We start from the raw sequence: 57671 nt of genomic DNA on the forward strand, positions 1-57671 counted from the left end.
ACGGGCAGCAGTGCCCCGACGCCGTTCGTTTGCAGAGGCGGGAGGGCGGGCGGGTCCGCCGGCAACCGGACCGCTGTCCGGGCCGCCGGCCCGGTCCGTACGCCGACCGGCCGCTGTCGCACGGTGAGCTATCGTGTGCGGGGGGTAAAAAACAAACGGCACGTCCCGTTCTTTTCCGGCCCGTCAAGGAGTGTCCAGCAGATGGCGAGGCAGTTACGCGCCGAGCAGACCCGCGCCACGATCATCACGGCCGCGGCCGACCTGTTCGACCGTCGCGGCTACGATTCGACCAGCCTGAGTGACATCGTCGAGCACGCCCGGGTCACCAAGGGGGCGCTGTACTTCCACTTCGCCGCCAAGGAGGACCTGGCGCACGCCATCATGGAACTCCAGTCCAGAACCGTGCGGCAGTTGGCGGCCGAGGTCGACCGCCGCGGCGGTTCCTCGCTGGAGTCCCTGATGCGGACCACGTTCGGCATCGCCCGGCTCGCCGTGGAAGGCCCGATCCCGCGGGCCGGACTCCGCCTGGCCACCGCGGACATCGCCGTGCGGCCACCGCTCAGACACCCCTTCACCGAGTGGCTTGAGCTGGCCACCCGAAGAATCCTGGGTGCCGTCAAGGAGTCCGACCTGCACCCGGACGTCGACGTGGAGGCCGTCGCCCACTCCTTGGTCAGCTTCTTCGTCGGTACCCGGGTCGCCGGCCGCTCCCTCGAACCCGTCGGCCGGCTGCCCCGCCGGATCGCCGAGATGTGGTACCTGCTGATCCGCGGCCTGGTGCCGGTGCCCCGCCGGGCCCGCTATCTGACGCTCGCCACACAGTTGGAGCGGGAGATCAGACCCATCTGAACCCCGCGACCCGTCGGGCAGCGCCCGGCCAGGAGGGGGGCCGGGCGTCGCGACGGAGCGGCCGGGCGCGGTGTCGAGGCAGCCGGGCGCCACGGGGAAACGGCCGGGCGCCGTGTCGGGGCGGCCGGGTGTCGTACGGCGGCGCCCGGACGTCAGGCCGGTTGCAATGGCAGCGACTTGATGCCGTTGATGAAGTTCGACACCAGCCGTTGCGGAGGTCCGGCGAGACGCGGTGGCTCGGGGAGCGCCCGCAGCACCTCCTCGTACAGCAGGCGCAGCTGGAGCCGGGCGAAGTGGGCGCCCAGACAGACGTGCGGGCCGTCCCCGAAGGAAACGTGCGGATTGGGCGTACGGGCGAGGTCCAGGCGGTCGGGGGCGGTGAAGGCCCGCTCGTCACGGTTGGCCGACGCGTGGAAGACGACCACCTTGTCGCCGGCGCGCAGCGTCCGCCCGGCCAGCTCGGTGTCCCGGACGGCGGTACGGCGGAAGGTCAGCACGGGCGGGTGCCAGCGCAGCAACTCGTCGACGGCCGGGGCGAGCGGGACCTTCGCCTCGCGCAGCAGCCGGTACGCCCCCGGGTGCTCGGCCAGCGCCAGCAGGCCGCCCGGGGCGGCGCCGCGCACGGTGTCGTTGCCCGCGACGGTGAGCAGGAAGAAGAACATCTCCAGTTCGCCGGGGGCGAGTTCGCCGTCCAGCGCGAGCGTGGTCAGCACGTCGTCGGCCGGGTGACGCCGCTTGTGGTCGGCCAACTGCCGTGCGTACCCGAACATGTCCCGCAGCTGGGCCGGGGAGCGCGGATCGACCGGCCGGCCCGCCGGGTCCCGCGCCTGCTCGCCCGCCTCGTCCGGATCCTGGTAGCCGATGACCCGCTGCGTCCAGCGCAGCAGCAGCCGCCGGTCGCCCGGCGGGACGCCCAGCAGGTCGGCCAGGTTGAGCAGCGCGTATTCGTCGGTGACGGCGCCGACCACGTCGACCGTGCCGTCCCCGTCCCGGGCCGTGGTCAGGGCGTCGGAGACAAGGGCGCGGGCCCGTTCCCGGGCGAGTGCCGCGAACCGGTCCACCCGCGCCGGTGTGAAGGCCCGGCTGACCAGGCGGCGCAGCCGGCCGTGGTGCGGCGGATCCTGGTTGAGCATCATGCGCCGGATGAAAGGCAGGTCGGCGGGGTCGGGATCGCGGATCTGGGTCGCGCCCGCGTACGACGAGAAGGCCGCCGAGTCCTTGAGCACCCGTACCACGTCCGCGTGCCGCGTCACCGCCCAGAACCCGGGCCCGGCCGGCCAGCCGAGCACCTCGGTTTCGTCCTGCCAGACCACCGGGTGGTGATCGCGCAGCAGCCGGTAGTCGTCGTACGGCACGCCCAGGGCGTACCGACGAGGATCGAAGACATCGGGAACCGGCTGCTGGAACGAGGAGGACGCCACCTCTCCACCGTGCCCCCGACTCGCCACATCAACAACCCCGCCCCGCCCGTACGGCGCGGCAGAGGCAGCCTCGCGAGGGGATGGAGAACCGTGTGACCAGCCACGGTGGCGCTGCAGTCGGCCGGCGGTACGGCGCGGTTTGATCCGCGGGGAGGCAAGGCGCTCGCCCGGCCGAGAGGGGGGTTGTTCGGCCGGGGTTCACGCGATGGTGTGATCATGTGCTGGGGTGCGGATGGGAGTTGAGGGGCCAGGGTAGGGCCCCCGCCATGACGCAGCCCTTCGAACTCCCGCACTTCTACATGCCGTATCCCGCGCGGCTGAACCCGCATCTCGACGAGGCGCGTGCCCACTCGACCGCGTGGGCACGCGAGATGGGCATGCTGGAGGGCTCCGGGGTCTGGGACCAGGCCGACCTGGAGGCGCACGACTACGGTCTGCTGTGCGCGTACACGCATCCCGACTGCGACGGCCCCGCCCTCTCGCTGATCACCGACTGGTACGTGTGGGTGTTCTTCTTCGACGACCACTTCCTGGAGAAGTACAAGCGCACCCAGGACCGTGCCGCGGGCAAGGCGCACCTCGACCGGTTGCCGCAGTTCATGCCGCTCGACCTGACAGCACCCGTGCCGGAGCCGGAGAATCCCGTCGAGGCGGGACTCGCCGACCTCTGGGCGCGCACGGTGCCGTCGATGTCCGCCGGCTGGCGCGCGCGGTTCGCCCTCGCCACCGAGCACCTGCTCAACGAGTCGCTGTGGGAACTGTCCAACATCAACGAGGGACGGATCGCCAACCCGGTCGAATACATCGAGATGCGCCGCAAGGTGGGCGGTGCCCCCTGGTCGGCTGGGCTCGTCGAGTACGCGACCGCCGAGGTGCCCGCCGTCGCGGCCGGAACGCGGCCGCTGCGGGTGCTCATGGAGACCTTCTCGGACGCCGTGCACCTGCGCAACGACCTGTTCTCCTACCAGCGGGAGGTGGAGGACGAGGGCGAGAACAGCAACGGCGTGCTCGTCCTGGAGACCTTCTTCGGCTGCGGCACCCAGCAGGCCGCCGACATCGTCAACGACATCCTCACCTCGCGCCTGCACCAGTTCGAGCACACCGCGCTCACCGAAGTGCCCGCGCTCGCCCTGGCGAAGGGCCTCACTCCTGGCCAGGTCGCGGCGGTGGCGGCGTACACCAAGGGGCTCCAGGACTGGCAGTCGGGCGGCCACGAATGGCACCTCCGCTCCAGCCGGTACATGAACGAGGGCGCCGTCCGGGCCTCTCCGTGGCACGCGCCGACCGGCCCCGGCACCTCGGCGGCGGACATCGGCGCGCTGCTCGCCTCTGCCGCGGCCGAGCGGCTGCGCGCCTACTCCCACCTGCCGTTCCAGAAGGTCGGCCCGTCGCTGCTGCCCGATTTCCACCTGCCCTTCCAGGTGGAGCTGTGCCCGCACCTCGACACCGCCCGCGGGCGGCTCACCGGCTGGATGCACCGCATGGGCATGCTGGCGGAGGGCATCTGGGACGAGGACCGGCTCACCGCGTACGACTTCGCGCTGTGCGCCGCCGGCCTGGACCCGGACGCCACGCCCGAGGCCCTCGACCTCAGTTCCGCCTGGCTCTCCTGGGGGACCTACGGCGACGACTACTACCCACTGCTGTTCGGCCACCGCCGGGACCTGGCCGCCGCCCGGACCGCCACGGCGCGGCTGTCGGCGTGCATGCCCCTGGACGGCGAGCCGGTGCCCGTGCCCGGCAACGGCCTGGAGCGTGGCCTGATCGACCTGTGGGCCCGCACGACGCCCGGGATGACCGATGAGCAGCGGCGCTTCGTGAAGTCGTCCGTCGACACGATGACGGAGAGCTGGCTGTGGGAGCTGTCCAACCAACTGCAGAATCGAATCCCCGACCCGGTCGACTACCTGGAGATGCGGCGTGCCACCTTCGGCGCCGACCTCACTCTCAGCCTGTGCCGGATGGGCCAGAGCCCGTCGATCCCGCCCGAGGTGTACCGCACCGGACCGGTGCGCGCGATGGAGAACGCCGCGGTCGACTACGCGTGCCTCCTCAACGACGTCTTCTCCTACCAGAAGGAGATCGAGTACGAAGGGGAGATCCACAACTCCGTCCTCGTCGTGCAGAACTTCTTCGGCGTCGACTACCCGAGGGCGCTGGGCGTCGTACACGATCTGATGACCCAGCGCATGGAGCAGTTCCAGCACGTGGTGGCGAACGAACTCCCGGTCGTCCGGCAGGACTTCGACCTCTGTGACGAAGCGGTCCGGGCGCTCGACGGTTACGTGGCCGACCTGCAGAACTGGCTTGCCGGAATCCTGCACTGGCACCGTCAGGTCGACCGCTACAAGTCCGCCTACCTGGCTCGCCGTTTCCACGGCTTCCTGCCGGACCGGCCTCCCGCGCCCGCGCTGCCCGTCGGCTGAGGTCCAGTCTCACTCGTTCGTGGCTCGTCGTGCCCACACCCCCCGGGTAGACACCTGCCGGAGGCGATCCATGGAACAGACAGTGTTGCGTCCCAAGCCGATGCCGGGTCAGGAACGGCCGGCCGACGGCACGCCGGGCCCCACCCGGCGCCCGCACGCCGCACGCCGGCGCGGCCGGCGGATCAGGGCCGTGCTGTTCGGCCTGTTCGCCGGCGCGGTGCTGGTCCTGTCCGGCGTCGGACTCGGCACGGTCGGCGCCACCGTGATCGGCATGGGCAAGCTCGCCGACCTCAAGCGGCAGCCGCCGCCACACCCATCGGCCCCGGTCACGCACGCGGCGGCCCCGAATCCAGCGGCGGCTCCGGCCGGTCTGACGCTCGGCGTCGAGGCCGTGGACGCCGAGAAGGCGGGAGCACTGGTCATCGGCGTCCACGTGCCCGGCCCCGGCCACACTGCGGGTCTGGTCCGCGGGGACGTGCTCCTCCAGTTCGGGCCGAGCCGCGTCGACTCGGCCGCCGATCTCGTACGGGCCGTCTCCCGGGCCCGCCCGGGCGCACCGGTCACCCTCACCCTGCGCCACGCCGGCGGCGGCTACCAGCAGTTGACCGTCGTCCCCGGCGTCGTCGCCTGAGCGCACCGGGGAGCGGACGGCCGGAGGCTCCGGCGTGAGGCGGGAGGCGGAGCCGGGGGCGTCCTTCGGTGGGGGCCAGACGGCGACCACCGGCGTACCCGGGCGGCTGCCTCGGAGTGAGGAGGTGAGGGGGGCGGTGAAGGTGTCGGCCTGGTTTCGCGACGGCCCGCGAAGGGCCGGGCGCGAGTCCGTAACCGGCTCGCGTCGTCCCCCGTGTCCGTGCAGGATGCTTCCGTGGTTCTCTGCCCTGCCCCTGCACGCGCCCCAGGAGGCCCGGATGTCCGGTAGCGCCCCCGCTCAGTTCACCGCCGACGACTACCGGGCCCGGATGGAGCGTGCGGCGCGCTCCGCGGCCGACGCGGGGCTCGCGGGGCTGCTGGTCGCCCCGGGACCGGACCTGGTCTGGCTCACCGGCTACGCACCCACCGCCGCCACCGAGCGGCTCACCCTGCTGGTGCTGGCCCCCGGCCGGGAACCGGCGCTCGTCGTGCCCGCCCTGGAGGCCCCGGACGCGGAGAAGGCGGCCGGCGCGTCCGCCCTGACCCTGCACGCCTGGACCGACGGCGCGGACCCCTACACGGTGCCCCGGACCGTGCTCGACCCGGACGGCCGGTTCGGCATCAGCGACAACGCCTGGGCGATGCACCTGCTCGGCCTCCAGAAGGCGCTGCCCGACACCTCCTACGCCGCCCTCACTGATGCCCTGCCGATGCTCCGCGCGGTCAAGGACGCCGCCGAACTGGAACTGCTGGCCGCCGCGGGGGCCGCCGCCGACGCGGCGTTCGAGGAGATCCGGAAGGCACCCTTCGCCGGGCGCCGCGAGACGGACCTGGGCCGCGACCTCGCCGACCTGCTGCTGCGGTTCGGGCACTCGCAGGTCGACTTCACCATCGTCGGCTCCGGGCCGAACGGCGCCAACCCGCACCATGAGGTCGGCGACCGGGTCATCCGCCGCGGCGACATGGTCGTCCTGGACTTCGGCGGTCTGAAGGACGGCTACGGCTCCGACACCACCCGTACGGTCCACGTGGGCGAGCCCACCGACGAGGAGCGCAGGGTCCACGACGTCGTGCGCGCCGCCCAGGAGGCGGGCTTCCGTGCGGTCCGGCCCGGGGCCGCCTGCCAGGACGTCGACCGTGCGGCCCGCGCGGTGATCGAGGACGCCGGGTACGGCGAGTACTTCATCCACCGCACCGGTCACGGCATCGGCGTCACCACGCACGAGCCGCCGTACATGATCGAGGGCGAGGAACTGCCCCTCGTGCCCGGCATGTGCTTCTCCGTGGAGCCCGGCATCTACCTGCCCGGCCGGTTCGGGGTGCGCATCGAGGACATCGTGACCGTGACCGAGGACGGCGGCCGCCGGCTCAACGACACCACCCGGGAGATGGTCATAGTGGAGTGAGGGCGCCCCCCGCGCCGCCCCGAGCAGGAGACACCCATTCGACGACACCTCCGGACGACAACGGCCCGACCATGACCAAGGCATCGCCCCCTTCCACGGACACCGTCCGCCGGCTGATCCGCGCCATCGTCAAGGAGAGCGCGGACGGCGCCTCGGGACCCGACGTGCGGCCCGTCGCGGAGGGCGGCGAGCACGCCACGTGGTGGGTCGGCGGCGCCTACGTGCTGCGCCTCGCCCTCGACCGGGACGGCACCGTCCGCCAGCGGCGCGAGCTGCGCCTGCGCGACCTCGTACGCCCGTATCTGCCGGTGGGCGTCCCGGTCAGCGTCGCGCACGGCGAGTGGGCGCCGGGGCTGTCCTACACCCTCGACACCAGGCTGCCCGGCGGCTCCGGAGAGGAGTACGACGTGTCCGCCGTGGGCGAGGCGGACCTGGCCGGGCTGCTCACGGGCCTGCGCGAGGTGCCCGTACGGCAGGCCGAGAGCCTGGGCGTGCCGCGGGTCGCCCCGCGCTCCCTGGAGGCGCTGCGCCGGATGGCGGTGCCCGCCGCCGAACGCCTCGGCGCCGCCGACGAGTTCGACCCCGTCCTGCTGCGGCAGCTCACCCGGGCCGGCGCGGCGCAGCTCACCGCGAAGCCCGGCAACCTCGTCCTGGTCCACCACGACCTCAAGGGCGAGCACCTGATGGTCGGCCCCGACGGGCGGGTGCGCGGTGTCCTCGACTGGACCGATGCGGCCGTCGGCGATCCCGCGGAGGACATCGCCGGGCTCGCGCTCGCCGTCGGCTCCGGCGCGGCCGTGCGCGCCGCCACCCTCGCCGACTGCGGTCCCCGGCCCTGTCTGCGCGGCCTGTGGCTGGCCCGCTGCGACACCGTCCTGCGGCTCGCGGACCGCCTTGCCGGCCGTGACGTGGGTCCGCTGCCGCTCCTGCGGATCCAGCTGCGCCGAGCCTGGGAGGCGATCCTGCTGGAGCGGGTTACCGAGCTCAGGGACGACGTGCCGGACGAGGCGGAGTAGCCGACAGGGGCGGCCCCCTGCCACCTCACCTTCTTCGTGGCCCCGGGCTTGGGCCACGGGCTCGGCCCCGGGCTCGGGGCTCCCGCCCTTCCGGCCCGCGGCGGTACCGCGGCGAGTGGGTCAGCCCTGAAGCAGGACCACGCACGACTCTCCGGGAAGGTGCAGCACTCCGTCCGGGCCCGGCGTCTCGACCGGTTCCCACGCTGCGAGCACCCCTGTCCGGCCGGTGCCCAGGGCAATGGCCGCGTGCTCGGGGCCGAGGTTCACGGCGACCCTGACGTCCCCGCGCCGGAAGGCCAGCCAGCGTGCCTCCTCGTCGCAGGCCACCTTGGTGTCGGTGAGGTCCGGATCGGTGAGGTCCGGCTGCTCCCGGCGCAGCGCGACGAGCCGGCGGTACCAGGCCAGCACGCGCGCGTGGGGCTCGCGTTCCGGCTCCGACCAGTCCAGGCAGGAACGCTCACGGGTCGCCGGGTCCTGCGGGTCCGGCACGTCCTCCTCGGCCCAGCCGTGCGCCGCGAACTCCCGTCGCCTGCCCCGCCGTACGGCCTCCGCCAGCTCCGGGTCGGTGTGGTCGGTGAAGAACTGCCACGGCGTGCCCGCCGCCCACTCCTCGCCCATGAACAGCATCGGCGTGAAGGGCACGGTCAGCGTGAGCGTCGCCGCGCAGGCCAGCAGGCCCGGGGAGAGCGTGGCGGCCAGCCGGTCGCCCAGGGCCCGGTTGCCGATCTGGTCGTGGGTCTGGGCGTAGCCGAGCAGCCGGTGCCCGGCGACGCGGGCGCGGTCCAGCGGCCGGCCGTGCCGCCGGCCGCGGAAGCTCGAATACGTGCCGTCGTGGAAGAAGCCGCCGGTCAGCGTCTTGGCGACGGCGGCGAGCGGAGCCCGCGCGAAATCCGCGTAGTAGCCCTGGGACTCGCCGGTCAGCGCGGTGTGCAGGGCGTGGTGGAAGTCGTCGTTCCACTGGGCGTGCACCCCGAGGCCGTGTTCCGCGCGCGAGGTGATGATCCGCGGGTCGTTGAGGTCGGACTCGGCGATCAGGAACAGGGGCCGGCCGAGTTCGGCGGCCAGGCCGTCCACGGCCGCCGACAGCTCCTCCAGGAAGTGCACCGCGCGCGTGTCCCGCAGCGCGTGCACCGCGTCGAGCCGCAGCCCGTCGATCCGGTAGTCGCGCAGCCAGGCCAGTGCGCTGCCCACCAGATACGCGCGCACCTCGTCGGAGCCGGGCGCGTCCAGGTTGACGGCCGCGCCCCAAGGGGTGTGATGGGTCTCGGTGAAGTACGGGCCGAACGCGGGCAGATGATTGCCGGAGGGGCCCAGATGGTTGTGCACGACGTCCAGGACCACGCCGAGCCCGAGTCGGTGTGCCCGGTCGACGAACCGCTTCAGCGCCTGAGGACCGCCGTACGGCTCGTGCACCGCCCACAGCGACACGCCCTCGTAACCCCAGCCGTGCTGCCCCGGGAACGGGCAAAGCGGCATCAACTCCACGTGTGTCACGCCCAGTTGCACCAAGTGGTCCAGCCGCTCGGCCGCCGCGTCCAGCGTGCCTTCGGGGGTGTACGTTCCCACGTGCAGCTCGTACAGCACGGCGCCCGGCAGCGAGCGCCCCGCCCACTGGGCACGCCACGCGTACCGCCCGTGGTCGACCACCGCGCTCGGCCCGTCCGGTCCGTCCGGCTGGCGGCGCGACCGGGGGTCGGGCAGCACCGGGCCGTCGTCCAGCGCGAACCCGTACCGCGCGCCGTCACCTGCCTCCGCCTGCCCCGACCACCATCCCGCCCGCTCCACATCGAGTGCCAACGCGCGCGTGGCGCCCTCGCAATGGAGCGTCACCCGGTCTGCCTGCGGTGCCCACACCTCGAACTCCACGGACGGTTCCCCTTCGTCTGCTCACCGTGATGTAGCCCGTCCATCGTGCCGCGAGCGGCATCGATCCGCTTTCGAATCCTGGCTTCCCGGCATGTCGCCGCAAGCACGCGCGCGTGGCGGGCGTTCCCGCGTCGCCGGGGCCTGCTGGACACCCCCGTTCGCACTGGCCGACAATCACCAGCGTGACGTCGTCCTTCGAGTACCACACTCATCCCGCGCGGTTGTCGGACGCCGAGCGCGAGAAGGCGCTGAAGGTGCTCCGCGACGGTGTCGCCCTGGGCCGGCTGTCGCACGACACGTTCGTGCACCGCATGGAACTCGTGCTCGCCGCCCGCCGGCCCGACGAACTCGCCGCGCTCACCGCCGACCTGCCCGGAGAGGGCGGCCTCGCGCGCACCGTCCTGCGCGCCGTGGAAGCGGTCTCCGGGTTCACCGCAGGCCTGCGCAGGGCCTGGCAGGCCGAACGGCTGCCCAAGCTGCAACTGCCGCACCCGGCGGCCGTCCAACCGCTGCGCATCGGCCGCGACCCCGTCAACGGGCTGCGGCTGACTCACGAGACGGTCTCCCGCGTGCACGCCGAACTCACCCGGCAGGGCGGCATGTGGGTCCTCAGGGACCTCGGTTCGACCAACGGCACGGTCGTGAACGGGCGTCGGGTGATCGGCGCCGCCGTCGTCCGTGCGGGCGACCAGGTCGCCTTCGGCCGGGTGGCCTTCCGACTCGCGGCGGCGTGAGCGGGGCCCTGGCCGTACCTGTAACCCTGGCCGTACCCGTACCCGTACCCGTACCCGTAGCCCTGTCGGTGTCGGTGTCGGTGTCGGTTTCTGCTCCTGTGCCCGTGCGCCGGGAGCGCCGGGCGCCGTGACGCCACGGCGGCGCCGGCGCGCTCAGGCGGTCGGCGCGCTCGCGTGGCCGGCTCACATGGTCGTCTCGCGTGCGTGCAGGGCCGCCGCCAGCACCGTGCGCGCCTGGTGTTCGACCTGGTGCTCCAGGGGGACCCATCGCGCGCGGAAACGTTTCGCGAAGGCTTCGCACCACCCGGCCACGAGCTGTTCGAGCCCGGGCGCGGCACGATCGTCGGTGGCCCGGAGCACCCGCAGCAGCATCGCCGCCGCCCGCAGCGGCAGCCGCCGTCCGAACGCGTCCACGCTGCCGACGTACGCCATCGTCGTGTCGACGGGCGGTGTGTGGATCCAGTCCGCGGCCAGCCCCGGGATCAGCTCCAGCGCCCACCGGGCGGCCCGCAGCAGCGGGTCCTCGGTGCCCTCCAGCCGGGGCAGCGCGTCCGCCAGCACCTGTTCCACCTGCGTCGCGTCCCGCCGCAACCGGTGTGCGAGCCGCCGCATCGCGGCCGCCGGGGCGGGATGCGGAGCTGGATCGTCCACCAGGTCGCTCGCCCACATCGGCACCTCGACGACGGCCGTCAGACCGCCGTACCGGTGCGCGTGGTACCAGGTACTGTGCCGCGCGTCGTCCGGCATGCTCGGGTAGGCGACGCCGGATTCCGGTCCCGGCATCACCCGCACCCCGGGTCCGGAGGCGGGCCATCCGGCGGCGTCCGAGGCGCCGGTCTCCACCGGGATGTGCAACTCGGCCGCGGACTTGGCGAACGGCTCGGCGAGTCCCGGTACGTCCTTGGTCAACTGCACCCAGCTGCCGCCCAGATCGGTTCCGTGCAGCGTCACCTGGAGGTAGGGCCGCAGTTCGTCGATGACACCGGTCAGGGCCAGCGTCTCGGGCGGCAGCCGGTCCGGCGGCAGCACGGCCGGCGACCACTCCGGCTGCTCCGGCCCGGCCGGACGGTAGAAGCCGAGGTGATAGTCGAGCAGGGTGCGCGGCGCCGGGGTCACATGCAGGCTCGCCCCGTCCGGGTCCGCGCACAGCAGGAAGTGCCAGGCCACTCCGGACCTCAACTCCCTTTCGTGCAGCACCCGTTCGGCCACGGCGAGGAGCGTGGAGCCGCCGGTCGGCTCGTTCGCGTGGGCACCCGCCACCACGAGGACGGCCTGCCGGGCACGTCCCACCGAGAGCAGGTGCAGAGGTCTGCCCGCGCTGGACACACCCACTTGACGCAGTCCGCACAGGCTTGGGCGCTCCCTGGCCAACACCGTCGCGGCCGCAATGAGTTCGGGAACGCTTGGGTAATGCAGCTCCGGCAGCAGACTCACCCCCGACTTGTCCGCCTGACTTCGCCACCCCCAGTGCCGCACGACAGGGGGGAACTGTCAAGGATGGCACGGGGGAGCCGCCAGGGGGCGCCCGGACGCACACTCCGCAGAACGGCACGGCAGGCCAATACCGGCCAGGTGCGGGGAACCGCGGTGGCCCCCGGGTGGGGAACGGTGGTGGCCGGGCCGAGGACGTCCGGCTGACCGGCTGACCGGCTGGGCGTCGGTCCGCCCCGCTCAGCCGGTCCTCGCGGTCCGCTCCAGCAGAACCACCGGCCTCGGCCCGAACAGCTCGGCCACGCGCGCGTGGCCGTCGAACTCCCGCCCCGGGGTCAGTACGTCCACCCAGCGCCCGGGCGGAAGCGCGAGCCGCGTGTTCCGCCAGCCGCCCGCCTCCGCGAGCCGCAGCGACAGCCGCGTCACCGCGGTGACCACCGCGCCGGAACGCGCGAAGGCCACACAGTGCGCCGCGGCCGGACCCCGCGCGGGCAGCGGCGCGTACGTCGCCGCGTCCCCGAAGACCTCCGGCCGGCGCGCGCGCAGCCGCAGCGCCGCCGCCGTCACGGCGGCCTTCTCCCCGGACCGCCCCGGTTCCGGACTCTTCCCGTCCGCGCCGTCCGCCCCGGTCGGGAACCGCACCGGCCGCCGGTTGTCCGGGTCCACCAGCGCCCGGTACTCGTCCTCCGTGCCCTGGTACAGATCCGGCACCCCGGGCATCGTCAGATGGACCAGGGCGGTGCCGAGGACATTGGCCCGTACGTGCGCCGCCAGCGCGTCGCGGAAGGCGGCCACCCGCCCGCCCGGCGGCCCGCACGGGCCGGCCGCGACGAACGCCGCCACCGCCTCCTCGTAGGCCGGATCCGGCTCCGTCCAACTCGTGTACAGGCCCGCCTCGCGCGCGTGCTTCAGCAGGGCCTGCCCGGCCCGCTCCGGGTCCGCCGGGCCGAGCCCGAACACCGTCTGCCAGGCGGCCCAGGCGAGCTGCGCGTCAGGACCGGCCGCGCCGTCGCGGCTCACCTCGGCGAGGACGTCGGCCCACCGCCCCGGGCATTCGGTCAGCACGGCCAGTGCCGCGCGGACATCGGCGCTGCGCTTGGTGTCGTGCGTGGAGACCACGGTCCCGGTGGCCGGCCAGTCGCGCTGCACGCGCGCGCAGTACGCGTGGAAGTCGTCCGGGGACACCCCAGGCCGTCCCGGGTCGCCGCCGACCTCCGTCGCCGACAGCAGCGGCACGTACCGGTAGAACGCGGTGTCCTCCACGGACTTGGCGCGCAGCGCCGACGCGGTCTGCGCGAACCGCGCCCGGAACTCCGCGCCGTCCGGCCCCACGCCCGGCGTCCCGTCGCCGTCCGGCCCCAGCAGCAGGCCGCGCACGACATCGACGGCCTCGCCCTCCTCGGGCACCGCGAAGGCGTGCCGGGCCTGCCCGGCGGCCTCCGCGGTGACCACGTGGGCCGCGTCCCCGGGGGAGTACGGCCGGTACACCCGCATCCGGACCAGCAGCTCCCGCAGCGCGGTGCGCAGCGCCCAGGGCGCGCGGTCGCGCAGGGCGGGGTCCGGCGACGTGGCGCACAGCCGGCCCACCACCCGGGTCAGCCGGTCCGTCTCGGCGGCCAGCTCGTGCGTGAGCACCTTGTAGGCGGCCCGCCGTACCGTCGCCTCCCAGTCGCCGCCCCGGTCGGTCTGCGGCACCGCGAACCGCCGGTAGTGGCCGAGCAGTTCACCGGCCCCGGACGGGTCCGTGAACAGGCCGTCGACGTGCCGCAGGGCGTCGTAGCCGGTGGTGCCGGCGACCGGCCAGGACGCGGGCAGGCACTCCCCGTCGGCCAGGATCTTCTCGACGACGGTCCAGCGTCCGCCGCTCGCCTCGTACAGCCGCCGCAGATAGCGGCCGGGGTCGGCCAGCCCGTCGGGGTGGTCGACGCGCAGCCCGTCGACCACGCCCTCGCGCAGCAACTGGAGGATCTTGGCGTGCGTGGCCTCGAACACCTCCGGGTCCTCCACCCGGACGCCGATGAGTTCCGAGATGCTGAAGAAGCGCCGGTAGTTGAGTTCCGTACGGGCCAGCCGCCACCACACCGGGCGGTACCACTGCGCGTCGAGCAGCCGGGGCAGCGGCAGTTTCTCGGTGCCCTCGCGCAGCGGGAAGGCGTGGCCGTGGTAGCGCAGTACGCCGCCGTCGACCACCAGGTGCGCCCGCTCCGCGCCGAGCGGGCCCCCGAGGACCGGCAGCAGCAGTTGGCCGCCCTGCGCCTGCCAGTCGATGTCGAACCAGCGCGCGTAGGGTGACGCGGGACCCTCCCGCAGGACCTCCCACAGGGCCCGGTTGTGGCGCGGGGACATCGCCATGTGGTTGGGCACGATGTCCACGACGAGGCCGAGACCGTGCTCCCGCGCGGTGCGCGCCAGCGCCCGCAGGCCCTCCTCGCCGCCCAGCTCGCCCCGTACGCGCGCGTGGTCGACGACGTCGTAGCCGTGCGGGGAGCCCGGCACCGCCTCCAGGACGGGGGACAGATGCAGGTGCGACACGCCGAGCGAAGCCAGATGGGGCACGGCGGCCGCGGCCGCCGCGAACGGGAACCCGGGCTGCATCTGAAGCCGGTAGGTGGCCGTGGGCACCGCCGGACCGGATCGCTCAGCTGTCATGCAGACCTACGTACCCATCCCGTCGCCCTCCGTGTCACCGGGCCGGGCAGGTGCCCACGCGCGCGTGACGGATACGGCCACGCGCGCGTGGCGGACGGGCAGTGCGAGGCACGCCCCACCGCGGCCCGGGTGATACGGCCACGCGCGCGTGGCGGACGGCGGCCCCGGACCTCACGGCTGTGCGGGGCGTTGCAGCACCGCGAGGCTGTGGTCCGGGAGGGTCAGGCGGTCGCCGGCCGCCACCAGCGGGCCCGGGTCCGGGGGAACGCCCTGGGCCCGGGAGGTGTCCACGGTGATCCGCCACTGCCGCCCGTGGCCGACCGGCACGAGGAAGTCCAGGGTTCCCGGGGAGGCGTTGAACATCAGCAGGAAGGAGTCGTCGACGATGCGTTCCCCGCGCGGGCCGGGCTCGGAGATCGCGCTGCCGTTGAGGAACACGGTCAGCGCCGAGACCCGCGCCGTCTCCCAGTCCCGCTGGGTCATCTCCCGGCCCTGGGGAGTGAACCAGACGATGTCGGACAGCTCGTCGCGGGTGCCCTCCACCGGCCGTCCGTGGAAGAAGCGCCGCCTGCGCAGGACCGGATGGTCCTTGCGCAGCCACACCATCGTCCGGACGAACTCCAGCAGCTCGTGGCCGTCCTCCGGCCACCGCACCCAGGACAGTTCGCCGTCCTGGCAGTAGGCATTGTTGTTGCCGCGCTGGGTGCGGGCGAACTCGTCGCCGTGGCTGAGCATCGGCACCCCCTGGGACAGCATCAGGGTGGCGGCGAAGTTCCGCATCTGGCGGGCTCGCAGCTCCAGGACGGCCGGGTCGTCGGTGGCGCCCTCGACCCCGCAGTTCCAGGACCGGTTGTGGCTCTCGCCGTCCCGGTTGTCCTCGCCGTTGGCCTCGTTGTGCTTGGCGTCGTACGACACCAGGTCGTGCAGCGTGAAGCCGTCGTGGCAGGTGACGAAGTTGATCGAGGCCAGGGGGCGGCGCCCGTCGTCCTGGTAGAGGTCCGACGAGCCGGTCAGCCGGGAGGCGAACTCGGCGAGCGTCCGCGGCTCGCCCCGCCACAGGTCCCGCACCGTGTCGCGGTACTTGCCGTTCCACTCGGTCCACAGCGGCGGGAAGTTGCCCACCTGGTAGCCGCCCTCGCCCACGTCCCACGGTTCGGCGATCAGTTTCACCTGGGAGACCACCGGGTCCTGCTGGACCAGGTCGAAGAACGACGACAGCCGGTCGACCTCGTGGAACTGCCGGGCGAGCGTGGCCGCGAGGTCGAAGCGGAAGCCGTCCACGTGCAGGTCGAGGACCCAGTACCGCAGCGAGTCCATGATCATTTGCAGGACGTGCGGGGACCGCATGAGCAGTGAGTTCCCGGTGCCCGTGGTGTCCGTGTAGTGGCGTGGGTCGTCCGCGAGCCGGTAGTAGCCCGGATTGTCGATGCCCCGGAAGGACAGCGTCGGACCCAGGTGGTTGCCCTCGGCGGTGTGGTTGTAGACCACGTCGAGGATGACCTCGATCCCGGCCTCGTGCAGCGCCCGGACCGCCGACTTGAACTCCAGGACCTGCTGTCCGCGGTCGCCCCAGGAGGCGTAGGCGTTGTGCGGGGCGAAGAAGCCGATCGTGTTGTAGCCCCAGTAATTGCTCAGGCCCAGGTCGGCCAGCCGGTGGTCGTTCACGAACTGGTGCACCGGCATCAGCTCCAGGGCCGTCACCCCGAGCCCCGTCAGATGCTCGATCACCGCCGGATGGGCGAGCCCCGCGTAGGTGCCGCGCAGTTCCTCGGGCAGTCCCGGGTGCCGCATGGTCAGGCCCTTCACATGGGCCTCGTAGATCACGGTGTGGTGGTACTCGGTGCGCGGCCTGCGGTCGTCGCCCCAGTCGAAGTACGGGTTGATCACGACGGACGTCATGGTGTGCGGCGCCGAGTCCAGGTCGTTGCGCTTCTCGGGTGCGCCGAAGTGGTAGCCGTAGACCTCCTCGCCCCAGTCGACCGAGCCGCTGACCGCCTTCGCGTACGGGTCGAGGAGCAGCTTCGCCGAATTGCAGCGCAGCCCGCGCCCGGGATCGTACGGGCCGTGCACCCTGAACCCGTACCGCTGTCCCGGCATGACACCGGGCAGGTACGCGTGCCGCACGAAGGCGTCGCTCTCGCGCAGTTCCACCGCCGTCTCCGAGCCGTCGTCGTGCAGCAGACACAGCTCCACTCGGTCCGCGGCCTCGGTGAAGACCGCGAAATTGGTCCCGGCGCCGTCATAGGTGGCACCGAGCGGATATGCCTCTCCAGGCCAGACCTGCATGGACACGACTCTTCCAGGTGTGCCGCGCCCGGGGGAGCGCCTCGGCCCCGAGTCCCGTCGGAAAGTAAGGGAACCTGCCGCGGCTTGCTCCCCTCTTACCGAGCGACCAGTGCATCCGGCGCCGCATGAGGCGCCGGATGCCGAATTTGTGGGGCAGACACGTACTCCCGGGACACAGGGGGAGCAGGGGGAAGTTGTGCGCGACATAGTGCACCGCCATCTGGGCAAGGTGGTGGCCGGTGCGGCCATAGCGGTGGCGGGAACCGCCGTGATGACCGCGATCACCCTGCCGGGCACGGCGGGGGCCGGCGAGACAGCAGGCGGCACCGCCGGCGGCAAGGCCGCCGGGCAGGCGGTGCCGGGAGGGGAGCAGGCGCCCGCGCCCGGCGTGGTCGAACAGGCGCCCGAGGAAGGCGCGAAGGGTACGGGGACCGACCCGCTCACCGACGACGAGACCGACCGGGCCGCCAGGATCGCCGCCAACCCGCAGCTGCGGGAAGCCGGCAAGGACGTCGCAGGAGCGCGCGGCCCGCAGCAGCTCACCGTCGACCTCTCCGAGCCGGACGCCGACGAGGTCGACGACCCGGCGGCGCCGCGCCGCGCGGACGTGACGTTCTACGACTACCGCAACGACACCCTCGTCACCAGGACCGTCGACCTGGCCACCGGAAAGGTCGTGCAGACCGGCGTCCAGCACGGCGTGCAGCCGCCGCTGGGCCGCGCCGAGTACGCCGAGGCGGCCCGGCTCCTGATCGCCGACCGGCTGGGCGCGGGCCTGCGCGCCGACTTCCGGGACGCCACCGGCCGGGACCTGACCTCCCCGGACCAGCTGCTGCTCAACGGAGCGGTCTACCGGGCCGCGCCGGGCGCCCAGCCCGCGGCCCTGGACAAGTGCGGCGAGCACCGCTGCGTACGGCTGTTCCCGAAGGTCGTGAACGGGCCCTGGATCGACACCCGCTACCTGGTCGTCGATCTCAGCGCGCGCAAGGTCGCCGCGCTGCACCGCGGCTGACCCGCCGCCGGCTTCGCCGGCGCGGCCCGCCTCCCAGAACCGAACTCCGGTACCGCCCGAATCCCGGTGCCGTCCGCACCTCCTGCAAGGGAGTCACTTCCTCATGCCCGTGAACACCATCAGCCGCGCCCGCACCCGGGCGGCCGTCGGACTGTCCGTGGCGGCGCTGACCGCCGGCGCCACGGCCGGCGCCGGTCCGGCCTCCGCCCAGCCGCGCACCGCGGCGCCCGCCGCCGCCGAGTGCAGCGCCGCCTACCGCGTCGAGCAGAAACTCTCCGGCGGCACCACCTGGCGGATGTGCTGGCGCTACGACAGCAAGGCCGGGCTCGTCCTGGACGACGTCTCCTACCAGCCCAAGGGCGAGGCCAAGCCGATCAAGGTGCTCAACAGCGCCCGGCTCGGCCAGATCCACGTCCCCTATGACGACGGCAGCGTCGAGTACGACGACCTGACGGGCTTCGGCTTCGCGCAGGGCCTGATGAACCTCGCCCCGGGCGAGTGCCCCGGCGGCACCATCAGGACCGTCAAGGTGCCCGGCGCGTGGGACCCGCAGCACCCGAACGTCAAGGGCCTGTGCACCACCACCCGCTCCCGCGGCCACGCCTACCGGATGCAGGGCGACAGCGCGACCAAGGTCTTCCAGGCGCAGGGCCAGGACCTCCTGGTGTACACGGTCAACCAGGTCGGCTGGTACGAGTACATCTCCGAGTGGCGCTTCCAGGACGACGGCACGATCACCATGAACGTCGGCGCGACCGGCAGCCTGTCCTACGAGGACTACGACGCGGGCGACGGCCGCGGCTGGCCAATCGGCAAGGGCGCCAAGGCCTACGCCACCAGCCACAGCCACAACGTCTTCTGGCGGCTGGACTTCGGCCTCGACGGCTCGTCCCGGACGAAGGTCGAGCAGTACGACTCGGCCGTCTCCGCCCCCGCCCACGGCCAGGAGGCGCCGACCGCGAAGACCACCCGCACGACGGTCACCAAGGAACTGGCCGGGGACTACCAGGCGTACCGCTGGTGGCGGATGGTCAGCGCCACCGGCAAGAACAAGGACGGGCACGCCCGTTCGTACGAGATCGTCCCCGGCGCCACCACCAAGTACCCCGGGCGCAGCTTCACCAAGCACGACCTGTACTTCACCGAGTACAACAAGTGCGAGCAGTTCGCCAGCAACAACACCGGCGCCTGCCCCGCCGGATCGGCCAAGTCCGTCGACAAGTGGGTGAACGGGCAGACCCTCACGCACCCCGTGGCCTGGGTGAACGTGGGCTTCCACCACATCGCCCGGGACGAGGACCAGCAGCCCATGCCGGTCCACTGGCAGGGATTCTCCATCGCGCCCAGGGACGTCACCGCTATGAATCCGCTCACTCCCGACGCGCTCTCCTGGCAGAACGGACACTGGCAGCCGCGCAGTTGAGCAACGACCCTGTGCATCCTGCTGCACCGCCGACCGCTTGCGGAGTACCCTTCCTTGATCGTTGGGACGGGGATGTTCCGGGGGAGTGGAAGGCGGTGCACGGGTGGGCGCGGGAGGGCTGGAGCTGCCCCCTGGTGACGAGGGTCACGAGGGGAACTCCACTGACGTCCCGCCCGGCGCGGTGTCCCTGGCCCGGCCGATGGACGCGGTGGGTTCCATCGGTCCGGAACTGGACTGGGACACGGACGCCTGGCTGGAGGTGCGCACCCGGGCCCAGCGGGCCGGCCGGGCCTACATCTGGCTGAACCTCGTCGAGCAGCGGCTGCGCGCGGTCGTGGCCGCGGTCCTGCGGCCCGTCTACGAACCCGTCCACGGGGACGACTGGGTGGTCGCCGCGGCGGGGCCCGCCGGACAGGAGTGGGTGCAGCGCGCGGTCGCCGTACGCGAAGTCAGCCGCCGCAAGGGGTATCTGCTCGATCCGGCCGACGACAACGTGCTCAGCTTCCTCACACTGCCGCAGCTGCGCGAACTGATGGTGCAGCACTGGCCCTGCTTCGAGCCCTACTTCGACGAGCGCCGCGACGTCGAGCTCGCCCTGGACGAGCTGGAGGTCACCCGCAACGTCGTCTCGCGCAACCGCGCGCTGTCCGAGGCCGTCCTCAGCCAGGCCGAGCGGGCCTCCGCCCGGCTGCTGGAGATCCTGGGCGCCGGCGGTGACGTGCCGTCGTCGCGCCGGCTGCCCGTCGACGCGGTGGAGGACCTGGTCGGCGACCGGTACGCGGACGTGGTCGCCGTCCATCCCGACCGGGTGCGGCTGCTGCGCCAGTTCCCGGCCGAGGACATCTTCGACGGGGCCCGCCGCCTCGACGCCATCGGCATCGGCCTGAACCTGCTCGTGCAGAACTTCTCCGGGCGGCGCCTGGTGCGCATGGCCGAGTCCGGCGGCCGGGTCCGCCTGCTGTTCCTGAACCCGGCCTCCAGTGCGGTGAAGCGCCGGGAGCGCGAACTCGGGATGAAGCGGGGCGAACTGAGCCGGTCGGTCGAGATGAACATCCTGCACATGCGCCGGGTGCGCTCCCGGCTGCGCGACCCGGGCGCCTTCGAGATCCAGGTGTACGACGAGACGCCGCGATTCACGGCGTACCTCGTGGACGGTGACGGCACGGACGGGATAGCCGTGGTGCAGTCCTATCTGCGCGGGGCGCGGGGGATGGAGTCGCCGGTGCTGGTGCTGCGCGGCGGCAGCCGGCTGGTCAAGCCGGACGATGTGGTGGAAGCCGGTCTCTTCCCGACCTACCGCGAGGAGTTCGAGCTGGCTTGGGCGGATTCGCGCCCCGTGTCCTGAGTCGTGCCCGGCCCACCCCTCGGCACAAGCGGAACGCGGTCCTCTGATTGTCAGTGGCGCGTGCGATCGTGGAGACCACTGGGGGAACGCACCACCAAGAAGGGGGGCCGCCCATGGGCTGGCACCAGGAGCTGATGATCGGCTTCGACCTGGAGACGACCGGCACGGATCCACGCGAGGCGCGCATCGTCACGGGCGCCGTGATCGAGGTCAGGGCCGGCCGGCCCTTGGGGCACCGGGAGTGGCTGGCCGATCCGGGCGTCGAGATCCCCGCCGACGCGGTGGCGGTGCACGGGATCAGCAACGAACGCGCGACGAGCGAGGGCCGCCCCGCCGACCAGGTGGCGGACGCCATCGCCGGCGTCCTGGCCGCGCATTGGACGGCGGGCGTGCCGGTCGTCGCCTACAACGCGGCCTTCGACCTCTCCCTGCTCTCCGCCGAACTGCGGCGCCACGGCCTGCCGTCGCTCTCCGACCGCCTCGGCGGCGCCCCGCCAGGGCCGGTCGTCGACCCCTACACCATCGACCGCTGGGTCGACCGTTACCGTCGCGGCAAGCGCAACCTCGAAGCGGTCTGCGCGGAGTACGGCATCGTGCTGGACGCCGCCCACGACGCCTCGGCCGACGCGCTGGCCGCGGCGCGGCTGGCCTGTGCGATAGCCGACCGCCACCCTAAGATCGCCGAACTGGGCCCGGCGGACCTGCACCGCCGTCAGATCGAGTGGTTTGCGGACCTGGCGGCGGACTTCCAGAACTTCCTGCGCCGCAAGGGCGACGCCGGCGCGGTGGTCGACGGGACCTGGCCGCTGCGGGAGGCTGCGGACGAACGGGTCTGAACGGGGCCCGGTTCAAAAGGAGTACCACCGCACCGTCTCGTCCCCGTCCCGCAGCGAGGCCACCCGCCGCCGGAACTCCGCCAGCGCCGCAGGACTGGCCGGCGCGTGCTGGGCGACCCAGGCGCAACTGGCCGTCTCCCGGGCGCCGCGCAGCGCCGAACAGCCCGTCCAGGCGCGCACGTCCCAGCCGTACGTCCCGGTGAAGGCGTCGTACTCCTCGGCGGGCAGGCCGTAGCGGTCCCGGGAGAGGGCCATGACCACCAGGTCGTGCTCGCGCAGGTCGGCGGAGAAGGTCTCCAGATCGACCAGGACCGGTCCGTCCGGGCCGATGTGCACATTGCGGGGCAGTGCGTCGCCGTGGATCGGGCCCGGCGGCAGCTCGGGCGTCAGCGTGGCGGCGGCCGCTGCGAAGCCGTCGCGGCGCTCGCGCAGATAGGCCGCGTCCTCGGGGTCGATCGTGTCACCGGCGAGCCGCAGCCAGCGCTCCACACCGCCCAGCAGCTCGCGGGGCGGCAGCGCGAAGGAAGGGGCGGGCAGAGCATGCACGAGCCGCAGCAGCTCGGCCAGGTCCCGCGCCTCGGCCGGCCGTACGGCCGCGGGCAGCCGGTGCCACACGGTGACCGGGTGCCCCGCCACCAGCCGGGCCTGCGGCTCGGCCGCCCGCACCGCCGGGACGCCCGCCTCGGCGAGCCAGCCCGCGATCCGCAGTTCGCGTCGGGCCCGCTCCAGCAGTTCGGCGGCGCGGCCCACCTTGACCACCAGGTCACCGGCGGCGAACACCGCGTTCTCGCCCAGCGCGAGCAGCCGCGCGTCCCGGGCCGGACCCGGCAGCACCCCCGCCGCGGCCAGAACATCCCGCGCGCGTGCCTCGTCCATCGTCCGCCTCCGTGTCCGTGCCCACGGCGCCGTCCGACCCGCGCCGCCCGCCGGCCAGTCTCGCATCCGCACAGGTCGGCGGATGTGCGCGGGACCTCGATGCGGTGCGCCGGGGGCAGCCGCGCGACCGGATCGGCGCGGCCGGGGCCACGGCCGGACCTCAGGGCCGCGGTGCTCCGGCGGCTGTGGCGCACCCGCCGGGAAACCTCATTGCACGAGACGTATCGTCTCGTTTAGCGTCGACGGCATGACCCATCCCTCGCACATCGCCATGTTCTCCATCGCCGCGCACGGCCATGTGAACCCCAGCCTGGAGGTGATCCGGGAACTCGTGGCGCGGGGGCACCGGGTGACGTACGGGATCCCGCCGGTCTTCGCCGAGAAGGTGGCCCGGACCGGGGCCGTGCCCGTGACCTACACCTCCACGCTGCCCGGCCCGGACGCGGACCCCGAAGCCTGGGGGACCACCCTGCTGGACAACGTGGAGCCGTTCCTGGCGGACGCGATCCAGACGCTCCCGCAGCTGATCGAGTCCTACGAGCACGGCGGGTACGGCGTACCGGACCTCGTGCTGCACGACATCGCCTCCTATCCGGCCCGCGTCCTCGCCCACCGGTGGGGCGTGCCCGCGATCTCCCTCTCCCCGAACCTGGTCGCCTGGGACGGCTACGAGGAGGAGGTGGCCGAGCCGATGTGGGCCGAACCCAGGAAGACCGAGCGCGGCCAGGCGTACTACGGGCGCTTCGAGGGCTGGCTCCGGGAGAACGGGATCTCCCAGCACCCCGACACCTTCGCCGGCCACCCCAGCCGTTCCATCGTCCTGATCCCCAAGGCGCTCCAGCCGAACGCCGACCGGGTCGACGAGCGCGTGTACAGCTTCGTCGGCGCCTGCCAGGGCGACCGTGCCGCGGAAGGCGAGTGGCGGCGCCCGGCGGGTGCCGAGAAGGTCGTGCTGGTGTCGCTCGGATCGGCGTTCACCAAGCAGCCCACCTTCTACCGGGAGTGCGTCGCGGCGTTCGGGGACCTGCCGGGCTGGCACCTGGTGCTCCAGATCGGGCGGCACGTCGACCCGGCCGAGCTGGGCGACATCCCCGCGAACGTGGAGGTGCGCTCGTGGGTCCCGCAACTGGCGATCCTCAAGCAGGCCGACCTGTTCGTCACGCATGCCGGTGCGGGCGGCAGCCAGGAGGGGCTGGTCACGGCCACGCCGATGATCGCCGTGCCGCAGGCCGTGGACCAGTTCGGCAACGCCGACATGCTCCAGGGGCTCGGCGTGGCCCGCCGCCTGGACACGGAGGAGGCCGACGCCGCGACCCTGCGGTCGACGGCACTCGCCCTCGCCGACGACCCCGAGGTGGCCCGGCGGCTGAAGCGGATCCAGGCCGAGACGGCCGAGGAGGGCGGCACCCGGCGAGCAGCCGACCTGATCGAGGCGGAACTCCGCGCTCACCGCGGCTGACCCCGCGAAGCGGCGAAGGCTCGCCGGCTCTCGCGAGACCGGCGGGCCTGGTTCCGATCCGCCGGAAGACGGCCGGTTTGTGATGACGAAGCCCCGTCGGGTGAGTAACAGGTCTGCGCAGAGGTTGATCCCAGCCCCTGGAATCGGCCAGAGTTTCGACCAGCCCGCGACCATGGGTTCGCGCGACAACGGGTCCCCGCGGCCACGGGCCCGGCCACCGTGCCCGCCCCCACGGGGCACGGCGGCCGCCTATCGTGTGCGGATGAAGACCTATGCGGCGCTGCTGCGCGCAGTCAACGTGACCGGCAGGAAAATGCCGATGGCCGAGCTGCGCCAAGTCCTGACGGGCCTCGGCTACGACGGCGTACGCACCCATCTGCAGAGCGGCCAGGCGGTGTTCGGGACCGACCACGGCGACGAGGAGTCGCTGGCCGCGGAGATCAGCCGGGCGCTGGAACAGAGATTCGGCTTCCGGGTGGACACGCTCGTGCGCGATCACACCTATCTGAAGGCGGTCGCCGACGCGTGCCCCTTCCCGGCCGCCGATCTTGAGCCCAGGCAACTCCACGTCACCTACTTCTCCGAGCCCGCCGACCCGGCCGGCTACGCCGACATCGACCTGGCGGCCCATCTCCCGGAGGAGTTCCGTCTCGGTGACCGGGTCCTGTACCTGTACGCCCCCGTCGGTCTCGGCCGTTCCAAACTGGCCGAGACCCTGTCCCGGCCGCGCCGGACCAAGGATGTGATCGCGACCAGCCGCAACTGGAACACCGTGCTCAAGCTCGTGGAACTGACCGCCCCGGCAGCGTGACCTTCCGCGGACCGAGGCGCGCTGTCTGAGCCCCCGTACGAGGCGGGTGAGCCCCGGATCCCGCGGCAAGGCGTCGAGGTTCCGGCTGCGACTGCGGCGGAGGCGAGCGTGCCGATCCGGCACGCCCACCGGACCCGACCACCGGACCCGCCCGCCCCCGCGTCGACGCTGTCGCGTTTGTTCAAGAGAGGTGACTCGGCGCTGCCTAGCGTGGGCGCCATGACGTACCACGATCTCCACCCCTACCTGCTCGAATGCGCGGCCGAGGCGTCCCGGGTCGCGCACGGTGTGCCCGCCGCCCGGCTCGGTGACCCCACCCACTGCCCCGATTGGGACGTCCGCGCCCTCGTCAACCACTGGGTCCTCTACACCTCGCACGGCCTGGAGCACCGCGCCCTGCGCAGGCAACTCTCCGAGGAACTGACGGCCCGTGACTTCACCGCCGATCCCGCCTGGGCCGAGGCGTACGCGGCTCAGTTGGACCGTGCCGCAGCCGCCTGGGCGGACCCGGCGGTCTGGGCGGGCGAGATCGACCTCGGCATGGCGAAGATGCCGGCCGCCGGCATCGCCGCGATGATCATCAAGGAGATGGCGGTGCACGGCTGGGACGTGGCGGTCGCCACCGGTCAGGAGTTCCGGCTCTCGGGCGGCGCCGCCCGCCTGGTCCTGGAAGTGGTCGAGGAGCACGCCGACCTCTACCGGCAGTACGACGGCTTCGCCGAACCCGTGCCGGTGCCGGAGGACGCGCCCGCGTTCGACCGGGCGCTGGCATCGAGTGGCCGGGACCCGCGGCAGGGGCCGACCGGGCAGGCATCCTCGAAGGACTGAGCCACGGCGCTCGGTCCGACGTCCTGCCGGGCACGTGATCTGCGACTGGATCTGGCACGCGCCCCGACGAGTGATCCGGCGCACGACCCGACAGGCGGCCTGACAAGCGACCCGCCACCTGCTCCGGCGTCCGACCCGCCACCTGCCTGAGTGACCGGCCCGGCGACTGCGCAACAACACGGGGGACGACGGGCGGCCGGCCGGGACCGGGGACGCCGGATGACTCGCGGCGCGTTTCGAGGCGGACCCGCCGCATCTGACCGCCGTGGCCCACCGGTTGCTCGGCTCGGCCGCCGAGCCGGTCGCCCGCGGTGCCCCGGCCGCCGTGGATCGGGCCCGCTTCACTGGGCTCGCCCTGCTGGACGGCGCGGTCGGTCTGGTGATGGCGCCGTTCGGCCGGCCGCGGAGGGGCGACTGTGTTCACGCTGAGCCGGCCGACGTGCCAAGAAGCCATGCGCCCGCTGCGGCGAAGTGGCCAGCATCTACGCCCGCCGATCGGAGGGCGGCATCTGCAGTCCGTGCAGGAACAAGGAGGCGGACGCCAAGGAGGAATGCGTCGACTGCCGGCGGATGATGATCTCGTACCGGCTCCTGCCCGACGGCACCAGCCTCTGCCAGACCTGTGCTCCCAAGAACACCCAGACCTGTTGCCGTTGCGGACGACTACGCCGGGTAAACGCACTGACCTCCGACGGACCGGTCTGCGGCAGCTGCTACTCCAGCCCTCCCCGCCTGTGCGGTGTCTGCGGACAGATCGTCCCCATCGTCGCCCGAGCCGACGGCACCAGGCCGGACACCTGCGACCGGTGCTACAAGCGACACGAGAAGACCTGCGCCATCTGTGAAAGGGTCCGCCCAGGCCACCACATCAACGGCGGCCGGGGCCCGTTCCACTGCGACACGTGCCGCCCACGTGCTGAGTGCGCATGTGCCCTGTGCGGCCAGGTCGCGAAGGTCAAGGTCTTCTGGCCGTGAGGGCCGGTGGGCAAGTCCTGCTACAGAACAGCTCTGTCGACCCCCGCACCGTGCGCAACGTGCAGCCGACCTCGCATCCTGATAGGTCAGACGGCCGAGGGAACCCTCCTGTGCAAGGCATGCTCGTTCCCCGACGAACCGGCCGAGCGGTGTTCGGCCTGCGGCGAACCGGCGGACCTCTACTCCGGCCACCGCTGCCCCCCCGCTGCATCCTGGCCGCCCGCGTGACCGAGCTGCTTTCCGCGGACGGCGCAAGCGTGACCCAGCCACTCCAACCCCTCGCCGTCGTTCTGACCGACGCGGGAAACCCCCTACCGCGTCCTGCAGTGGCTGCGCCGAAGCCCCGCCGCCCAATACGTGTCCTCGCTGACGTGACCGGACCGGGCTACGGGCCCGTTCACCCTGCGGGCGAATACTGCGCCGGGCCGTCGCCGAAACACCTCGGTCCCCCACGTGACCGGCTCTTCCTTGCGGAGATGTCGTGGGCACCACCCGTCACGTCACCGTGGGCTTCGTGCGGATGCCAGTGGAACTCAGCTGAGTGAGTCAGCGCACCAGGCAAGGGGGGCTCTCACAGTTCCTGTATCACCAGGGTCTCCCAGACGTCCAAAACACGTGTCAACCTGGTTGAGTCGAAAGCGCCGACAACACTCCATGGACACGCACCGCAGCTTTACCCTCATCAGTTCAATTCAGCTGCCCCGAATGTGCGAACCGTGTCGGCGCATTCTTCCGCGACAGAAGGGACGGAGACCAATGGCGGACAACCAATTCACCACTCACACAGAACTTTTCGATCTGAGTGGGAAGTACGCTCTTGTCACTGGCGGCACCAGGGGCATTGGGATGATGATAGCGCGGGGACTTCTCCAGGCAGGCGCCCGCGTCGTCATCAGCTCACGGAAGGCAGACGCGTGCGCGGAGGCACAGCATCTACTGTCCGAATTCGGCGACGTTCGAGCAATTCCCGCCGACCTGTCCAGGCGCGACGAGTGTCAGCGCCTCGCTGATCTTGTCAAGGCCGACTCGGAATGCCTGGACATCCTTGTCAACAACGCGGGAGCGATGTGGCGCGAGCCGCTGGCGACGTTCCCGGACGAGGCCTGGGACGCAGTGATCGACCTCAACCTCAAGTCGCCGTTCTGGCTCGTGCAGGCGCTGCTCCCCGCACTTCGCAGGGCGGGCACCGCCGATGATCCCGCGCGGATCATCAACATCGGCAGTATCGCCGCCATCCACGTCGCCCAGGCGCCCAACTACTCGTACGCCAGCAGCAAGGCGGCACTGCATCAACTCACCAGAGTGCTTGCCAGGGAGCTGGGCCCACAGCACGTCACGGTGAACGCGGTAGCACCGGGAGTGTTCCCGTCGCAGATGATGGCGTCCACGCTCGATGCCATCGGCGACACGATCTCAGCGGCGGCCCCTCTGCGCCGGCTCGGCCGCGACGACGACATGGCGGGTATCGCCGTGTTTCTCGCTAGCCGGGCTGGGTCCTACCTCACGGGCGCCATCATCCCGGTAGACGGCGGCGTCGCGACGACCGCAACGGGTACCCCTTAGGCTGCGGGACGGGCGTACGGTGAGGGGATGGCCACGATGGATCTACGCACCGATATCCGGGAGTTTCTCAGCTCGCGTCGCGCCCGCATCGCACCCGAGCAGGCGGGCCTGCCCGCTTACGGCGGCAACCGTCGGGTCAAAGGTCTGCGCCGCGAGGAGGTAGCGCTACTGGCGGGGGTATCGGTCGACTACTACGTGCGCATGGAGCGTGGCAGCCTCGCCGGTGCCTCCGATGGCGTGCTCGACGCGTTGGCCTCTGCCTTGCAACTCGACGAGGCCGAGCGCGACCACCTGTTCCACCTCGCGCGCCAGTCCAGGGCGCCCAGCGGCCCACGCCGGTGTAGGCCTGCCGTGACGGTGCGCTCGACACTGCAGCAGGTGCTCGACGCGATCTCCGATGCGCCGGCCTGGATCGGTAGCGGCCGTTATGACGTGCTCGCCATGAATCAACTCGCCCGCGCGCTGTATTCACCGGTGCTGGCCGACCCGCGACGGCCCGCGAACACAGCGCGGTTCGTCTATCTGAGCCCCGAGGCGGCCAGAGATTTCTTTGTCGACTACGACCGAATTGCCGGTGACGTGGCCGCGAAGCTACGCATGGAAGCCGGCCGCAATCCGCACGACGAGGAGCTGATCGCCCTGGTCGGCGAACTGTCAACGTGCAGTGAGCTATTTCGGCAGCGGTGGGCATCTCAGGACGTGCGGCTGCACCGGTCCGGCCGCAAGCGTGTGTGCCATCCGATCGTGGGCCGGCTCGAATTGGACGTCGAGTCCCTGGAACTGCCCGCCGAACCCGGCCTGCACCTCAACGTCTACACCGCACCCGCGGGCACGCCGACCGCTGACAATTTGGCGCTCCTGGCGTCGTGGGCGGCCACCCAACAGACGCTGGCGACCGAGCTCGAAGCACACAACGGATAGTCCGACCCTTCAGCCGTACTGGTCAGCGGACCATGACGTGGGGTAACAATCTGCGGGCCATGGCCGTCGAGCCCGGCGATGTCCACGCCGTCGCTCCCGGCGCTCCGGCCGCCTCAGTCACCATGCCGACCAATTGCATCCACCACATTCGAAGGCGAGCAACCGAGTTTCCGCTCCGACCGCCGTGGACCGGCCGTCCCCGGCACCTCGCCGACCGCTGCATGACATCCAGGTCGTCGTCGGCACCCACCCGGCACGGCGTTCCTGGCGGCTCAGCTGCTCACGGACCGAAGCCAGCTGCGCACCACTCGCCGATTGCGCTCCTCGTGCGCTTGGGCGGCTTCGGCCAGTCGGCGCCGGGCGGTGCGGTCCGGAAAGCTCAGAATGGGCAAGGGCGAACGGTGTGCACCCGCATACGGCCTATCGGTGGTTCCGTGAGGGGACCTTGCCGGTACCGGCTCAGCGGGTTGGGCCGCGCACGATCCTGGTGAACATCGAGGCGAACACCGCGCCCGGGGCGGTCGGCGGTGGGGGCTGTCCCGCCGAGCCCAGCACCAGCACCTCATGTCGCTGGACGCTGGTATCCGTACCGTCCGGCACCGTCTGTCTCTCCCCTTGGGTGAGAAGGGCAGCCGGGGCATGCCGGGCGGCTACCGCTCCAGACACGAGTGGTTCCCAAAAGCGCGGCGGCCGGTCATCCTTGAGGGCGAGTACGAGCGTGTCCGTACAGAGCGTGAGGCCGGGCGTGTGTCGGTGGTGCGGGGTGGCAGACAACTGCTCAAGCAGCGTCATAACCTCACCGTCGCAGGCAAGACCGAGATCCAGTGGCGCCGAGTGGGAAGCGGCCCGCTGGTTTTTCACCGCTGACGGCGAGTCCGGAAAGCGGTACGGGAATGAGACTGTCCGCGTCACCCCGGACGGCGAAGTGTCGATCAGGCTCCCCGCGTCGCTCGCGCACCTGGCCAACGCCAGGCACGGCCGGTACGTCCTCGCTGCCCGCGTGAGCTTCCCGCACCGGGGCGCCGAGTGGTGCGACCGCATCACCGGCAACCGGGCCGTGGCCTACCGCATCCACCTCGACGTGACCCGTGACGGCTGGTATCTGGACGCGTCCTGGACCCGCAAAGACCTTCCCGTCATCCCCCTGGATACCCTGCGCTTTGACGGCGTGGTCGGCGTGGACACCAACGCCGACCACCTCGCCGCATGGCAGCTCGACCGGCACGGCAACCCGATGGGCGCACCGCGCCGCTTCGACTACGACCTGTCCTGCACCACCACGCACCGCGACGCGCAGCTCCGCCACGTCCTCACCCGCCTCCTGCACTGGGCCAAGACCACCGGCGTGCAGGCCGTCGCGATCGAAGACCTCGACTTCACCGACTCCAAAACCCGCGAGAAACACGGCGTCAAGAAGAAGTTCCGGCAGCTCATCTCCGGCATCCCCACCGGCCGCCTCCGCGCACGCCTGCTGTCGATGTGCGCAGAAGCCGGCATCGGCGTGATCGCCGTGGATCCCGCCTACACCTCGGTGTGGGGCGCCGAACACTGGCAGAAACCGCTCACCAGCAAGAACCGCAAGACCCCCCGACACGCCGCCGCCTCGGTGGCGATCGGTAGACGCGCCCTCGGACACCGGATCAGACGACGGACGGCACCGCCCCGCCAGCACCAGAGCGATGCCGGCGGGCATCGGACCGCCCAGGCCCCATCCAGCGACCGAGGGCGCGAGGAAACCCGCCCCGGCATCCCCGGCCCACGGACACGATCCGTGTCGCCGGATGCCGAGCGAAAGCGGGCGACCAGGACACCCAAAACCGTTCGGGATGTCCGCAGTGCACAGGTTTGGCCCCAAGACCCACTCCCGCTCACTGATGAGGAACGGTCACATGCCCACGCACCGAAGAGTCACCCTCGTCACCCTCGTCTCCGCCGTCCTGGTCCTCGGAGGTCTCGGTGGTCTCGGCACACCGAGCCTCGCCGCCCAGACCCAGACACGAACCCAGCTACAGACCCAGAACCAGAATCAACCCCACAACCAGCACCAGACTCAGACCCGGCTCCAAACCCAGGTCTCGTCCCCCCTCGACGTCTATGTGTCACCGGCCGGCGACGACCACGCCGACGGCAGCGCCCGCCATCCCGTCCGCACCCCGCCGCGCGCCCGCGACCTGGTCCGCGCCCGGACCGCGGAGATGCAGACCGACCTGACCGTGCACCTGGCGCCGGGCACCTACCGCCTGGCGCAGCCCCTCGTTTTGGACGCCCGCGACTCGGGCGCGGACGGGCACCGGGTGATCTGGCAGGGCAGCGGCGAGACCGTGTTCAGCGGCGGCCGCCAGGTCACCGGCTGGCACCGGGAGCCCGGCCGCACCGGACTGTGGTCCGCGCCCGCGCCCCAAGGGCTCACCGACACACGGCAGTTGTACGTCGACGGGGTGCGCGCCCAGCGGGCCCGCGGCACCGTACCGGTGACCCTCACCCAGACCGCCACCGGCTACACGGCGTCCGCCGACACGATCGCCCGCTGGAAGCGTCCCGCCGACGCCGAGTTCGTCTACACCAGCGGCGAGGCCCTGTGGAACGCCGAACGCAACGGGCTCGGCCAGTGGACCGAGCCGCGCTGCCGCATCGCCGCCGCGCAGGGCACCGAGATCACCATGGCCCAGCCCTGCTGGGACAACTCCAACAAGCGGGTGGAGTTCCCCGACATCCCCGGCCGCACCGTCAGCATGGTCGGCCCCGGCCGGCTCACCAACGGCGGCCGGGCCTCGTACGTCGAGAACGCCTACGAACTCCTCGACCAGCCCGGTGAGTGGTACCTCGACCGGACGGCCCGGACGGTCTACTACCTGCCGCGCCACGGCGAGAACCTGGCCCGCGCCGACGTCGAGGCCGCAGCCGCCGAGAAACTCGTCGACGGGCAGGGCACGGCCGCCGATCCCGTCCACGACATCGCCTTCCGCGGCCTGCGGTTCAGCTACGCGACCTGGCTGTCCCCGAACACCCCCACGGGCTTCTCCGAGATCCAGGCCGGCAACACCATCACCGGTGAGCGGGGCTGGGCCACACAGGGCCTGTGCCAGTACGTCGAAGGCGGCACCTGCCCCTTCGCGTCCTGGACCAAGATGCCGGGCAATGTCTCCTTCAGCTACGGCCGGCGCATCGAGTTCAGCGACGACGTCTTCGCCCACCTCGGCGCCGCAGGGCTGGACCTGGGCACCGGCAGCGCCGACGCTACGGTCCGCGGCAGCGTCTTCACCGACATCTCCGGCAACGGCCTTGAGATCGGCGGAGTCGACGGCCGGACTCCCGCCTCCGGCGTGACGGTGACCGACAACCATCTCTACGCGCTGCCCCGCGAGTACCACGGCGGAGTCGCCGTCCTCAACGGCTACACCGAGCACACCACGATCGCCCACAACCAGATCGACCACGTCGGCTACTCCGCGATCTCCATGGGCTGGGGCGGCTGGCCCGACAAGATCGGCGACCCGGCGACCCCCAATCCCAGCCACGACAACGCCGTACGCGACAACCTGATCTTCGACTACATGCAGATGCTCGACGACGGCGGTGGCATCTACACCCAGGGCCTGACCGGCACCTCGATGGCCGACGGCGAGAAGGTCGCGGGCAACGTCATCCACGATCAGTGGGGCCTCGGCAAGAGCGTCTACACCGACAACGGCTGCACCTACGAGACGGTCGAGGGCAACGTCCTCTACGGCGCCTCCTACGCGAACGTCGCCTCCCGGCACACCGATTACCGCGACGGCCTCGGCAACAATGACCCGACCCTGGTCAAGGACAACTGGTGGGAGGAGGGCACCGCCGACGGCGACAACAAGGGTCTGGTGACCACCGGCAACCACATCATGACGGGCCTGTCCGACGTACCGGCGGACATCCTGGAGAACGCGGGGCTGGAACCGGCCTACCGGCACCTGCTGGACGTCTCGGTCGCGGCACCGTCCGTCCCCGAGGCGCCGTCCCGCATCGGCACGAGTACCGCGGGGCCGGACGCGCTGTACGTCACGTTCAACCCGACGTTCGCGGACGGCGGGCCACCGGTGACGCGGTACACGGCCCGGGCATACGACGCGACGGGCCGCCAGGTCGCCGAACAGGCCGTCGGCGCCGCCGAGTTCAAGCGGACCGCGCTGCTGCGGATCGGTGGCCTGCCCGCGTCCGGCGGCCCGCTCACCGTGACCGTCACCGCGCACAACGCACACGGCGACAGCGCCCCGGCGCTCGCCTCGCTCCCGCTGGCCCCCACCGCAGCGACCGTGCCGGCCGCTGCCCCCACCGGCCCCAAGCTGCGCATGGAGGCCACGGCGGCGACTCTGGCCTGGACCCCGCCGGCCGCGATGGGCGACGCGAAGATCGTCGGCTACCGGGTGACGGTCTCCGACGGCCGTGACCCCATCGCCGTCACCGGCCGGGACGCCCTGGTCACCCAGCCCTCGGCCAAGGCCATGTTCCGGGTGATCGACGGGCTCGAACCCGCTACGTCCTACACGGTGACCGTCGCGGCGGTGACCGCGGCCGGCACCGGCCCGGCGGCCACCGTCACGGCAACGACCAAGCCCTGATCCACCACGCCCCCCTGCCGGGCCCACCCAAAACCAACCCCGGGCCCGGCACCCACCTCCGCACCCCTTTTTCAGGGGCGCGGGGAACTGCGCAAACCGCCCAAAACACCCCCGCAGGCAACCACCCCCGATCACACCCCGACCGAAACCCCACCCCCCTCAGCGGAGCGCACCGCACATACACCCAAGGCCCCGTCATACCGCTCCAGCAACACCCGGGCGACCTCCGGCGCCGCCCCCAGCACGTCCGCGAGGACATCCGCATCCCGCGCGCCCCGCGCGATACGGTCCGGCAGGAACCCGGGGGCCAGAACGTACGGCGCGACAGCGACCCGCGCACAGCCGAGCGCACGCAACTCCCGCACCACGTCCTCCGTACGCGGGAACCCCACGGGCGGACCGGCGGAGGCGGACGCGGGCCGCACGGCCCGCCAGCCGGTGCGCCGCCACTCCCGTGCGAGATCCGCGATCACCTCGACCGCCTCCGGGTCGGTGGACCCGGCCGTGGCCAGCACCACCCCGGTCGAGGCCCGGTCGCCGGGCGCGACCCCGGCCTCGCGCAGCCGCCGCTCCAGCGCCGCCAGCAGCAGCGGCGCCGGCCCGAGCACCTCGGCCTGCCGGATCCGCAGCCGCGGCGGCGCGTCCCGCAGCACCGCCGGCACATCGGTCTTCGCGTGGAAGGCACGGGTGAGCAGCAGCGGCAGCGCCACCACGTCCCGTACGCCGTCCGCCGCCAGGCACTCCAGCACGCCCCGCACGGACGGCACGTCGAAGTCCAGGAAGGCGGTCGCCACCCGCAGCCCCGGCCGCAGCGACCCCACCCGCCGCACCAGGGCGTGCACGGTCGCGGCGTGCCGCGGATCACGGCTGCCGTGGGCGATCACCACGAGGGCGGGGCGGACCGGTGTGCGCACGGGGTGCCTCAGCTCCTCACCAGCAGCCCGCGGCTGCGCAGCACCCACCGCTCCAGCGGGCTGAAGATCAGCAGGTCGATGGCGATGCCGACGAACAGGATGAGCAGGATCGCCTCGAACACCATGGCCATGTCGCTCGCGTTGCGGCCGTTCTCCAGCAACTGCCCGAGGCCCACACCGAGATCCGGGAACGACGCGATGATCTCGGCGGCCATCAGCGAACGCCAGGAGAACGCCCAGCCCTGCTTCATGCCCGCCACATAGCCGGGCAGCGCGGCCGGCAGCGTGACGTACCAGGTGCCCTTGAGGCCCGTCGCGCCCATCGTGTGGCCGGCCCGCAGGAACAGCGGTGGCACCTGGTCCACGCCGGACACCAGGCCGTTGGCGATCGACGGGACCGCGCCGAGCAGGATCACCGCGTACATCATCGAGTTGTCCAGGCCGAGCCAGATCACGGCCGGCGGCACCCACGCCACCGACGGCAGCGACTGGAGCCCGGACAGGATCGGACCGATGGCCGCGCGTACCGGCCGTACCCGCGCCACCAGCAGGCCGAGCGGGGTGCCGATGACCAGCGCGAAGCAGAAGCCGAGCAGACCGCGCGAGACGCTGGTCCAGATGTAGCCGAGCAGCTTGCCCTCAAGCCAGGCAGCGTGGAACTCCTGCCCCACGGCCTTCGGGGAGGGCAGTTTGGCGGGATCGTCGACGATCTTCAGGGATATCAGCCCCTGCCAGACCACCAGGACCACCACGATCGCGACGAGCGGTGGAAGGATCTTGTCGACGAACGTCCTGCGGAACGGCGGGCGGCCCGGGTGCGCGCTCTCCAGCGCGTCGAGACCCGCCTCTATGCCCGGCAGTTCGGCGGAGTTCGTCGTCTTCGTCTCAGTGCTGGCCATGACGGCGGATCTCCCCACGCAGGACTTCGGTGATCTCGACGGACAGCTCCGCCACGGGGGCGTCCTCGACACGGCGCGGCTGCGGGATGTCGACCGTCCACTGCCGGGCCACCCGGCCCGGCCGCGAGGACAGCAGGACGACCCGCTGGGCCAGTCGCACCGCCTCCCGCACGTTGTGCGTCACGAACAGCACGGAGAGCCCGGTCTCGGTCCAGATGCGGGTGAGTTCGTCGTGCAGCACGTCCCGGGTGATGGCGTCGAGCGCCGCGAACGGCTCGTCCATCAGCAGCAGACCGCTCTCCTGGGCGAGCGAGCGGGCCAGCGCCACCCGCTGCCGCATACCGCCGGACAGCTCGTGCACGCGCTTGCCGTACGCGCCCTTCAGCCGGACCAGTTCGAGCAGTTCCTCGGCCCTGGTGCGCCGCTCGGACTTGGCGACGCCCCGCAGTTTCAGGGCGAGTTCGATGTTCTTGCCCGCGGTCAGCCACGGGAAGAGGGCGTGCTCCTGGAACATCAGGGCCGGGCGGCCGTCCGTCGTGATCGAGCCCGCGGTGGGCTCGTCGAGGCCCGCCACCAGGTTCAGCAGCGTGGACTTGCCGCAGCCCGAGGCACCCAGGAGGGTGACGAACTCGCCCGGCGCGACATCGAGGTCGATGTCGTCCAGGACGAGCTGCTGCCCGCCCGGGCCCGCGAAGGACTTCGAGACATGGGCGAGGCGTGCCGCGTGCTTCACTGACTCGGCGGCCTCGGCGTACGTCGTGGCCATGGTCGTCACCTCCTGGGTACTCGTCGGAACGGGTCAGCTGGTGCCGAGACCGGCGGCGGAGACCGGGCTTGCGCCCTCGGCCTTGAGGACCTTGTTGAGGATCGTCAGGTCGTAGATGCCGTCCAGGTCGGGCTTGGCCAGCAGGCCGGCCTTGACCGCGTGCTCCGCCTCCGTGTGCAGCGTGGCGGCCAGCGGGTCGTCGGTGACCTGGATCGACTTCCAGGCCGGGTCCAGCACATCGGCAGGCAGCGCCTTACCGGAGTCCGTCTCCAGCTGCTTGTTGGCCGCCGCCTTCGCCTGGTCCGGATCGGCCTTGATCCACTTGTTGGTCTCGACGGACGCCTTCAGTACGGCCTCGACGGCCTTCGGGTGCTCCTTGAGGAACTTCTGCGACACGATGATGTTCGTGATCACGAACTTCCCGTCCGGCCACAGCGAGGACTCGTCGAGGAGTACCTTGCCGCCCTCGGCGACCAGCTTCGACGCGGTCGGCTCCGGCACCCAGGCGCCGTCGATCGAGCCGGACTTGAACGCGTCCGGGGTCACCTTGTTGTCGCTGCGGACGACCGTGACGTCGCCCTTGCCGCTCTGCGCGTCGACCTTCCAGCCCTGGTCCGCGATCCAGTTGAGGAACGCCACGTCCTGCGTGTTGCCGAGCTGAGGCGTGGCTATCTTCCTGCCCTTGACGTCCTTCAGGGACTTGATCTTGTCCGGGTCGACGACGAGCTTCACCCCGCCGGAGGCCGAACCGCCGATGATCTTCAGGCTCTTGCCGTTCGACTGGGTGTAGCCGTTGATCGAGGGGGAGGGGCCGATCCAGCCGATGTCGATGGCACCGGCGTTCAGCGCCTCGATCTCGGAGGGGCCCGCGTTGAAGGTGGCGTACTGGGCCCTGGTGGCCCCCAGCTCCTTCTGGAAGAAGCCCTTCTGGTTGCCGACCAGCGCGGTCGCGTGGGTCAGATTGCCGAAGTAGCCGATCTTGACGGAGTCCAGGCCGTCGATCTTCTCGGCGCCCGCGGCGACCTTCTGGCCCGCGGAGCTGTCGGTGGACTGGGAGCCGTAACCGCAGGCGGCGAGTGCGAGGAGGGGGAGCGCGGTGGCCGCGGCGAGCGTGCGGCGCAGTGCGGGGGAGCTGTTGGCAGGCACGGGAGGGGTTCCTCTCGTTGGCCCGGCGGTCACGGTCTGTCAGGGCGTGGCCGGGAGGTCGGCAGGTCTTCGGACAGCGGCGTGGGGGGTGCGGGCGCGCAGGCAGTGCGCGTACGTCAGCGCACACATCGGGCCACTCCGCCCTGCCCGCTGCCGCGGGCGCCGCTGCCGACACGCCCGCCCTCCTTGGCGAAGGTCGAGAAGAAGTCGGTCGACGAGGTCACGGTCAGAAGTCCCAGCCGTCGTTTCCGGCCTGGTCCTTGACCGGTTCGGGCGCGGCGAAGGACTCGCCGACCATGCCCGCGGTCAGCGTCGTGCCGTCGCTCGGGTCGATCAGGATGAACGAGCCGGTGCGGCGCGAGTCGGCGTACGAGTCGAGCGGCAGCGGTTCGGCGGTGCGGATCTTGACCCGGCCGATGTCGTTGGCGACGAGCTGTCCCGGGTGCGGGTGCAGGGAGAGGTCGTCGAGGGTGAGGCGGGAGGGGATGTCCTTCACGATCGCCTTGACGGTGCGGGTGCCGTGCTTGAGCAGCACCCGGTGGCCGACGCCCAGCGGCTGGTCGGCGACGTGGCAGACGGTCGCTTCGACGTCCTGGGTGACGTCCGGCGCGTCCTTGCTCGGCACGATCAGATCGCCGCGTGAGACGTCGATGTCGTCCTCCAGCAGGACCGTCACCGACTGGGTGGTCCAGGCCGCTTCGACCGGTGTGCCGAGCACGTCGATGCCGCTGATCCGGGAGGTCCGGCCGGCCGGCAGGACCGTCACCTCCTCGCCCAGGCGGAAGGAGCCGGCCGCGATCTGGCCGGCGTAGCCGCGGTAGTCGGGGTGCTCGGCGGTCTGCGGCCGGATGACGTACTGCACGGGCAGCCGGGCGTGGCAGTGCGCCAGGTCGTGGCTGACCGGGACGGTCTCCAGGTGTTCGAGGACGGTCGGGCCGCCGTACCAGTCCATGGTGGCGGAGGGCTCCACCACGTTGTCGCCGACCAGCGCCGAGATCGGTATCGCGGTGACCTCGGGGACGCCGAGATCGGTGGCGTACGCGGTGAACTCCTCCGCGATTCGCGCGAAGACGGGCTCCCGGTAGCCGACGAGGTCCATCTTGTTGACGGCGAGGACGGCGTGGGGGACGCGCAGGAGGGCGGCGATGGCCGCGTGGCGGCGGGTCTGTTCTACGACGCCGTTGCGGGCGTCGACGAGGATGACGGTGAGTTCGGCGGTGGAGGCGCCGGTGACCATGTTGCGGGTGTACTGCACGTGGCCGGGGGTGTCGGCGAGGATGAAACGGCGCCGGGGGGTGGCGAAGTAGCGGTAGGCGACGTCGATGGTGATGCCCTGTTCCCGTTCGGCGCGCAGTCCGTCGGTGAGCAGGGCGAGGTCGGGGGTGTCCTTGCCGCGGCTGAGGGAGGCGTGTTCGACGGCTTCGAGCTGGTCGGTGAGGACCGATTTGGAGTCGTGCAGCAGACGTCCGACGAGGGTGGACTTGCCGTCGTCGACGGACCCGGCGGTGGCGAACCGCAGCAGTGTGGTGGCCTGGAGTTCCTCGGCCGTCGTCGTGCTCATGTCTAGAAGTACCCCTCGCGCTTGCGGTCTTCCATCGCGGCTTCGGAGAGTTTGTCGTCGGCGCGGGTGGCGCCGCGTTCGGTCAGCCGGGAGGCGGTGATCTCGGCGATGACCTTGTCGATGGTGTCGGCGTCGGAGTCGACGGCGCCGGTGCAGGACATGTCGCCGACGGTGCGGTAGCGGACCTGTCGCTTCTCGACCGTCTCGCCGTCCTTCGGGCCGCCCCAGTCGCCGGCCGTCAGCCACATCCCGTCCCGTCGGAAGACCTCGCGCTCGTGCGCGTAGTAGATCTCGGGCAGGGCGATGTCCTCGCGGGCGATGTACTGCCAGACGTCGAGTTCGGTCCAGTTGGAGAGGGGGAAGACGCGGACGTGTTCGCCGGGGGCGTGGCGGCCGTTGTAGAGGTTCCAGAGTTCGGGGCGCTGGCGGCGGGGGTCCCACTGGGAGAACTCGTCGCGCAGCGAGAAGACGCGCTCCTTGGCGCGGGCCTTTTCCTCGTCCCGGCGTCCGCCGCCGAAGACGGCGTCGAACTTCTCGTGCTGGATCTTCTCGGTGAGGGGGAGGGTCTGGAGGGGGTTGCGGGTGCCGTCGGGGCGTTCCTTGAGGGCGCCGCGGTCGATGTAGTCCTGGACGGAGGCGATGTAAAGGCGCAGGCCGTGGGCGGTGGCGGTGCGGTCGCGGTGGTCGAGGACCTCGGGGAAGTTGTGGCCGGTGTCGACGTGCAGGAGGGCGAAGGGCACGGGGGCGGGGGCGAAGGACTTGAGGGCGAGGTGGAGCATGACGATGGAGTCCTTGCCGCCGGAGAAGAGGATCACCGGTCGTTCGAACTCGCCCGCGACCTCGCGGAAGATGTGCACCGCCTCCGACTCAAGCGCGTCCAGGTGCGACAGGGAGTACGGCGTGTCCGTGCCCTCTCCGGGCCGCGCGAGCGTCGTCATGCCAGTCCCCTCTCACTGAGCAGTGCGTACACCGCCGCCGCCGACTCCTGCACGGTCTGGTGCTGCGACTCGATCCGCAGATCGGGCTTCTCCGGGTCCTCGTACGGGTCGTCGACCCCGGTCAGACCGGTCAGCTCGCCCGCCGCCTGCCTGGCGTACAGGCCCTTCACATCGCGTACGGAGCACACCTCGACCGGCGTCGCCACATGCACCTCGACGTACGACGTGCCGTTCGCCTCGTGGCGCCCCCGGACCGCCGCGCGGCTGTCGGCGTACGGTGCGATCACCGGGACGAGCGCCTTGACGCCGTTGCGGGCCAGGAGTTCGGCGAGGAAGCCGACGCGCTGCACATGGGTGTGCCGGTCCGCGCGGCTGAAGCCGAGGCCCGCCGAGATGAATTCGCGGATCTCGTCGCCGTCGAGCACCTCGACGAGGTGGCCCGCCGCGCGCAGCCGGCCGGCCAGTTCCTGGGCGATGGTGGTCTTGCCGGCGCTCGGCAGACCCGTGAGCCAGACGGTGGCCCCGGTCGTCACGTGTGTCTCCTGGGTCTCGGTGATCGTCATTCGTGCAGCCCGCACTCGGTCTTGGCGCGTCCGGCCCAGCGGCCCGCCCGCATGTCCTCGCCCGCCAGCACCCGGCGGGTGCAGGGCGCGCAGCCTATGGAGGTGTAGCCGTCCATCAGCAGCGGGTTGGTGAGTACACCGTGTTCGGCGACGTAGGCGTCCACGTCGTCCTGGGACCAGCGGGCGATCGGGGCGATCTTGACCTTCTGCCGCCGTTCGTCCCAGCCGACCACCGGGGTGTTCGCCCGGGTCGGCGACTCGTCGCGGCGCAGACCGGTCGCCCAGGCCCGGTAGTTGCTGAGCCCCTCCTCCAGGGGCAGCACCTTGCGCAGCCGGCAGCACAGGTCGGGATCGCGGTCGTGCAGCTTCGGGCCGTACTCGGCGTCCTGTTCGGCGACCGAGCGGCGCGGGGTGAGGGTGATGACGTTGACGTCCATCACGGCCTCGACCGCGTCCCGGGTGCCGATGGTCTCGGGGAAGTGGTAGCCGGTGTCGAGGAACACCACGTCCACGCCCTTCAGGACGCGCGAGGCCAGATGGGCGACCACCGCGTCCTCCATCGAGGACGTCACACAGAAGCCGCGGCCGAACGTGTCGGCCGCCCACCCGAGGATGTCGAGTGCGGAGGCGTCCTCCAGTTCGCGGCCCGCCCGTTCGGCGAGGCTCCGCAACTTCTCGCTCCTGCGTTCTTCCTGAGCCGTGTTCATGTTCGGTCATCCCCTCCGTTGTCGGAGTGCCGGAGGCCGCCCTCGTCGGAGGAGTCCGCCTGCGGCGTGCTCCGAGCGCTCCCGCGGCCCACACCGCGGGCCAGCAGCCCGAGGAACTTCAACTGGAAGCCGCGGTTGCACGCCGCGCACTCCCAGGCGCTTCCCCCGGACCGGTGGCCGTGCCCGGTCAGGGGGGACGCCGCTGTCGGCTCGCTGGGACGCAGATCTTCGTCGCCGCAGTAAGGACAGTAGAAAGGGGCGGCCCGCTCGCTCATGAGAGGGCCTCCTCGTCGGCCCGGGCGGTCCAGGCGGCGAACCGCTCGCCGTCCTCGCGCTCGGCCAGGAAGCGCCTGAGGACCCGCTCCACGTACTGCGGCAGTTCCTCGGACGTCACCTTCAGCCCGCGCACCTTGCGGCCGAAGCCGGCCTCCAGGCCGAGCGCGCCGCCCAGGTGCACCTGGAAGCCCTCGACCTGGTTGCCGTCGCCGTCCAGGACCAACTGGCCCTTGAGTCCGATGTCCGCGACCTGGATGCGGGCGCAGGCGTTCGGGCAGCCGTTGACGTTGATGGTGATCGGCTCGTCGAAGTCGGGGAGGCGGCGTTCCAGTTCCTCGATGAGCGCCGCGCCGCGCACCTTCGTCTCGACGATGGCCAGCTTGCAGAACTCGATCCCCGTGCAGGCCATGGTGCCGCGCCGGAACGGGGACGGGTGCACGGTGAGGTCCAGCGACTCCAGCCCCTCGACCAGCGAGTCGACCTGTTCCTCGGCGACGTCGAGCACGATCATCTTCTGCTCGGCGGTGGTACGCACCCGGCCGGAGCCGTGTGCCTCGGCGAGGTCGGCGATCTTCGCCAGCGTGGTGCCGTCCACGCGGCCGACCCGCGGGGCGAAGCCGACGTAGAACCGGCCGTCCCGCTGCCGGTGCACCCCCACGTGGTCGCGCCACCGCTCGACGGGCTGGGCGGGCGCCGGGCCGTCGGTCAGCTTCCGCTTCAGGTACTCGTCCTCCAGCACTTGCCGGAACTTCTCCACGCCCCAGTCCGCGACCAGGAACTTCAGCCGCGCCCGGGTGCGCAGCCGGCGGTAGCCGTAGTCACGGAAGACCGAGACGACGCCCTCGTGGACGTCCGGGACCTCGTCGAGCGGGACCCAGGCGCCGAGCCGCTGCCCGATCTTCGGGTTGGTGGACAGACCGCCGCCGACCCACACGTCGAAGCCGGGCCCGTGCTCGGGGTGCACGACGCCCACGAACGCCACGTCGTTGATCTCGTGCGCCACGTCGAGCAGCGGCGAGCCGGAGACCGCGGTCTTGAACTTGCGGGGCAGGTTGGAGAAGTTCTTGTTGCCGATGATCCGGCGGTGGATCTCCTCGATGGCCGGGGTGCCGTCGATGATCTCGTCCTCGGCGATGCCGGCGACGGGCGAGCCGAGGATGACGCGCGGCGTGTCGCCGCAGGCTTCGGTGGTCGAAAGACCGACGGCCTCCAGGCGGTTCCAGATCTCCGGGACGTCCTCGATCCGGATCCAGTGGTACTGGACGTTCTGCCGGTCGGTGATGTCCGCGGTGCCGCGGGCGAACTCCTGGGAGATCTCGCCGATGACCTTCAACTGCCGGGTGGTGAGGCGTCCGCCGTCGATCCGCACCCGGAGCATGAAGCAGCTGTCGTCCAGTTCCTCCGGTTCCAGGATCGCGGTCTTGCCGCCGTCGATCCCTTGCCGGCGCTGGGTGTACAGACCCCACCAGCGCATCCGGCCCCGCAGGTCGTTGGGGTCGATGGAGTCGAAACCGCGTTTCGAGTAGATCGTCTCAATCCGTGTCCGCACATTGAGACCGTCGTCGTCCTTCTTGAACTGTTCGTTGCCGTTGAGCGGGGTGAAGTGGCCCGCGGCCCACTGGCCCTCTCCGCGATGACGGCTCACCTTGCGGCGGGGCGCGGAGGCAGGGTTCTGTGGCGTGGCGGCCATGGCGAGTACGTCCTTCGGGACAGGCGGAATACGGCTCTGACCTGCGCGGTAGGCGCATGGAGCATACGTGTGAGGCCTTTGCGCGGAAAGCGGTCAAAGGCGTGAGATGTCGAGGTCGCGGGGCTGTCAGCTCGCCGGACAGATGGCGCTGGACATGCGGCAGAGGTCGACGTGCCGCCGACTCACCAAGGCAATTCCAGTTCCGGACATGACGGAAGCGTGTCACGGCGATCTGGACGCAGTCCAGCATTGCCCGCTATGTGGACGTCATCGTCTCGGAATGCGATATGGGCGTGTGATCGGTCACACGTTCTGCGAGAGGTCTTGTCGATGCAGGTCAGACGGGGTAGGCGCCGGGCCAGGGCCCCGGCGTGGTCACCACGCGCTCCTCGTCGACCTTGGTGTCGAACAGCCGGAATCCCCGGCGCAGATAGTTGTCCATCGCATACGCGCCGTCCTGGCTGCACGTATGCAGCCAGACCCGTTTCGTCAAAGTCCGCTCGGGCCAGCGCTCCGCCAGGTCCCAGGCGCGGGCCGTGCCGTACGACAGCAGATGACCGCCGATCAGCCGCCCCCGGAAGGCCGGCAGCAGGCCGAAGTAGACGATCTCCACGACGCCGTCGTCCTGCGGATCCAGTTCCACGTAACCGGCGGGCGTGCCCCGGTCCAGGGCGACCCAGGTCTCCACGCCGGGCCGGTCCAGGTGCTCCAGCCACCGGGCGTGGCTCCAGCCGAGCCGGTCGGTCCAGCGGATGTCGCCGCCGACCGAGGCATAGAGGAAACGGCTGAACTCGGGGGAGGAGACCTCGGCACGGACGATCCGGACGTCCCCGTCGGGTGCGGCGGCGGGCAGCAGATCGGTCGGGGCGGTCTGCTCCAGCGACCAGGTGGTCACGGCGACGGTGCTCATGCGGGCCAGGGAACCAGCTAACCCAGCGACTTGTCGACACCGGTCAGCGGGACGGTGAACAGCATGCGGTCCGTCATCGACCACACCTCGCCCGTCTGCGGCACGTAGGACAGCGACCTGGTGTGCTGCGCCCAGCAGTGGTGCGTCGCGTCCGAGCCGCAGCGTGCCGCCCGCGCGCCCGCCGAGTCCAGGCGCCACAGACTGCCGTGGCCCTTGGGGTCGGCGGGTGGATGCGCGAGGTACCAGGTGGTGCGGGCCGACCCCGGTGGCTGGTAGGAGAGCACGCCGCGGATCCGGTGGGCCCGCGTCGTGTACGCCTCCACCGCGTCCGCCCGCCCCGCGGCGTCTATGGCGAGAAGGCCGCTGCGGGCCGGGTCCGAACTGAACGAGTACCGCCACAGGCGGGCCCGCCGGTCGCTGCCGGTGGCGGTGCCCTCGCCGAGGACCAGGCTGTCGGGGGCGGTCGCGCGGTCCAGGGAGATCGTGCCGGGGCACGGCGAGCCGGTCGCGGTGCATCCCCCGGCGGGGTAGCGGTAGGCGGCCACCGCGGGCATGACGTACCGGTAGCCGTCGGCCGACCAGCCGCCCGGCACCCGGCCGATCGCCGCGGCGTCGACCGTGGTGCGCTGGATGCGGTCCAGGTCGTAGACGTAGAGCGCGTCGGCGCTGCCCGCGCCCGTGGTGACCAGCAGCTTGTCCTGGTACCAGACCATGCCGGAGACCTGGGAGGACAGTCCCCGGTAGTCACGGCCGTCCGTGGTGGGGACCACGAGGAGCACCCAGCGGTAGGCGAGGTGGGCGGGGTCGTCGGCGTCCACGAAGGCGACCCGGGCGAGCCCCCGGTCGCCGCTGGGTCCGGGCGCCGTGTGCGTCGAGCCCGCGAGCACCACCCGGTGCTCGCCCCACAGGCCGTCGGCGTCCGCGTCCGCGGAGGTGGTCACCGACGACGGCCGCCAGTCCCGCGTGGCGTCGGCGCGGTCCCAGCAGTACGCCCGGTCGGCCGCCGGCGCGACGGGCAGCGACTCGCGGTCGCCCTCGGTGCAGTCGGGCGCGTTGCGCAGGGTGCGGTCGGCGCTGCGCAGGACGGCGTCGACGTCGACCGGACGGCCCATCGCCGAGGTCAGCCGGTCCAGCGTCCGGTACGGCACCGGCTGCTCCTGGAGCCGCAGCTGCGCGGTGTCGGCGGCGGAGGTCAGCGGTTTGAGCGAGCCGGGGTCGTCGGGGATCGTGGCCTGCGAGGCGCTGATCAGGGTGGCGGTCGCGGTGAGCGCGAGCGCGGTCCCGGCCAGGACCGCGCGCAGTGCCTTGCCCCGCTTGCGCCTGCGATGTCTGCCGCGATGCTGCATAGTTCCTCCCGAGGCGGGCCAACTGCGCCTGATGGTCCGTACGTTGACCGAGGAGCAGGTGGGGAAGCCCGTACCAGGATGCTACGACAGGTGCGGCCCCCGGCGGTCGAAGACCCTGCAAATATGCGGTAGATACCGCTGGATGTGCCGAATCGGATGCACTGCATATGCCACCGGCCCTATCCTTCACCTCCCGTGCGCCGCCCTGCCGGCCGCGGCGGCGCCCGGGAGGCGGGCAGGCGGATACGCCGGACGGAGGCAGCGACACGCCCGGACATACCGGACGTCTGCGCACCTTGCCGGCCTTCCTCGTCGCACCCGGCGGTTGCACCGCAGGGATGCGTCCCGCCCGCACCCCGTACGGGCATCGGCCCGGCCGGAAAGCACCGGCGTCCTGGGACCCCGCCCCCGCCGGGGCATGGCCACGACCGCCCCTCCCGGTGGACGCGCCCGCCTCCGCCCGGAGGGGAACCGCTCAGGACTCGGGCCGTGCCCGGTCCACCACCGTCGCCAGGTCCAGGGAGTGCGGCAGGGTGCCGAACGCGGAACCCCAGTCGCCGCCCAGGCGGGACGCGCAGAACGCGTCGGCGACCTCAGGGGGCGCGTACCGCACCAGCAGTGAGCCCTGGAGGACCAGCGCCATGCGTTCCACCAGACGCCGGGCGTGTCCCTCGGCGTTCTCCAGGTCGCCCAGTTCGGCCAGCAGGTCCTTCACCGCCCCGTCCAGCCGGCGGTCGGCGCCGCGTGCCTTGCCGGCCTCCAGCAGGAAGGCGTCCAGCGACTGCGGTTCACGGAGCAGCGCCCGCAGCACGTCCAGCGCCTGCACATTCCCGGCGCCCTCCCAGACGGAGTTGAGCGGCGACTCGCGCACCAGCCGGGGCAGCCCCGACTCCTCGACGTAGCCGTTGCCGCCCAGGCACTCGGCCGCCTCCACCGCCACCGGCGCACACCGCTTGGTCACCCAGTACTTGGCGGCCGGCACCGCGAGCCGCAGCAGCGCCCGTTCCCGCTCGCTCCCGTCGTCGCAGGCGGCGGCCAGCCGCAGCGCGAGCGTCGTCGCCGCCTCCGACTCCAGGGCGAGATCGGCCAGCACGTTGCGCATCAACGGCTTGTCGACCAGCTTGCCGCCGAAGGCCGCACGGTGCGTGCAGTGGTGCACGGCCTGCGCCACCGCCTGCCGCATCAGCCCCGCCGAGCCCAGCACGCAGTCCAGCCGGGTGGCGGCGACCATCTCGATGATCGTCCGCACCCCGCGGCCCTCCTCGCCCACCCGGCGAGCCCAGGTCCCCGCGAACTCGACCTCGGCGGACGCGTTCGACCGGTTGCCCAGTTTGTCCTTGAGCCGTTGGAGGAGGAAGACGTTGCGGCTGCCGTCCGCCAGCACCCGCGGCACCAGGAAGCAGGTCAGCCCCTCCGGTGCCTGCGCCAGCACCAGGAACCCGTCGGACATGGGGGCCGAGCAGAACCACTTGTGCCCGGTCAGTTCGTACGTCCCCGGTTCGGCGAGCGGCCGGGCCGCCGTCGTGTTCGCCCGTACGTCGCTGCCGCCCTGCTTCTCGGTCATGGCCATCCCGAAGACCGCGCCGGGCTTCTCCCCCGCGGGCCGCAGACCGCGCTCGTAGATCGTGGACGTCAGCCGGGGCTCCCACTCGGCGGCGAGCGCGGGATCGGCGCGCAGCGCGGGCACCGCCGCGTGCGTCATCGACAGCGGGCAGCAGGTGCCGGCCTCCACCTGGGTCCAGACCAGGAATCCGGCGGCCCGCCGCACCTGCCCGGCGGGCCGGACCCAGGCGGTGGTCAGCCCGGCCGAGATTCCCTTGCCCAGCAGCCGGTGCCAGGCCGGGTGGAAGTCGACCTCGTCGATCCGGTGGCCGTAGCGGTCGTGGGTGCGCAGCCGCGGCAGGTGCTCGTTCGCCTGCACCGCCCACTCCTGCAACTGGGCCGAGCCGGCGGCCCGGCCGAGCGCCGACAACTCCTCGCGCACCTCGTCGAGCAGGTCGGGGCCGGTGTGCCGTTCGACCGCCTCGCTCAGGGCCCGGTCGGCGGTGAACACGTCGTATCCGACCAGCGGCGGCGGCTGGTTCGTCACGGTGTGCGTGGTGGTGCCTGCCATGTCTGCGAACCTATCCCGGGGTGACGGCGGGGGCACCACAGTGACACAGGGGGCGGCGCCCGGCGCCCCACCAGGGCAGCGCGGGCCCGCGGCGCTCCCCGGAAGGTCCCCTGCGCTCCGCCCTGACGCTGAGGGGGTGTCGTACGGCGATACCTTTGGGTCGTGCAGCCAGCCAGCGAACCCCCTGAGCAGCCCACCGGGCGCTTCCACCGGGCACGTGCCCTCTACCGGAACGTCTCCATGCGGCGGACCGCCTGGCTGCTGCTGAAGGACACCGTCAACTCCTGCCTGGAGTACCGCATCCTGGGCCTGGCGGCCGAGGCCGCGTTCTTCACGCTGCTGTCGGTGCCGCCGTTGCTGCTGAGCCTGATCGGGCTGCTCGGCTACGTCGACGACTGGACCGGCGCGGACACCATCCAGAGCCTGGAGACCAATCTGCTGGACGCCTCCCGCACCGTTCTGTCGGACAAGGGGGTGAAGGAGATCGCGGAGCCGATCCTGCACGACGTGATGCAGGGCGGCCGGCCCGACGTCATCTCCATAGGCTTCCTGTTCGCACTGTGGTCGGGTTCGCGCGCGGTGAACGTCTTCATCGACACGATCACCGTGATGTACGGCCTCGACGGCGTCCGGGGCATCGTCCGCACCCGGCTGATGGCCTTCCTGCTGTTCATCGTGGCGCTGGTGATCGGCTCGGTGGCGCTGCCGCTGACGGTGGCCGGTCCGGACGCGGTGGTGCGGGTCCTGCCGTGGTCGGAGACCGTGGTGCAGGTCCTGTACTGGCCCGTCGTGATCGTCCTGTCCATCGTCTTCCTGACCACGCTTTACCACGTCTCGGTGCCCGTCCGGTCGCCGTGGATCGAGGACGTGCCGGGCGCGCTGGTGGCCCTCGCGATGTGGGTCCTGGGCAGCTTCCTGCTGCGCATCTACCTGACCCACACCATCGAGGGCGCCACGATCTACGGATCCCTGGCCGCCGCGGTGGCGGTGCTGCTGTGGGTCGGTGTGTCGGCGTTCGCGGTGCTCGTCGGTGCCGCCGTGAACGCCGCGATCGACCGGGTCTGGCCGGCCGCCGCCACGGCCGCGGCCCGCGCCGCCAACGAACGGGTGCGCAAGGCCCAGGTCGCCGACTACGTGGCCTGGGCCGCCACGGTCGGCGCCCCCGACGACCCGGACGATCCGGACATGCCGTCCGAGTTCCCGGAGCGCTGGTCCCGTTTCCTGCCTCCGGAGGACGTGACGGCGAGGCTCCGTACGCATGTGAAGAACGCCCAGCAGCCGGACAAGGCGAACGGAACCACCGCTCCGCCGGACAAGTGACGCCCACCGCCGCCGACCGCCGCCTGCCTGGCCGTGCCGTGTCCTGCTGGGCTGCTCGCGGGCAGGCCGGCCGCGCCGGGTGAGGTCCGGGCCGGCCGGAGCGCCGTATCCGCCCGGCGTAGCCTGGCGTGCGTGTACGAGGAGCGGGCGTCCCGGCTGGCCGGTGCGGTGGTGTGGCGGATCACCCCGGACGGCGCCGTCGGTGGACCCGTGCTCCCGGACGGCTGTATGGACCTGCTGTGGAGCGAGGGCCGGCTGCTGGTCGCGGGCCCGGACACCCGCGCCCACCCACCCGACGGCCCGGCCCGCCGCTGGGCGGGCGTCCGCTTCCGGCCGGGCACCGCGCCCGCCTTCTTCGGCGTGCCGGCCCACGAACTGCTCGACCGGCGGGTGGAGTTGGCCGACCTGTGGCCCGCCGCGCAGGTGCGCGGGCTGGGCGCGCGGGTCGACGCGGCGGCCGACCCGGCGACCGCGCTTGAGGAGATCGCCCTGGAGCGGTCGGCCGGCCTGCCGCCGCCCGACCCGTTCCTCGCGCCCCTGGTCGACGCCCTGGACGCGGGCCGACCGGTGGCCGCCACCGCCGACGAACTCGGCCTCGGCGCCCGCCGGCTGCACCGCCGCAGCCTGGCCGCCTTCGGCTACGGCCCCAAGACGCTGGCCCGCGTCCTGCGGCTGCAACGGGCCCTCGGGCTGGCCAGGTCCGGGGTGCCGCTCGCCGAGACCGCGGTCCGCGCGGGCTACGCCGACCAGCCTCATCTGGCCCGAGACGTAAAGGAGTTGACGGGGATGCCGCTGGGACGGCTACTCGCCGGCGGATAGCGGAGCGAACAGGTCGACGGCGTTGCCGTCCGGGTCGTGCACGGTGGCGTACCGCTGCCCCCAGAAGGCGTCCCACGGCTTCAGCTCCCCGTGGTACCCGGCGTCCATCAGGTCCTGGTACACGGCGTCCACCTCGGCCGGTGAGGCGCACCGGAAGGCGAGCGCGACCCGGCCGCCCCCGGCGGGCGGGCGCCAGCCGGGGTGGAAGGAGCGGATGGTCTCCTCGGTGTCCAGGGCGAAGGTCAGCCCGCCGGGCAGTGCTGCCTCGACGTGCGGCTGCTCCTCGGCGTCCGCGGGGAATTCCAGGCCGAGGCGGCGGTAGAAGGCGAGCGAGGCGGCGAGGTCGGAGACGACCGCGCCGATCAGGGCGAAGCGTGGGGTCATGCCCGCCACCGTAGGCGGCGTCCGGACCGCCGGTCTTGAACGGATCGGACGCCCTGCGCAAACGGACCGGACGCCGTCCCCCTCCCGGCCCCTGCCCGCCTCAGCCGAAGGTGACCGGCCCCCGGGGTGTGTCCACCGTGAAGGACAGCGCCACCGGGCCTTCCGTGAGAGCGAGCCCGGTGCCCAGAGCGGACAGCAGCGGGTGGATCGCCTCCGGGTCGGGTGCGGTGGCCGTGACCGCCAGCAACGGGGTGACGGGCAGGCCGGACGCGGCCGGGTGGAGCGCGGTGCCCCAGTCGATCAGGAACGGGACGAGACCGGACGGGTGGGCCGTGTCGCTGTCGGTGAGGCGCCACGCCAGCAGCGAGCCGTCCGGCCGGCGGCGGCTCATCGGCCGCGGGGTGCCGGGGTCGTAGCCCCTCGCGCGCGCCGCCGCGACCGCCGAGTCCAGGTGGGGCGGGCTGATCGCCCAGGTCACCGGGCGTGCCCCGGCCGGCAGGTCGACGCCGAACGGCCGCCCGTCCGGCGGGTCCGGCTGCTCCGGATCCGGTCCGATGATCTCCAGGTAGCTGCGGCCGCCCAGAGACACCAGGCAATTGCGGGTGCCCAGCCCGACATGGGCTCCACCGGCAGCGGGCGGCACCCCGGTCCGCCGGGTGAAGTCGGCGACCGTCGACGCCAGGTCCGGGGTGGCGAGGACCAGGTGGTCGAGGAGGGGCGGGATGGCATTCATTCCGGCCGACGCTAAGGGCCCCGCGGACCTCGTTCAAGGTGCGCCGCGGAGAAAGCCGCGGCGCGGACGGACGACGGTCGCGCCGGGCAGGCCGGCTGGGCCGTTCGGGGCATTGTCGCCGACCTGCCCGCGGTGCGGTCGTACGCAGCCCGACGGCCAACGCGCACCCGGCCGCGGACACCGGGCGGCCGGTCGGATCGACGAGCCCAGTGACGTTTCTGCGGTGAAACGGTTCCGCCAATGGGGTGAGTAAAGCGCGCGCACGGAGAGGGTCACGTGAATACATAGACATCCTCTTGTCCTGGTAAAGGACATACCCCCATGGGAGGAGTCAGATCATGACCTACGGGAGCAAACTGCGGGCGCAGATCGCCGCTGAGGGGACGACCCCGCTGATCGGCGTGTACGACATGTACTCCGCGTCGATCGCGGCCAAGCACTACGACGGGATGTTCGTCTCCGGCTTCGGCTTCGCGGCCTCGTACTACGGCCTGCCGGACATCGGGTTCATCGCCTGGCCGGACATGGTCGCGTTCGTCCAGCGGCTGCGCGGCGCCTTCCCGCACCAGCACCTGCTGGTGGACATCGACGACGGCTACGTGGACCCGGAGGTCGCCTGCCACGTCGTCGAGGGGCTGGAGCGGATCGGCGCCTCCGGCGTGATCCTGGAGGACCAGAAGCGGCCGCGGCGCTGCGGACATGCCGAGGGCAAGCAGGTGCTCCCGCTGGAGGAGTACCTGGAGAAGCTGGAGAAGGTGCTGGAGACCCGCCAGGACCTGGTGGTGGTGGCCCGTACGGACGCCACGGACGAGCACGACATCCTGCACCGGGCCGAGAAGCTCGCCGCGACCGACGCCGATGTCGTCCTGGTCGACGGGGTCCGCAGCGTGGAGTGGATCCGCCGGATCCGCGAGGTCGTCGGCGGCAAGCCGCTGCTGTTCAACCAGATCGCGGGCGGCAAGTCGCCCCGGCTGTCGCTGGGCGAACTGACCGAGCTGGGCGTGGACGTCGCGATCTACAGCACGCCGTGCCTGTTCGCGGCCCACGAGGCGATGGACTCCGCGCTCACCGGCCTGAAGGCGGCCGACGGGCGGCTGCCCGAGGTGGACGCGGCGAGCGGGGTCGGCGTCAAGGCGTCCACCCTGCTGCTGGAGAAGAACATCGCACGCGAGCGGCTGCAGCCCGAGGGCGTGGGCGTGTGACGCGATCCGTACCGACGTTGCGGGCGGCGACGGTGCTCGCCGCGGCGCTCCTCGGGGCCGCCGCCGCGCCCGCGGCCGCGGGCGGGCCCGAGAGCGGGGTCAAGGGCGGAAGCCTGATCACCGTCATCGACAACTCGCAGGCCGACTCGATCCTGGAAGTGGACCGCACGGCGAACCTCCAGACCGGCCGGGGCACCGCGGGCAGCGACCACGACGGCAGCGCCGTCGACGCCATCCAGGCCCTCATGGGCGAGGACGCCGGGGACGACGAGGACTGATCCGGCCCCGCCGGCGTGGTCCGACGGCCGGGCACCCCACCCAGGGCGCCCGGCCGGTTGCAGCCACCGCCGCGTTCGGCCGGTAGCCCCGCGGTCCGCCGCCGGCGGCTACCGGCGGGCACCCGCCGAACTGCCGTTCCTGGGCGGGCACCCGCAGTACACCATTCCGGCCTCGATACGAGTCGCCACCTGCCGCGCATGCTCGACGTCGGCGTCGAAGACGTAGCCGCCCAGACCGAACCGGGTGGCATTGGCCAGTTGAATGGCTTCTTCCTCGCTGTCCACGACGTAGAAGGACAGCACCGGCACGAATGCCTCCTCCTGGTAGAGCGGGTTGTCCGCGTCGATGTCCGTGACGATCGTCGGTTCGAGGAAGAAGCCGGGGCGGTCGACGCGGTTGCCGCCGTGGACGATTCGGGCTCCCGCGGCCTTCGTGGCCTCGATCTGCCGCAGCAGCACGTCCAAGGCGCGTTCACTGGACATGGGGCCGACGAGGGTGGCCTCGTCCTTCGGATCACCCACCGTGATCGCGGCAAAGCGTTCCTTCAGCGCGGCCGGCATCAACCGGTAGCCGACCGGCGGCGGGGAGAACGGGCCGGACGTGCGGGCCGTTGCCCAGGGACACACCGAGCGTGCTTCGGGCACCGGATGCCGGCCAGACACCCGGTTCGGCTACGTCTCGCGTGGCTGTCACTGGCAGGGACAGGCTGAGCCGCGGACCGCTGGCGCAGCTCGCCGGAGTCTCCGTGGCGTACTACACGAGGTTCGAGCAGGGCAACGCTCGCAACGTCTCACGCGAAGTGCTGGACGCGGTCTCCCGGGTGCTCCGGCTCTCCGACACCGAGCACGCCCATCTGCTCAGCCTGGCCCGGCCCAAGCGGCAGCCGCTCTCTTCGGGGACTGGGCGGCCCGGGCCCCGCAGGACCGGAACTGGGCCAGGATCACCTTTCTCGACCCGGCCTCCCGGAAGCTGTTCGCGGACTGGGATTCCAAGGCGTACGACGTGGTGGGACAGCTGCGGCTGGGCGCCGACCTGCAGGCGGACGATGCGTCGCTCGCGTCGCTGATCGGTGAACTCTCCATGCGGAGCGAGGACTTCCGCAAACTGTGGGCCGCCCACGACGTCAAGAAGAAGACGTACGGCACCATGCGTTTCTCGCATCTGCTGGTGGGTGAACTGACCCTGCGTTACGAGACCCTCGCGGTCCTCGGCGATCCGGAGCAGAAGCTGTCCGTCTATCACGCCGAACCAGGTTCGCCCTCGGAGGAGGCGCTGCGCCTGCTGGCCAGCTGGGGAGCGGACGCCTCGCAGGAGCGCCCGGCCGACGCCGCCGACCACGCCGCCCCTGACCGCGGCACGCGCCGTTCCGGCTGATGGCACTACGTCTACGAGACGGCCGGCCGACGCGGCAGCGGCTCAGCGTCCGGAGTCGGGCCGAGTGGCCGTGCTCGTGCGGGGGACGAGGCGGGTGGGCAGTTCCGTGCGCGTCTCCGCCAGACGTTCGCCGCGCGCCATCCGTACCAGCAGCCGCAGAGCCGTCGCCGCCATCTCCGCCAGCGGCCGGTGGACCGTGGTCAGCGCCGGGACGGCCCAGCGGGCCTCGGGCAGGTCACCGAATCCGACCACGCTCAGGTCGTCCGGCACTCTGAGCCCCCGTTCCGCCAACGCCCCGTGGACCCCGAGCGCCATCCGGTCCGAGCAGGTGAACACGGCCGTCGGCCGCTCGGGCAGGTCGAGCAGTTCCAGCGTGCTCAGCCGAACGGCGAGGTCGTCGGGGCCCGCAGGCCGTACGTACTCGGCGCGCTGCCGCATCCCCGCCGCGGCGAGGGCGGAGCGGTAGCCGGCCACCCGGGCGTCGCCGTGCACCGCGCCCCGGCATCCGGCGAGCACGGCGATCCGTTCGTGACCCAGCGCCAGCAGGTGCTCCGTCGCGGTCACCGCGCCCTGCCGATCCGCCGCGCCGACCGAGACGACACCGGGCGGCGGCTCGTGCGCCGGGTCGATCAGCACGTACGGGAGGCCGCGCCGGGCCAGCCAGGAGTACTGGGGCGGCGACAGCCCCGGCAGGTGGAACAGCACCCCGGAGGAACCGCGCGCGGCGGCCCGGTCCAGCCAGGCGTGCTCGGCGCGGCCGTTCGCGGTCCGGTCCGGGGCGGCCGACACCACCACCTCAAGCCCCGCCGCGTGCGCCGCCTCCGCCACCCCGCGCAGCACCGGCCCCGATCCCGGGCCGTCCAGCGACTCCAGTACGAGATCGACGAAACGGGGCGGCCCGGCAGGCTCGAAACGGGATCTGCGCACATAGCCGAGCCGGTTCAGTGCCTCGGTCACCCGGCGGCGGGTCTCCGGCGCCACGTCATCCCGGCCGTTGACGACCTTTGACGCGGTCGGCACCGAAACGCCCGCCTCGCGGGCCACCATCGCCAGCGTCGGACCGGCCGCCGCGCTCGCGCTCTCTGTACTGATCATCGCCGAACCTGCCTCTCCAGCCCGCCCGAGGGCCAACGAAAGGTGCGGCCGACGCCGCCTCCGCAGCCTGCCAGAACATCATCGCGAAAGCGCTTGCTGCGAGAGATGTGACCCAAGACGACGCGAAGACAAGGCAACGCGCGCAAACATCGGCGGTGGAAGTCGTCATCGCGGTGGTATCGAACCCGTGATCACGGATGGTGGGGCGCGCGGTCTTCGCGGTCATGCGCGGAGGCCGGGCCTGGTGCTTTTCGCGGTCCCGGACGTCGGCGCAGACGCCGGAGGCCCCGGGCCGCGCGGGACGGCGAACCCGAACGGGGCGCAAACCCACCGTATGGCGCACCGGCGTACACCCAATAGCCCCCCGGGCGCTGCGCAACCCCGGAATACCGGCGGACGCTGGAGTGCTCTGATGTCAGGGTGCAAGCGCTTGAGAGCCATCGGTGCAAGCGCACGGCGGGAGGAGCTGGTGGGCGGATGACGGCAGACCAGGCGGGCCCCGTGGCCGACACGCCGTACGGGGCGGTACGCGGCAGATACGAGCGCGGCGTCGCGGTGTTCCGCGGCATCCCCTACGCGGCCCCGCCCTTCGGGCCCCGCCGGTTCCGTGCGCCCGAGCCGCCCGAACCGTGGGACGGCGTGCGCGACGCGGGTTCCTTCGGGCCGACCGCGCCGAAACCGCCGTACTCGGAGGCGTTCGCCCGGTATCTGTCCGACCCGGTCGTGCCCGGCGACGACTGCCTCAACCTCAACATATGGACCCCGGAGCCCGGGCCGGGCGCCCGGCTCCCGGTCCTGGTATGGCTGCACGGCGGCGCCCTGACCAGGGGCTCGTCCGCCGTGCCGGTGTACGACGGGTACGCCTTCGCCCGTGACGGCGTCGTCCTCGTCTCCCTCAACTACCGACTGGGCGTCGAGGGCTACGGACTGTTCCCGGACGCGCCCGCCAACCCCGGGCTGCGCGACCAACTGGCCGCGTTGCGCTGGGTGCACACGACCATCGCGGCCTTCGGCGGCGACCCCGACCGGATCACCCTGGCCGGGCAGTCGGCCGGAGCGATCAGCATCGGCGCGCTGATCGCCGCCCCGCAGGCCCAGGGGCTGGTGCGCCGGGCGGTCCTGCAGAGCGGCCCGCCCGAGGTCGTGGAACGGGACAAGGTACGGCGCATGGTGCGCCGGATGGCCACCCGGCTGAAGGTGCCCGCCACCGCCGAGGGCTTCGCCACGGTCGACCGGGACCTCCTGCTGCGCACCCAGGCCGAGGTGGGCCGGCTGAGCAGCCCGGTCCTGGGCGGCCCGGCGTTCGGGCTCGTCGTGGACGGCGACGTCGTCCCGCGCGACCCGTTGGAGGCGCTGACCGAGGGCGGAGCGGCGCGGGACGTGGACCTGCTGCTGGGCTGGACCCGCGACGAGTACCGGCTGTGGCTGGTCCCCGGCGGCCTGATGGAGCACGTGGACCGGCTCGGCCCGGTGGCGCTGGCCGGTGCCATGGCCCGCTGCCACTGCGGCCCCGAGGTCCCGCGCGGCTACCGCGCCCTCAACCCCCGAGCCCGTACCGCCGAGGTCGTCGGCCAACTGGTCACCGACCATCTGCTGCGCCGCCCGCTGCACCGGTTGGCCGACGCCCGCCCCGGCACCTCGTACGTCTACGAGTTCGCCTGGCCCTCCAGCCTCCCGGACCTCGGCGCCTGTCACGCCCTCGAACTGGGCTTCGTGTTCGACACCGGCGACATGCCCGAATCACGCAAGCTCGCGGGCGAGGGCGGCCCACAGGAACTGTCCGACCTGATGCACGCGGCCTGGGTGCGCTTCGTCGCCACCGGCGACCCCGGCTGGCAGGCATGGGACGACAGCCACCCGGTGCGGATCTTCGGCGACGGCGACCCGCACACCGCCCACGGTCCGCGCGACGGGGAACTCGCCCTGTGGGAGGCCGCCGCCGGCGCCCGCGGCTCGGCACCCGTCGACGGCACGCCGGCCACACGCGGCACCGAACTGGCCTCCGCCGTCCGGCGGCTGCGCCGGACCATGGGCGCCCGACTGCACTGAGAAGCACGGCACTGAGAAGCACTGCGCTGCGAGACCGGCTGGGGTGGGACCTGCCGAGTCGGGACCGGCCGCAGTGAGACTGTCCGCGCCGGGATCGACTACGTCGGAACCGACTGTGCCTCAGGCCGCCTCCAGGGTCCGGGCGATCGACGTGATCGCCCGCGGTCCCACCCGGCAGCAGCCGCCGATCAGCCGGGCGCCCGCGTCCCGCCATGCCGTGACCTGTTCGGCGCTGAAGGTGGCACAGCCGTCCCAGGTGTGGGCCGCGGCGTCCCAGGACTCTCCGCTGTTGGGGTAGGCGACGACCGGTTTGCCGGTGACCCGGGCGGCGATCCGGACCGCCCGGCCGACGTCCTCGGGCGCGCAGCAGTTCACGCCCACCGCGATCACCTCGTCGGCGTCCGCGGCCAGGGCGAACGCCTCCGCCAGCGGCTGCCCGGCCCGGGTGCGCTCGCCCTCGACGCTGTACGACAGCCAGACGGGCACGCCCAGTCCGCGCACCGCCCGCAGCAGGGCCGCCGCCTCGTCGGCGTCCGGGACGGTCTCCAGGGCCAGCACGTCCGGGGCGGCCCCGGCCAGCACCTCCAGGCGCGGACGGTGGAAGCGTTCCAGCTCCGCCACGCTCAGCCCGTACCGGCCGCGGTACTCGGAGCCGTCCGCGAGCATCGCCCCGTACGGTCCCGCCGACGCGGCCACCCACAGCGGGCGCGTGATCCCCTCGTCGTGAGCACGCCGCGCCGCGTCCCGGGCCAGCCGCACGCTGTCGGCGAACAGCCGGGCCGCCTGCCCGCAGCCGATCCCACGGTCCCCGAAGCCCTCGTAGGTGGCCTGGTAGGAGGCGGTGGTGGCGACGCTCGCGCCCGCCCTGAAGTACGCGAGATGCGCCTGTGCGATCGCTTCTGGCCGCTCGACCAGCAGCCGTGCCGACCACAGCGCGTCGGCCAGGTCGTGCCCGGCGGATTCGAGCTGGTTGGACAGACCGCCGTCGAGCACGACCACTCCGGCCCCGAGCGCTTCGGCAAACGTCGGTGAGCTGTCGCTGGTCATGCCTCGACGCTAGCCGATGCCGCCGGCGGACGGCCCGACCGCCCTTTTCCGGACCGAGGAACCGATCACGAGCCGAGCCGTCAGCGGAAGCCGAGGACAACCCGTCCGGTTGATCTTTTACGGATGCGGCGCCGGACAGTGCCGCTGATGCCCCGGTCGACGTCGCGGAACGCCCCGCCGCC

The 57671-nt window shown here is 72.1% G+C and carries 45 protein-coding genes and 4 pseudogenes; 24 read left to right on the forward strand and 25 right to left on the reverse strand.

The window, feature by feature from the left end:
* Positions 1-201 precede the first annotated feature (201 nt).
* The gene (locus ACFYPJ_RS16140; RefSeq protein WP_389016498.1) at positions 202-849 is read left to right on the forward strand and encodes a ScbR family autoregulator-binding transcription factor; all 648 of its coding nucleotides are present in this window, start codon (positions 202-204) and stop codon (positions 847-849) included.
* A gap of 152 nt (positions 850-1001) precedes the next feature.
* Here ACFYPJ_RS16140 and ACFYPJ_RS16145 read toward each other — a convergent pair whose 3' ends face one another.
* Positions 1002-2270: a cytochrome P450 gene (locus tag ACFYPJ_RS16145; RefSeq protein WP_389016501.1), complete on the reverse strand. Its 1269-nt coding sequence runs from the start codon at positions 2268-2270 to the stop codon at positions 1002-1004.
* A 266-nt stretch (positions 2271-2536) separates the two neighbouring features.
* On the opposite strand from ACFYPJ_RS16145, the gene cyc2 reads away from it, so the two are divergent.
* The 4 genes from cyc2 to ACFYPJ_RS16165 all read left to right on the forward strand — a co-directional run bounded on the left by cyc2 (position 2537) and on the right by ACFYPJ_RS16165 (position 7748).
* Positions 2537-4696, forward strand: coding sequence for a germacradienol/geosmin synthase Cyc2 (gene cyc2, locus ACFYPJ_RS16150; protein ID WP_389016504.1), 2160 nt, complete (start codon positions 2537-2539; stop codon positions 4694-4696).
* A 70-nt stretch (positions 4697-4766) separates the two neighbouring features.
* Positions 4767-5327, forward strand: coding sequence for a PDZ domain-containing protein (locus ACFYPJ_RS16155; RefSeq protein WP_389016507.1), 561 nt, complete (start codon positions 4767-4769; stop codon positions 5325-5327).
* A gap of 277 nt (positions 5328-5604) precedes the next feature.
* The gene (locus ACFYPJ_RS16160; protein WP_389016509.1) at positions 5605-6732 is read left to right on the forward strand and encodes an aminopeptidase P family protein; all 1128 of its coding nucleotides are present in this window, start codon (positions 5605-5607) and stop codon (positions 6730-6732) included.
* A gap of 71 nt (positions 6733-6803) precedes the next feature.
* On the forward strand, positions 6804-7748 hold the full coding sequence (locus tag ACFYPJ_RS16165) for a phosphotransferase family protein (protein ID WP_389016512.1): 945 nt from the start codon (positions 6804-6806) through the stop codon (positions 7746-7748).
* A 120-nt stretch (positions 7749-7868) separates the two neighbouring features.
* Here the strand turns inward: ACFYPJ_RS16165 and treZ are convergent, their stop codons facing one another.
* Positions 7869-9614, reverse strand: a complete 1746-nt coding sequence (gene treZ, locus ACFYPJ_RS16170; RefSeq protein ID WP_389016515.1) for a malto-oligosyltrehalose trehalohydrolase — start codon at positions 9612-9614, stop codon at positions 7869-7871.
* 182 nt (positions 9615-9796) lie between these two features.
* Between treZ and ACFYPJ_RS16175 the strand changes: the two genes are divergently transcribed.
* Positions 9797-10348, forward strand: coding sequence for an FHA domain-containing protein (locus tag ACFYPJ_RS16175; RefSeq protein ID WP_389016518.1), 552 nt, complete (start codon positions 9797-9799; stop codon positions 10346-10348).
* Positions 10349-10531: 183 nt separating this feature from the next.
* On the opposite strand, the gene ACFYPJ_RS16180 is transcribed toward ACFYPJ_RS16175, so the two are convergent.
* The 3 genes from ACFYPJ_RS16180 to glgX all read right to left on the reverse strand — a co-directional run bounded on the left by ACFYPJ_RS16180 (position 10532) and on the right by glgX (position 16714).
* On the reverse strand, positions 10532-11782 hold the full coding sequence (locus ACFYPJ_RS16180) for a M14 family zinc carboxypeptidase (protein ID WP_389016521.1): 1251 nt from the start codon (positions 11780-11782) through the stop codon (positions 10532-10534).
* A 237-nt stretch (positions 11783-12019) separates the two neighbouring features.
* Complete coding sequence (treY, locus tag ACFYPJ_RS16185; protein ID WP_389016524.1) at positions 12020-14428, reverse strand: malto-oligosyltrehalose synthase; 2409 nt, start codon at positions 14426-14428, stop codon at positions 12020-12022.
* Positions 14429-14599: 171 nt separating this feature from the next.
* Positions 14600-16714, reverse strand: a complete 2115-nt coding sequence (gene glgX, locus ACFYPJ_RS16190; RefSeq protein ID WP_389016527.1) for a glycogen debranching protein GlgX — start codon at positions 16712-16714, stop codon at positions 14600-14602.
* Between the two features lie 196 nt (positions 16715-16910).
* On the opposite strand from glgX, the gene ACFYPJ_RS16195 reads away from it, so the two are divergent.
* From ACFYPJ_RS16195 to ACFYPJ_RS16210, 4 genes are all read left to right on the forward strand, one after another.
* The gene (locus ACFYPJ_RS16195; RefSeq protein ID WP_389016530.1) at positions 16911-17726 is read left to right on the forward strand and encodes a Tat pathway signal sequence domain protein; all 816 of its coding nucleotides are present in this window, start codon (positions 16911-16913) and stop codon (positions 17724-17726) included.
* Between the two features lie 103 nt (positions 17727-17829).
* The gene (locus ACFYPJ_RS16200) at positions 17830-19149 is read left to right on the forward strand and encodes a copper amine oxidase (RefSeq protein WP_389016533.1); all 1320 of its coding nucleotides are present in this window, start codon (positions 17830-17832) and stop codon (positions 19147-19149) included.
* Positions 19150-19252: 103 nt separating this feature from the next.
* On the forward strand, positions 19253-20494 hold the full coding sequence (locus ACFYPJ_RS16205; RefSeq protein ID WP_389016536.1) for an SAV2148 family HEPN domain-containing protein: 1242 nt from the start codon (positions 19253-19255) through the stop codon (positions 20492-20494).
* A 113-nt stretch (positions 20495-20607) separates the two neighbouring features.
* A complete protein-coding gene (locus ACFYPJ_RS16210; RefSeq protein WP_389016539.1) occupies positions 20608-21330 on the forward strand; it encodes a 3'-5' exonuclease in 723 nt (240 codons plus the stop codon).
* A gap of 12 nt (positions 21331-21342) precedes the next feature.
* On the opposite strand, the gene ACFYPJ_RS16215 is transcribed toward ACFYPJ_RS16210, so the two are convergent.
* On the reverse strand, positions 21343-22206 hold the full coding sequence (locus tag ACFYPJ_RS16215) for a phosphotransferase enzyme family protein (protein WP_389016542.1): 864 nt from the start codon (positions 22204-22206) through the stop codon (positions 21343-21345).
* 183 nt (positions 22207-22389) lie between these two features.
* Between ACFYPJ_RS16215 and mgt the strand changes: the two are divergent.
* The 8 genes and pseudogenes from mgt (at position 22390) to ACFYPJ_RS16255 (ending at position 33358) form a co-directional block, all read left to right on the forward strand.
* A pseudogene (gene mgt / locus ACFYPJ_RS16220) lies at positions 22390-23665 on the forward strand (macrolide-inactivating glycosyltransferase).
* Between the two features lie 262 nt (positions 23666-23927).
* Positions 23928-24476 carry a DUF1697 domain-containing protein gene (locus tag ACFYPJ_RS16225; protein WP_389016545.1) on the forward strand — a complete coding sequence of 183 codons (549 nt, stop codon included), beginning with the start codon at positions 23928-23930 and terminating at the stop codon, positions 24474-24476.
* Positions 24477-24695: 219 nt separating this feature from the next.
* Entirely contained in the window at positions 24696-25304 is a 609-nt protein-coding gene (locus ACFYPJ_RS16230) for a TIGR03086 family metal-binding protein (RefSeq protein WP_389016548.1), read from the forward strand.
* Between the two features lie 1731 nt (positions 25305-27035).
* The gene (locus ACFYPJ_RS16235) at positions 27036-27842 is read left to right on the forward strand and encodes an SDR family oxidoreductase (RefSeq protein ID WP_389016551.1); all 807 of its coding nucleotides are present in this window, start codon (positions 27036-27038) and stop codon (positions 27840-27842) included.
* 27 nt (positions 27843-27869) lie between these two features.
* Positions 27870-28763 (forward strand): helix-turn-helix transcriptional regulator, encoded by an 894-nt coding sequence (locus ACFYPJ_RS16240; RefSeq protein WP_389016554.1) that lies wholly within the window; start codon positions 27870-27872, stop codon positions 28761-28763.
* Positions 28764-29166: 403 nt separating this feature from the next.
* Positions 29167-29256, forward strand: a pseudogene (locus ACFYPJ_RS16245) (IS607 family transposase); the annotation flags it as partial.
* 32 nt (positions 29257-29288) lie between these two features.
* Positions 29289-30639: pseudogene (locus ACFYPJ_RS16250) on the forward strand (IS200/IS605 family accessory protein TnpB-related protein); the annotation flags it as partial.
* A 13-nt stretch (positions 30640-30652) separates the two neighbouring features.
* Entirely contained in the window at positions 30653-33358 is a 2706-nt protein-coding gene (locus ACFYPJ_RS16255; RefSeq protein WP_389016557.1) for a right-handed parallel beta-helix repeat-containing protein, read from the forward strand.
* A 131-nt stretch (positions 33359-33489) separates the two neighbouring features.
* Here the strand turns inward: ACFYPJ_RS16255 and ACFYPJ_RS16260 are convergent, their stop codons facing one another.
* From ACFYPJ_RS16260 to ACFYPJ_RS16325, 14 genes are all read right to left on the reverse strand, one after another.
* Positions 33490-34272: a sirohydrochlorin chelatase gene (locus ACFYPJ_RS16260; RefSeq protein WP_389016560.1), complete on the reverse strand. Its 783-nt coding sequence runs from the start codon at positions 34270-34272 to the stop codon at positions 33490-33492.
* Positions 34273-34280: 8 nt separating this feature from the next.
* Positions 34281-35171 (reverse strand): ABC transporter permease, encoded by an 891-nt coding sequence (locus ACFYPJ_RS16265; RefSeq protein WP_389016563.1) that lies wholly within the window; start codon positions 35169-35171, stop codon positions 34281-34283.
* Entirely contained in the window at positions 35158-35937 is a 780-nt protein-coding gene (locus ACFYPJ_RS16270; RefSeq protein WP_389016565.1) for an ABC transporter ATP-binding protein, read from the reverse strand. Before ACFYPJ_RS16270 ends, ACFYPJ_RS16265 begins: the two co-directional genes overlap by 14 nt.
* Before the next feature lie 33 nt (positions 35938-35970).
* The gene (locus tag ACFYPJ_RS16275; protein WP_389016568.1) at positions 35971-37083 is read right to left on the reverse strand and encodes an aliphatic sulfonate ABC transporter substrate-binding protein; all 1113 of its coding nucleotides are present in this window, start codon (positions 37081-37083) and stop codon (positions 35971-35973) included.
* A gap of 226 nt (positions 37084-37309) precedes the next feature.
* The gene (locus tag ACFYPJ_RS16280) at positions 37310-38644 is read right to left on the reverse strand and encodes a sulfate adenylyltransferase subunit 1 (RefSeq protein ID WP_389016571.1); all 1335 of its coding nucleotides are present in this window, start codon (positions 38642-38644) and stop codon (positions 37310-37312) included.
* Between the two features lie 2 nt (positions 38645-38646).
* Entirely contained in the window at positions 38647-39582 is a 936-nt protein-coding gene (gene cysD, locus ACFYPJ_RS16285) for a sulfate adenylyltransferase subunit CysD (RefSeq protein WP_389016574.1), read from the reverse strand.
* Complete coding sequence (gene cysC, locus ACFYPJ_RS16290) at positions 39579-40115, reverse strand: adenylyl-sulfate kinase (protein ID WP_389016792.1); 537 nt, start codon at positions 40113-40115, stop codon at positions 39579-39581. Before cysC ends, cysD begins: the two co-directional genes overlap by 4 nt.
* A 26-nt stretch (positions 40116-40141) precedes the next feature.
* Complete coding sequence (locus ACFYPJ_RS16295) at positions 40142-40852, reverse strand: phosphoadenylyl-sulfate reductase (protein ID WP_389016577.1); 711 nt, start codon at positions 40850-40852, stop codon at positions 40142-40144.
* Positions 40849-41127, reverse strand: a complete 279-nt coding sequence (locus ACFYPJ_RS16300) for a hypothetical protein (protein WP_389016580.1) — start codon at positions 41125-41127, stop codon at positions 40849-40851. Before ACFYPJ_RS16300 ends, ACFYPJ_RS16295 begins: the two co-directional genes overlap by 4 nt.
* Positions 41124-42818, reverse strand: coding sequence for a nitrite/sulfite reductase (locus ACFYPJ_RS16305; RefSeq protein WP_389016583.1), 1695 nt, complete (start codon positions 42816-42818; stop codon positions 41124-41126). Before ACFYPJ_RS16305 ends, ACFYPJ_RS16300 begins: the two co-directional genes overlap by 4 nt.
* A 126-nt stretch (positions 42819-42944) precedes the next feature.
* The gene (locus ACFYPJ_RS16310) at positions 42945-43028 is read right to left on the reverse strand and encodes a putative leader peptide (RefSeq protein WP_316944184.1); all 84 of its coding nucleotides are present in this window, start codon (positions 43026-43028) and stop codon (positions 42945-42947) included.
* Positions 43029-43155: 127 nt separating this feature from the next.
* Entirely contained in the window at positions 43156-43728 is a 573-nt protein-coding gene (locus tag ACFYPJ_RS16315) for a GNAT family N-acetyltransferase (RefSeq protein ID WP_389016586.1), read from the reverse strand.
* A gap of 17 nt (positions 43729-43745) precedes the next feature.
* Positions 43746-45074, reverse strand: coding sequence for a hypothetical protein (locus tag ACFYPJ_RS16320; RefSeq protein WP_389016589.1), 1329 nt, complete (start codon positions 45072-45074; stop codon positions 43746-43748).
* 475 nt (positions 45075-45549) lie between these two features.
* Positions 45550-47187: an acyl-CoA dehydrogenase family protein gene (locus ACFYPJ_RS16325; RefSeq protein WP_389016591.1), complete on the reverse strand. Its 1638-nt coding sequence runs from the start codon at positions 47185-47187 to the stop codon at positions 45550-45552.
* 162 nt (positions 47188-47349) lie between these two features.
* Between ACFYPJ_RS16325 and ACFYPJ_RS16330 the strand changes: the two genes are divergently transcribed.
* The gene (locus tag ACFYPJ_RS16330) at positions 47350-48507 is read left to right on the forward strand and encodes a YihY/virulence factor BrkB family protein (RefSeq protein ID WP_389016594.1); all 1158 of its coding nucleotides are present in this window, start codon (positions 47350-47352) and stop codon (positions 48505-48507) included.
* 132 nt (positions 48508-48639) lie between these two features.
* A complete protein-coding gene (locus ACFYPJ_RS16335; protein WP_389016597.1) occupies positions 48640-49326 on the forward strand; it encodes a helix-turn-helix domain-containing protein in 687 nt (228 codons plus the stop codon).
* Here ACFYPJ_RS16335 and ACFYPJ_RS16340 read toward each other — a convergent pair.
* Together ACFYPJ_RS16340 and ACFYPJ_RS16345 are read right to left on the reverse strand one after the other, a co-directional pair.
* Positions 49309-49710 carry a VOC family protein gene (locus ACFYPJ_RS16340; protein ID WP_389016599.1) on the reverse strand — a complete coding sequence of 134 codons (402 nt, stop codon included), beginning with the start codon at positions 49708-49710 and terminating at the stop codon, positions 49309-49311. The genes ACFYPJ_RS16335 and ACFYPJ_RS16340 overlap by 18 nt on opposite strands.
* A 100-nt stretch (positions 49711-49810) precedes the next feature.
* The gene (locus ACFYPJ_RS16345; protein WP_389016602.1) at positions 49811-50443 is read right to left on the reverse strand and encodes a VOC family protein; all 633 of its coding nucleotides are present in this window, start codon (positions 50441-50443) and stop codon (positions 49811-49813) included.
* A 338-nt stretch (positions 50444-50781) separates the two neighbouring features.
* On the opposite strand from ACFYPJ_RS16345, the gene ACFYPJ_RS16350 reads away from it, so the two are divergent.
* Positions 50782-51645, forward strand: a complete 864-nt coding sequence (locus tag ACFYPJ_RS16350) for an oxaloacetate decarboxylase (protein WP_389016605.1) — start codon at positions 50782-50784, stop codon at positions 51643-51645.
* Positions 51642-51923 carry a hypothetical protein gene (locus ACFYPJ_RS16355; RefSeq protein WP_389016608.1) on the forward strand — a complete coding sequence of 94 codons (282 nt, stop codon included), beginning with the start codon at positions 51642-51644 and terminating at the stop codon, positions 51921-51923. Before ACFYPJ_RS16350 ends, ACFYPJ_RS16355 begins: the two co-directional genes overlap by 4 nt.
* 108 nt (positions 51924-52031) lie before the next feature.
* Here the strand turns inward: ACFYPJ_RS16355 and ACFYPJ_RS16360 are convergent, their stop codons facing one another.
* Entirely contained in the window at positions 52032-52550 is a 519-nt protein-coding gene (locus ACFYPJ_RS16360; RefSeq protein WP_389016611.1) for an aldehyde dehydrogenase family protein, read from the reverse strand.
* A 56-nt stretch (positions 52551-52606) separates the two neighbouring features.
* On the opposite strand from ACFYPJ_RS16360, the pseudogene ACFYPJ_RS16365 reads away from it, so the two are divergent.
* Positions 52607-53298, forward strand: a pseudogene (locus ACFYPJ_RS16365) (helix-turn-helix transcriptional regulator).
* A gap of 42 nt (positions 53299-53340) precedes the next feature.
* Here the strand turns inward: ACFYPJ_RS16365 and ACFYPJ_RS16370 are convergent.
* On the reverse strand, positions 53341-54393 hold the full coding sequence (locus ACFYPJ_RS16370) for a LacI family DNA-binding transcriptional regulator (protein ID WP_389016614.1): 1053 nt from the start codon (positions 54391-54393) through the stop codon (positions 53341-53343).
* A gap of 477 nt (positions 54394-54870) precedes the next feature.
* On the opposite strand from ACFYPJ_RS16370, the gene ACFYPJ_RS16375 reads away from it, so the two are divergent.
* A complete protein-coding gene (locus ACFYPJ_RS16375; RefSeq protein WP_389016616.1) occupies positions 54871-56442 on the forward strand; it encodes a carboxylesterase/lipase family protein in 1572 nt (523 codons plus the stop codon).
* A 120-nt stretch (positions 56443-56562) separates the two neighbouring features.
* Here ACFYPJ_RS16375 and mmuM read toward each other — a convergent pair whose 3' ends face one another.
* Positions 56563-57489: a homocysteine S-methyltransferase gene (mmuM, locus tag ACFYPJ_RS16380; protein WP_389016620.1), complete on the reverse strand. Its 927-nt coding sequence runs from the start codon at positions 57487-57489 to the stop codon at positions 56563-56565.
* Between the last annotated feature and the right edge of the window lie 182 nt (positions 57490-57671).

This window comes from Streptomyces sp. NPDC006012 (assembly GCF_042871185.1).
Lineage (GTDB): Bacteria > Actinomycetota > Actinomycetes > Streptomycetales > Streptomycetaceae > Streptomyces.

Excerpts from the sequence above, each read along its gene's own strand:
- ACFYPJ_RS16280 (WP_389016571.1), bottom strand. The coding sequence starts at position 38,644 with ATGAGCACGACGACGGCCGAGGAACTCCAGGCCACCACACTGCTGCGG.
- ACFYPJ_RS16320 (WP_389016589.1), bottom strand. The coding sequence starts at position 45,074 with ATGCAGCATCGCGGCAGACATCGCAGGCGCAAGCGGGGCAAGGCACTG.
- ACFYPJ_RS16270 (WP_389016565.1), bottom strand. The coding sequence starts at position 35,937 with ATGGCCACGACGTACGCCGAGGCCGCCGAGTCAGTGAAGCACGCGGCA.
- ACFYPJ_RS16295 (WP_389016577.1), bottom strand. The coding sequence starts at position 40,852 with ATGAACACGGCTCAGGAAGAACGCAGGAGCGAGAAGTTGCGGAGCCTC.
- ACFYPJ_RS16210 (WP_389016539.1), top strand. The coding sequence starts at position 20,608 with ATGGGCTGGCACCAGGAGCTGATGATCGGCTTCGACCTGGAGACGACC.
- ACFYPJ_RS16235 (WP_389016551.1), top strand. The coding sequence starts at position 27,036 with ATGGCGGACAACCAATTCACCACTCACACAGAACTTTTCGATCTGAGT.
- ACFYPJ_RS16165 (WP_389016512.1), top strand. The coding sequence starts at position 6,804 with ATGACCAAGGCATCGCCCCCTTCCACGGACACCGTCCGCCGGCTGATC.
- ACFYPJ_RS16240 (WP_389016554.1), top strand. The coding sequence starts at position 27,870 with ATGGCCACGATGGATCTACGCACCGATATCCGGGAGTTTCTCAGCTCG.
- ACFYPJ_RS16310 (WP_316944184.1), bottom strand. The coding sequence starts at position 43,028 with ATGTCCGGAACTGGAATTGCCTTGGTGAGTCGGCGGCACGTCGACCTC.
- ACFYPJ_RS16225 (WP_389016545.1), top strand. The coding sequence starts at position 23,928 with ATGAAGACCTATGCGGCGCTGCTGCGCGCAGTCAACGTGACCGGCAGG.
- ACFYPJ_RS16315 (WP_389016586.1), bottom strand. The coding sequence starts at position 43,728 with ATGAGCACCGTCGCCGTGACCACCTGGTCGCTGGAGCAGACCGCCCCG.
- treY (WP_389016524.1), bottom strand. The coding sequence starts at position 14,428 with ATGACAGCTGAGCGATCCGGTCCGGCGGTGCCCACGGCCACCTACCGG.
- ACFYPJ_RS16370 (WP_389016614.1), bottom strand. The coding sequence starts at position 54,393 with ATGATCAGTACAGAGAGCGCGAGCGCGGCGGCCGGTCCGACGCTGGCG.
- ACFYPJ_RS16140 (WP_389016498.1), top strand. The coding sequence starts at position 202 with ATGGCGAGGCAGTTACGCGCCGAGCAGACCCGCGCCACGATCATCACG.
- ACFYPJ_RS16265 (WP_389016563.1), bottom strand. The coding sequence starts at position 35,171 with ATGGCCAGCACTGAGACGAAGACGACGAACTCCGCCGAACTGCCGGGC.
- ACFYPJ_RS16200 (WP_389016533.1), top strand. The coding sequence starts at position 17,830 with ATGCCCGTGAACACCATCAGCCGCGCCCGCACCCGGGCGGCCGTCGGA.
- ACFYPJ_RS16255 (WP_389016557.1), top strand. The coding sequence starts at position 30,653 with ATGCCCACGCACCGAAGAGTCACCCTCGTCACCCTCGTCTCCGCCGTC.
- ACFYPJ_RS16350 (WP_389016605.1), top strand. The coding sequence starts at position 50,782 with ATGACCTACGGGAGCAAACTGCGGGCGCAGATCGCCGCTGAGGGGACG.
- ACFYPJ_RS16305 (WP_389016583.1), bottom strand. The coding sequence starts at position 42,818 with ATGGCCGCCACGCCACAGAACCCTGCCTCCGCGCCCCGCCGCAAGGTG.
- ACFYPJ_RS16340 (WP_389016599.1), bottom strand. The coding sequence starts at position 49,710 with ATGACCCCACGCTTCGCCCTGATCGGCGCGGTCGTCTCCGACCTCGCC.
- ACFYPJ_RS16230 (WP_389016548.1), top strand. The coding sequence starts at position 24,696 with ATGACGTACCACGATCTCCACCCCTACCTGCTCGAATGCGCGGCCGAG.
- ACFYPJ_RS16325 (WP_389016591.1), bottom strand. The coding sequence starts at position 47,187 with ATGGCAGGCACCACCACGCACACCGTGACGAACCAGCCGCCGCCGCTG.
- ACFYPJ_RS16160 (WP_389016509.1), top strand. The coding sequence starts at position 5,605 with ATGTCCGGTAGCGCCCCCGCTCAGTTCACCGCCGACGACTACCGGGCC.
- ACFYPJ_RS16300 (WP_389016580.1), bottom strand. The coding sequence starts at position 41,127 with ATGAGCGAGCGGGCCGCCCCTTTCTACTGTCCTTACTGCGGCGACGAA.
- ACFYPJ_RS16155 (WP_389016507.1), top strand. The coding sequence starts at position 4,767 with ATGGAACAGACAGTGTTGCGTCCCAAGCCGATGCCGGGTCAGGAACGG.
- ACFYPJ_RS16375 (WP_389016616.1), top strand. The coding sequence starts at position 54,871 with ATGACGGCAGACCAGGCGGGCCCCGTGGCCGACACGCCGTACGGGGCG.
- ACFYPJ_RS16345 (WP_389016602.1), bottom strand. The coding sequence starts at position 50,443 with ATGAATGCCATCCCGCCCCTCCTCGACCACCTGGTCCTCGCCACCCCG.
- glgX (WP_389016527.1), bottom strand. The coding sequence starts at position 16,714 with ATGCAGGTCTGGCCTGGAGAGGCATATCCGCTCGGTGCCACCTATGAC.
- ACFYPJ_RS16215 (WP_389016542.1), bottom strand. The coding sequence starts at position 22,206 with ATGGACGAGGCACGCGCGCGGGATGTTCTGGCCGCGGCGGGGGTGCTG.
- mmuM (WP_389016620.1), bottom strand. The coding sequence starts at position 57,489 with ATGACCAGCGACAGCTCACCGACGTTTGCCGAAGCGCTCGGGGCCGGA.
- cysD (WP_389016574.1), bottom strand. The coding sequence starts at position 39,582 with ATGACGACGCTCGCGCGGCCCGGAGAGGGCACGGACACGCCGTACTCC.
- cyc2 (WP_389016504.1), top strand. The coding sequence starts at position 2,537 with ATGACGCAGCCCTTCGAACTCCCGCACTTCTACATGCCGTATCCCGCG.